The 57,671-nt window shown below is 59.9% G+C and carries 52 protein-coding genes (2 of these 52 only partly in view); 26 read left to right on the top strand and 26 right to left on the bottom strand.

The window, feature by feature from the left end; all coding sequences use genetic code 11:
* The 4 genes from AB6K10_RS08650 to AB6K10_RS08635 all read right to left on the bottom strand — a co-directional run.
* Positions 1-1,231: the 5' portion of an NAD-glutamate dehydrogenase gene (locus AB6K10_RS08650; protein ID WP_339118449.1), read on the bottom strand. 3,593 nt of this gene lie to the left of the window's left edge; only the first 1,231 of its 4,824 coding nucleotides appear in the window; it begins with the start codon at positions 1,229-1,231; its stop codon lies beyond the left edge, outside the window.
* 193 nt (positions 1,232-1,424) lie between these two features.
* Entirely contained in the window at positions 1,425-2,534 is a 1,110-nt protein-coding gene (gene trmA, locus AB6K10_RS08645) for a tRNA (uridine(54)-C5)-methyltransferase TrmA (protein ID WP_339118448.1), read from the bottom strand.
* Between the two features lie 29 nt (positions 2,535-2,563).
* Complete coding sequence (gene murI, locus AB6K10_RS08640) at positions 2,564-3,382, bottom strand: glutamate racemase (protein WP_339118447.1); 819 nt, start codon at positions 3,380-3,382, stop codon at positions 2,564-2,566.
* A gap of 160 nt (positions 3,383-3,542) precedes the next feature.
* A complete protein-coding gene (locus tag AB6K10_RS08635; protein WP_159341581.1) occupies positions 3,543-4,088 on the bottom strand; it encodes a hemerythrin domain-containing protein in 546 nt (181 codons plus the stop codon).
* Between the two features lie 243 nt (positions 4,089-4,331).
* Here AB6K10_RS08635 and AB6K10_RS08630 point away from each other — a divergent pair, with 243 nt between their 5' ends.
* Entirely contained in the window at positions 4,332-5,657 is a 1,326-nt protein-coding gene (locus AB6K10_RS08630) for a replication-associated recombination protein A (protein WP_253017081.1), read from the top strand.
* A 64-nt stretch (positions 5,658-5,721) separates the two neighbouring features.
* Here the strand turns inward: AB6K10_RS08630 and lolA are convergent, their stop codons facing one another.
* Together lolA and AB6K10_RS08620 are read right to left on the bottom strand one after the other, a co-directional pair.
* Entirely contained in the window at positions 5,722-6,378 is a 657-nt protein-coding gene (gene lolA, locus AB6K10_RS08625; RefSeq protein WP_159341579.1) for an outer membrane lipoprotein chaperone LolA, read from the bottom strand.
* Positions 6,379-6,527: 149 nt separating this feature from the next.
* Entirely contained in the window at positions 6,528-9,779 is a 3,252-nt protein-coding gene (locus AB6K10_RS08620; RefSeq protein WP_339118446.1) for a DNA translocase FtsK 4TM domain-containing protein, read from the bottom strand.
* A 117-nt stretch (positions 9,780-9,896) separates the two neighbouring features.
* Between AB6K10_RS08620 and aat the strand changes: the two genes are divergently transcribed.
* From aat to infA, 3 genes are all read left to right on the top strand, one after another.
* On the top strand, positions 9,897-10,649 hold the full coding sequence (gene aat, locus AB6K10_RS08615; protein WP_339118445.1) for a leucyl/phenylalanyl-tRNA--protein transferase: 753 nt from the start codon (positions 9,897-9,899) through the stop codon (positions 10,647-10,649).
* 28 nt (positions 10,650-10,677) lie between these two features.
* Positions 10,678-11,412: an arginyltransferase gene (locus tag AB6K10_RS08610; protein WP_339118444.1), complete on the top strand. Its 735-nt coding sequence runs from the start codon at positions 10,678-10,680 to the stop codon at positions 11,410-11,412.
* A gap of 138 nt (positions 11,413-11,550) precedes the next feature.
* A complete protein-coding gene (gene infA / locus AB6K10_RS08605) occupies positions 11,551-11,769 on the top strand; it encodes a translation initiation factor IF-1 (RefSeq protein ID WP_007111068.1) in 219 nt (72 codons plus the stop codon).
* Positions 11,770-11,922: 153 nt separating this feature from the next.
* Here infA and clpA read toward each other — a convergent pair whose 3' ends face one another.
* The 3 genes from clpA to AB6K10_RS08590 all read right to left on the bottom strand — a co-directional run bounded on the left by clpA (position 11,923) and on the right by AB6K10_RS08590 (position 17,196).
* Positions 11,923-14,199, bottom strand: a complete 2,277-nt coding sequence (gene clpA, locus AB6K10_RS08600; protein WP_159341575.1) for an ATP-dependent Clp protease ATP-binding subunit ClpA — start codon at positions 14,197-14,199, stop codon at positions 11,923-11,925.
* A 153-nt stretch (positions 14,200-14,352) separates the two neighbouring features.
* The gene (gene clpS / locus AB6K10_RS08595; RefSeq protein WP_044627932.1) at positions 14,353-14,661 is read right to left on the bottom strand and encodes an ATP-dependent Clp protease adapter ClpS; all 309 of its coding nucleotides are present in this window, start codon (positions 14,659-14,661) and stop codon (positions 14,353-14,355) included.
* Positions 14,662-14,961: 300 nt separating this feature from the next.
* On the bottom strand, positions 14,962-17,196 hold the full coding sequence (locus AB6K10_RS08590; RefSeq protein WP_339118443.1) for an NADP-dependent isocitrate dehydrogenase: 2,235 nt from the start codon (positions 17,194-17,196) through the stop codon (positions 14,962-14,964).
* Between the two features lie 290 nt (positions 17,197-17,486).
* Between AB6K10_RS08590 and AB6K10_RS08585 the strand changes: the two genes are divergently transcribed.
* The 9 genes from AB6K10_RS08585 (at position 17,487) to AB6K10_RS08545 (ending at position 26,296) form a co-directional block, all read left to right on the top strand.
* The gene (locus tag AB6K10_RS08585; RefSeq protein ID WP_339118442.1) at positions 17,487-18,158 is read left to right on the top strand and encodes a pseudouridine synthase; all 672 of its coding nucleotides are present in this window, start codon (positions 17,487-17,489) and stop codon (positions 18,156-18,158) included.
* Entirely contained in the window at positions 18,155-18,625 is a 471-nt protein-coding gene (locus tag AB6K10_RS08580; RefSeq protein WP_339118441.1) for an NUDIX hydrolase, read from the top strand. The genes AB6K10_RS08585 and AB6K10_RS08580 overlap by 4 nt, the downstream gene beginning before the upstream one ends.
* Positions 18,626-18,698: 73 nt before the next feature.
* Positions 18,699-19,856, top strand: coding sequence for a tRNA 2-thiouridine(34) synthase MnmA (gene mnmA, locus AB6K10_RS08575; protein WP_159341571.1), 1,158 nt, complete (start codon positions 18,699-18,701; stop codon positions 19,854-19,856).
* A complete protein-coding gene (hflD, locus tag AB6K10_RS08570) occupies positions 19,853-20,491 on the top strand; it encodes a high frequency lysogenization protein HflD (protein ID WP_159341570.1) in 639 nt (212 codons plus the stop codon). The genes mnmA and hflD overlap by 4 nt, the downstream gene beginning before the upstream one ends.
* Positions 20,492-20,546: 55 nt before the next feature.
* Complete coding sequence (purB, locus tag AB6K10_RS08565; RefSeq protein ID WP_159341569.1) at positions 20,547-21,932, top strand: adenylosuccinate lyase; 1,386 nt, start codon at positions 20,547-20,549, stop codon at positions 21,930-21,932.
* 50 nt (positions 21,933-21,982) lie between these two features.
* Entirely contained in the window at positions 21,983-23,164 is a 1,182-nt protein-coding gene (locus AB6K10_RS08560) for a cupin domain-containing protein (RefSeq protein ID WP_339118440.1), read from the top strand.
* Between the two features lie 3 nt (positions 23,165-23,167).
* Positions 23,168-23,593: a GNAT family N-acetyltransferase gene (locus tag AB6K10_RS08555; RefSeq protein WP_159341567.1), complete on the top strand. Its 426-nt coding sequence runs from the start codon at positions 23,168-23,170 to the stop codon at positions 23,591-23,593.
* A 388-nt stretch (positions 23,594-23,981) separates the two neighbouring features.
* Positions 23,982-25,580 (top strand): isocitrate lyase, encoded by a 1,599-nt coding sequence (locus AB6K10_RS08550; protein WP_159341566.1) that lies wholly within the window; start codon positions 23,982-23,984, stop codon positions 25,578-25,580.
* A 248-nt stretch (positions 25,581-25,828) separates the two neighbouring features.
* Positions 25,829-26,296, top strand: a complete 468-nt coding sequence (locus AB6K10_RS08545) for a glycine zipper 2TM domain-containing protein (protein ID WP_062373622.1) — start codon at positions 25,829-25,831, stop codon at positions 26,294-26,296.
* 164 nt (positions 26,297-26,460) lie between these two features.
* On the opposite strand, the gene AB6K10_RS08540 is transcribed toward AB6K10_RS08545, so the two are convergent.
* Entirely contained in the window at positions 26,461-26,739 is a 279-nt protein-coding gene (locus AB6K10_RS08540; protein WP_159341565.1) for a hypothetical protein, read from the bottom strand.
* Between the two features lie 176 nt (positions 26,740-26,915).
* Here AB6K10_RS08540 and AB6K10_RS08535 point away from each other — a divergent pair, with 176 nt between their 5' ends.
* Positions 26,916-27,398: a peptidylprolyl isomerase gene (locus tag AB6K10_RS08535; RefSeq protein ID WP_159341564.1), complete on the top strand. Its 483-nt coding sequence runs from the start codon at positions 26,916-26,918 to the stop codon at positions 27,396-27,398.
* Between the two features lie 60 nt (positions 27,399-27,458).
* Here the strand turns inward: AB6K10_RS08535 and nikR are convergent, their stop codons facing one another.
* Entirely contained in the window at positions 27,459-27,860 is a 402-nt protein-coding gene (gene nikR / locus AB6K10_RS08530) for a nickel-responsive transcriptional regulator NikR (protein ID WP_159341563.1), read from the bottom strand.
* A gap of 104 nt (positions 27,861-27,964) precedes the next feature.
* Here nikR and AB6K10_RS08525 point away from each other — a divergent pair, with 104 nt between their 5' ends.
* Genes AB6K10_RS08525 through AB6K10_RS08505 form a run of 5 tightly spaced genes read left to right on the top strand, consistent with a single transcriptional unit; the run spans position 27,965 to position 32,785 of the window.
* Positions 27,965-29,548: an ABC transporter substrate-binding protein gene (locus AB6K10_RS08525; RefSeq protein ID WP_339118439.1), complete on the top strand. Its 1,584-nt coding sequence runs from the start codon at positions 27,965-27,967 to the stop codon at positions 29,546-29,548.
* Positions 29,539-30,525: an ABC transporter permease gene (locus tag AB6K10_RS08520; protein ID WP_339118438.1), complete on the top strand. Its 987-nt coding sequence runs from the start codon at positions 29,539-29,541 to the stop codon at positions 30,523-30,525. Before AB6K10_RS08525 ends, AB6K10_RS08520 begins: the two co-directional genes overlap by 10 nt.
* A complete protein-coding gene (locus tag AB6K10_RS08515; protein ID WP_339118437.1) occupies positions 30,518-31,321 on the top strand; it encodes an ABC transporter permease in 804 nt (267 codons plus the stop codon). The genes AB6K10_RS08520 and AB6K10_RS08515 overlap by 8 nt, the downstream gene beginning before the upstream one ends.
* Positions 31,322-31,344: 23 nt before the next feature.
* Entirely contained in the window at positions 31,345-32,166 is an 822-nt protein-coding gene (locus AB6K10_RS08510; RefSeq protein ID WP_253017058.1) for an ATP-binding cassette domain-containing protein, read from the top strand.
* Positions 32,159-32,785 (top strand): ATP-binding cassette domain-containing protein, encoded by a 627-nt coding sequence (locus AB6K10_RS08505; RefSeq protein WP_339118436.1) that lies wholly within the window; start codon positions 32,159-32,161, stop codon positions 32,783-32,785. Before AB6K10_RS08510 ends, AB6K10_RS08505 begins: the two co-directional genes overlap by 8 nt.
* On the opposite strand, the gene AB6K10_RS08500 is transcribed toward AB6K10_RS08505, so the two are convergent.
* The 4 genes from AB6K10_RS08500 to AB6K10_RS08485 form a co-directional block, all read right to left on the bottom strand.
* Positions 32,759-33,940, bottom strand: a complete 1,182-nt coding sequence (locus AB6K10_RS08500) for an MFS transporter (RefSeq protein WP_305947801.1) — start codon at positions 33,938-33,940, stop codon at positions 32,759-32,761. The genes AB6K10_RS08505 and AB6K10_RS08500 overlap by 27 nt on opposite strands.
* Positions 33,941-33,977: 37 nt before the next feature.
* Positions 33,978-34,613: an NlpC/P60 family protein gene (locus AB6K10_RS08495; RefSeq protein WP_159341556.1), complete on the bottom strand. Its 636-nt coding sequence runs from the start codon at positions 34,611-34,613 to the stop codon at positions 33,978-33,980.
* A gap of 106 nt (positions 34,614-34,719) precedes the next feature.
* Positions 34,720-37,185, bottom strand: a complete 2,466-nt coding sequence (locus tag AB6K10_RS08490) for a YbeU/YbeR family protein (RefSeq protein ID WP_339118435.1) — start codon at positions 37,183-37,185, stop codon at positions 34,720-34,722.
* 183 nt (positions 37,186-37,368) lie between these two features.
* Positions 37,369-37,611 carry a GlsB/YeaQ/YmgE family stress response membrane protein gene (locus tag AB6K10_RS08485; protein WP_139525453.1) on the bottom strand — a complete coding sequence of 81 codons (243 nt, stop codon included), beginning with the start codon at positions 37,609-37,611 and terminating at the stop codon, positions 37,369-37,371.
* 129 nt (positions 37,612-37,740) lie between these two features.
* Between AB6K10_RS08485 and AB6K10_RS08480 the strand changes: the two genes are divergently transcribed.
* The 4 genes from AB6K10_RS08480 to AB6K10_RS08465 are packed head-to-tail and all read left to right on the top strand — an operon-like array spanning position 37,741 to position 41,334.
* Positions 37,741-38,610: a D-hexose-6-phosphate mutarotase gene (locus tag AB6K10_RS08480; RefSeq protein ID WP_339118434.1), complete on the top strand. Its 870-nt coding sequence runs from the start codon at positions 37,741-37,743 to the stop codon at positions 38,608-38,610.
* 60 nt (positions 38,611-38,670) lie between these two features.
* Positions 38,671-38,862 (top strand): hypothetical protein, encoded by a 192-nt coding sequence (locus AB6K10_RS08475; RefSeq protein WP_058576924.1) that lies wholly within the window; start codon positions 38,671-38,673, stop codon positions 38,860-38,862.
* A gap of 49 nt (positions 38,863-38,911) precedes the next feature.
* On the top strand, positions 38,912-40,300 hold the full coding sequence (locus tag AB6K10_RS08470) for a YcjX family protein (protein WP_339118433.1): 1,389 nt from the start codon (positions 38,912-38,914) through the stop codon (positions 40,298-40,300).
* Positions 40,297-41,334 carry a TIGR01620 family protein gene (locus AB6K10_RS08465; protein WP_339118432.1) on the top strand — a complete coding sequence of 346 codons (1,038 nt, stop codon included), beginning with the start codon at positions 40,297-40,299 and terminating at the stop codon, positions 41,332-41,334. The genes AB6K10_RS08470 and AB6K10_RS08465 overlap by 4 nt, the downstream gene beginning before the upstream one ends.
* Before the next feature lie 18 nt (positions 41,335-41,352).
* On the opposite strand, the gene AB6K10_RS08460 is transcribed toward AB6K10_RS08465, so the two are convergent.
* From AB6K10_RS08460 to AB6K10_RS08430, 7 genes are all read right to left on the bottom strand, one after another.
* Complete coding sequence (locus AB6K10_RS08460; protein ID WP_159341552.1) at positions 41,353-42,474, bottom strand: ABC transporter ATP-binding protein; 1,122 nt, start codon at positions 42,472-42,474, stop codon at positions 41,353-41,355.
* 176 nt (positions 42,475-42,650) lie between these two features.
* The gene (locus AB6K10_RS08455) at positions 42,651-43,529 is read right to left on the bottom strand and encodes a carbohydrate ABC transporter permease (RefSeq protein ID WP_159341551.1); all 879 of its coding nucleotides are present in this window, start codon (positions 43,527-43,529) and stop codon (positions 42,651-42,653) included.
* Complete coding sequence (locus AB6K10_RS08450) at positions 43,522-44,436, bottom strand: sugar ABC transporter permease (RefSeq protein ID WP_339118431.1); 915 nt, start codon at positions 44,434-44,436, stop codon at positions 43,522-43,524. The genes AB6K10_RS08455 and AB6K10_RS08450 overlap by 8 nt, the downstream gene beginning before the upstream one ends.
* 98 nt (positions 44,437-44,534) lie before the next feature.
* Entirely contained in the window at positions 44,535-45,815 is a 1,281-nt protein-coding gene (locus tag AB6K10_RS08445) for an ABC transporter substrate-binding protein (RefSeq protein ID WP_054645203.1), read from the bottom strand.
* A 155-nt stretch (positions 45,816-45,970) separates the two neighbouring features.
* The gene (locus AB6K10_RS08440; protein ID WP_339119609.1) at positions 45,971-47,374 is read right to left on the bottom strand and encodes an ATP-binding protein; all 1,404 of its coding nucleotides are present in this window, start codon (positions 47,372-47,374) and stop codon (positions 45,971-45,973) included.
* A gap of 74 nt (positions 47,375-47,448) precedes the next feature.
* A complete protein-coding gene (locus AB6K10_RS08435; protein WP_159341547.1) occupies positions 47,449-48,165 on the bottom strand; it encodes a response regulator in 717 nt (238 codons plus the stop codon).
* A 116-nt stretch (positions 48,166-48,281) separates the two neighbouring features.
* Positions 48,282-49,079 carry a Cof-type HAD-IIB family hydrolase gene (locus AB6K10_RS08430; protein WP_339118430.1) on the bottom strand — a complete coding sequence of 266 codons (798 nt, stop codon included), beginning with the start codon at positions 49,077-49,079 and terminating at the stop codon, positions 48,282-48,284.
* A 181-nt stretch (positions 49,080-49,260) separates the two neighbouring features.
* Here AB6K10_RS08430 and AB6K10_RS08425 point away from each other — a divergent pair, with 181 nt between their 5' ends.
* The 3 genes from AB6K10_RS08425 (at position 49,261) to AB6K10_RS08415 (ending at position 53,459) form a co-directional block, all read left to right on the top strand.
* Entirely contained in the window at positions 49,261-51,201 is a 1,941-nt protein-coding gene (locus tag AB6K10_RS08425; RefSeq protein WP_339119608.1) for an exoribonuclease II, read from the top strand.
* A 145-nt stretch (positions 51,202-51,346) separates the two neighbouring features.
* The gene (locus AB6K10_RS08420) at positions 51,347-52,465 is read left to right on the top strand and encodes a glycosyltransferase family 1 protein (protein ID WP_339118429.1); all 1,119 of its coding nucleotides are present in this window, start codon (positions 51,347-51,349) and stop codon (positions 52,463-52,465) included.
* The gene (locus AB6K10_RS08415) at positions 52,443-53,459 is read left to right on the top strand and encodes a lysylphosphatidylglycerol synthase transmembrane domain-containing protein (RefSeq protein ID WP_339118428.1); all 1,017 of its coding nucleotides are present in this window, start codon (positions 52,443-52,445) and stop codon (positions 53,457-53,459) included. Before AB6K10_RS08420 ends, AB6K10_RS08415 begins: the two co-directional genes overlap by 23 nt.
* A gap of 86 nt (positions 53,460-53,545) precedes the next feature.
* Here the strand turns inward: AB6K10_RS08415 and sucD are convergent, their stop codons facing one another.
* The 4 genes from sucD to odhB form a co-directional block, all read right to left on the bottom strand.
* A complete protein-coding gene (gene sucD, locus AB6K10_RS08410) occupies positions 53,546-54,418 on the bottom strand; it encodes a succinate--CoA ligase subunit alpha (RefSeq protein WP_044627828.1) in 873 nt (290 codons plus the stop codon).
* A complete protein-coding gene (sucC, locus tag AB6K10_RS08405; protein WP_016914526.1) occupies positions 54,418-55,584 on the bottom strand; it encodes an ADP-forming succinate--CoA ligase subunit beta in 1,167 nt (388 codons plus the stop codon). The genes sucD and sucC overlap by 1 nt, the downstream gene beginning before the upstream one ends.
* 165 nt (positions 55,585-55,749) lie before the next feature.
* The gene (lpdA, locus tag AB6K10_RS08400) at positions 55,750-57,189 is read right to left on the bottom strand and encodes a dihydrolipoyl dehydrogenase (RefSeq protein ID WP_339118427.1); all 1,440 of its coding nucleotides are present in this window, start codon (positions 57,187-57,189) and stop codon (positions 55,750-55,752) included.
* A gap of 112 nt (positions 57,190-57,301) precedes the next feature.
* Positions 57,302-57,671: the 3' portion of a 2-oxoglutarate dehydrogenase complex dihydrolipoyllysine-residue succinyltransferase gene (gene odhB / locus AB6K10_RS08395; RefSeq protein WP_339118426.1), read on the bottom strand. The gene runs 1,190 nt beyond the window's last position; only the last 370 of its 1,560 coding nucleotides appear in the window; its start codon lies off the right edge, out of view — the gene reads right to left on this strand; it ends in the stop codon at positions 57,302-57,304.

The following is a 57,671-nucleotide window of genomic DNA, read 5'->3' as shown; positions in this document are numbered from 1 at the left end:
GGATGAATAGCCGCACCTGACGGCGCTCGCGAATGTTGAGAATACCCAGCGCCGTGCTGGCCAAGGATTCGGTGCTGATCTGGAACAGATCGTCTCGTGGGTAAACTTCCAGCACCTGCAAGAGCTGCTTGCCGTTGTGGCCCTGGGGGTTGAAGCCCGCGATATCCATCACGGCCTTGAGTTTGCGGCGTAGCAACGGAATATTGCGCGGCGACTCGTTGTACACCGTGGCGGTGAACAAGCCAAAGAAGCGACGCTCACCGATCACGTTGCCGTCATCGTCGTAGCGGTCGACGGTGATGTAGTCCGGGTACGTTGGCCGATGCACGCGGGAGTGGTGGGCACTTTTAGCGAACGAGAGCAGCTGCGGCACCAGCACATAGTCATCGTGCTCATCGATGCCCTCTTCGGTGCGGATACGCTCGCGGTAACGCGGCTGGTCTAACCGGAACACACCCAGCACGCTGTTGGGATCACGCTGCAGCTCGTTGCCTTCCAGCAGGTACTCATCGTAGCCCAGAAAGGTGAAGTTATCTTTCAGCAACCACTCCAGGAAAGCGATGGCCTCTTCATGGTCGTCCGGGTCGATCTGCGGCGGGCAGTTTTTTTCCAGCTCTTGAATGGCGGAGGTGATTTGACCGCACATGGCATCGAAATCGCCCACGGCGGTACGCACGTCCCGTAGGACTTCTTGCAGGTTACGCTCGATTTTTGCCAGAGACTCGGCATCGGTGTGGCGATCAACTTCGATGACGATCAGCGATTCACGGGCGTCCGGTGCATTCTCATCTTTGGGAGAGGTGAGCGCCTTCAGCTGATGCTGGCTATCACGGGCCACAGCGAACACGGCGTTTTGAATGGCGTGTACCGTTAGGCCGCGACGGTTGAGTTCGATGCGCACGGAGTCGACCAAAAACGGCATGTCTTCATGCAGCACCGCCACGAAGGTGTGGGTAGACTGCCAGCCGTGCTCTTCGAAATCCGGATTGAAGATACGGACTTTAGGGCTTTTCGGATCATGGTGCTGGAGAAATTGCCAAATGGACAGCGTCGCACCGTACAGATCGTCCAAGCGACGGTCGACCAAGTCTTCTACCGGCACCGTGGCATAAAAGTGGCGCGCAAAGGCTTCGATGTCGGCCGCCCGCGCTGGCTCCAGTCGCGCTTCCAAGCGCTCTTGTAGCTGCTTTAAAAGATCCCGCCGACTCTCTTCGATCGCAACGTAATGCATCCATCACCTCGACTGCCTGGGGCCACTACTTAGGCCAAAAAAACGAAGGACAATAGGCCTTTAGGCCACACTACCCGTTAGCTTACGCTACCCATCATCGCCACCCTAACCATCTGACAGGTTATTCATGGTGTATGCCGCTTGTGCATCATAAGCACTATTGACAAGTTCCTCGCCGCTCATGTGCGTTTGTTCAAGACGCGCGTCGAGTGAGCAGCACGCCACATTCACAGTGGTGGGTAAACGGAAACTGGTCAAATAGCGCGAATCGCTCGATGTCGTGGGTCTTGGTCAGCAGCGCTAAGTTCTCGGCCAGTGTGACCGGGTTGCATGAAATATAGACGATTTGCGCGTATTCGCTGATTTGATGGCAGCTCTGCTCATCCAGCCCCGCTCGGGGTGGATCGACCAGCACGGTCATGAAGTCGTACTCGTCGAGGGCCATGTCGGCCACGCGGCGGCCGGTCTTCTCGCCCTTCAACGCCAGCGCAAACTCTTCCGCCGACATGCGCGCTACGTGGGCATTGGTCACGCCGTTGGCCTCGAGATTGACGTTGGCGCTAGCCACCGAGGTGCGCGAGATTTCAGTCGCCAGTACGCGGCGGAAATTGTCGGCCAGGGCAATCGTGAAGTTGCCGTTGCCGCAGTAGAGCTCCACCAGATCCTCTGCTTGGCGACCTTGCGTCACCTCTTTGGCCCAGCTCAGCATGGTTTGGCAAATGTGCGCATTGGGCTGGGTAAAACTGTTTTCGACTTGCTGATAGTGCAGCGTGCGGCCATCCACCGTGAGCCGCTCCCATACGTGATCCTGGGTCAGTACCAGACGCTGCTTGCGGGAGCGGCCAATGATCATGATATCCAGCGCTTTCTCCAGGGCACGCGCTTCTGCCTCCCAGGCTTCCCCCAGCGGGCGGTGATAAATCAATGTCACCAGCGCTTGGCCGGACAGCGTGGTGAGAAATTCCACCTGAAACAGACGGCGGCGCAGTTCGTCGCTGGCCAGGCATGCCTCACGAAGCTTGGGCATCAGCGCGTTGATCTGGGCGCTGGCGACTGGAAACTGATCGAGGCGCACGACGCGTTTATTCTTGGGGTTCTCCGGGTCGACCTCGAACATGGCATAGAACAGGTCATCCTCTTCATGCCAAATACGGAACTCGCAGCGCTGGCGATAGTGGCTGGGCGGCGAGGGGTACACCTCCAGTTCAGGTGTATCGAACGCGGCGAAGGTGCTGGCCACGTAGGCTTGCTTTTCGGCCAGCTGCTCGTCGTAGCGTGCTGGATCTACAGTCGGGATCGCCAAGGTGGCTCCTCATTACTCATGGTGAACGTCTAAAAAGGCGCTTTACTGGTCGACAGCCTCACGGGCAGCGCCAGCAGCCGTGGTGGCTGAAAGCCGTAGCGGGCGAAGCCATCGGTCAACGCGGTAGCGGGCGCTGTCGTGTAGCAGCGACCATCGTGGGCGCTGCTGACCAGCGTGGTGGCAACTTGCCCGACCCGGCGGGCAATGGCATCGCCGGAATCGACCCAGGTAATCGGCACCGGGGCCAGCGTGACCAACTGCGGCTGCAGTAGCGGAAAATGGGTGCAGCCCAGCACCACGGTATCCAGCGCGGGGTGCGCCTTAGTGGCTTGCCATAGGGGCGTCAGCGCCTGCTGCACACGCGACATGTCGAGAGGCACGCCCGCTAGCCACGCTTCGGCTTCCGTTACCAGGGCATCTGCCGCTATTTTGGTGACGCGGCAATCGCTGGCGAAGCTATCGATCAACCCTTGGGTATAGGGGCGATTCACCGTGGCCGTCGTGGCCAGTAAACCGATATGCCGCGTGGCACTCAATTGCGCCGCCGGTTTGATCGCCGGTACGGTGCCAATCACTGGAATCGAAAGCGCTTGGCGCAGCCCCTCCAAAGCGAGGGTGCTGGCGGTATTACACGCCACGACAAGCACGCTAGCCTGACAGGCTGTTACCGCCGCTTGGCATACCGTGACGATGCGCTCAGCTAGCGTCGTGTCGTCACGCAGCCCGTAAGGAAGCCAAGCGTTATCGCAGGCGTAGCAAAGGGCAGCCGAGGGATAGTGCTGGCGCAGCGCATGGGCAACGGACAGCCCGCCCACGCCGGAATCAAAAATCAGTATTGGCCCTGACATCACCCCTCACCTGCCCATCCGCATTGTTAAATCCCAGCGCTACGCAACGCCCCATGGCCAGTCACGTCACGCGTTGGCGTAACGTGTCAGCCGCCCATAAAAACGGGGCGCTAGTTTAACACGCCCCGTTCGGCACAGAAGGATTCACATGGGATCGCACTTACAGCGCGGGCACATCAGCCCCGCACAGCTCGGCGTATAGCTCAGGGTAGGCAAGCTGAAGCCGCTCCAGCTCTTTTTCGGCACCGTCCGGCAGGGCCTGACGAAGCTCTTCCATGTCCTCTTCGCTGAAGTGTTTGTCGATCAGCGGGAAAAGCCCTTCACGCTCGTGGCGAAGATAGCCGCGATGCGCGTCCAGGTACGCCTTGAGATCTTCGGCAAAGCGATCCATCGGCAGAATGTTATCCATGAGAATCATGTCGATATCATGGGAAAGGCGCATCAAACGGGGCTTGAGCTCACGATAATCGCTGGCCATCTGCTCCATCAGAGGCAGGTGTTCTGGAGCCTGAACCTGCAGCCGCTCGACACAAATCCGCTCCAGCGGCGTTGCAAAACCATCCATGTAGGACAGAATGTAGTCCACGACTTCGCGCATCAGTTGGAAGTCAGGCCGCTCACCGCTGGCCAAGGTTTTATGCTTTAGCTGCAGCACATGGAGCATTCGCGCCATGTTGGCATGATCTAGACGCAGTTGGTTTAACATCGTGCCGTCTCCTTCGTAAGTGTCATGCCTGCTGCTCTCTCCCTACAAAAGCAATAGGCACGCGATCATGAGCTGGGTTCTACTACACTAGCGTTAATCTTTGCCATGCGCCTCTAGATTGATCCACACAGGACGGGCGCTTATTCACGGTTATGCCAAAAGGTAGCCTGACGTTGCGCTATTTACCACAGACACTTGTTAAGCGTTGGTCGTTCAACGTCTCGATTTACAACGGAAGTTTATATGGATCTTTTTGATGCAACCCCCGGGGACGAGGCCCCGCTAGCCTATCGCATGCGCCCGTTGACCCTGGATGACTACATCGGCCAGCAGGCACTCGTTGGGCCAGACAAGCCGCTGCGCCGTATGGCCGAGTCGGGGGTAGTGCGCTCGATGATTTTGTGGGGCCCACCCGGCGTTGGTAAGACCACCCTTGCAGAGCTGTTGGCACGGGCGTCCGACGCCCATCTCGAGCACCTAAGTGCGGTAATGGCTGGCGTCAAAGAGATTCGTTCGGTGGTGGAGCGCGCACGCCAGCGCACCGCGCCCACGCTTCTCTTTTTAGATGAGATTCACCGTTTGAACAAGAGCCAGCAGGATGCGCTGCTGCCTCACGTAGAGTCCGGCTTGTTAACGCTGATTGGTGCCACGACCGAAAACCCCTCGTTCGAGGTGAATTCGGCGCTGCTCTCCAGAGCGCGCGTCTACGTGCTGAAATCCTTGACACCGCAAGAGCTGATCGAGGTGATGGAGCAAGCGCTTGCCGACACGCAGCGCGGGCTGGGCAAACGGGCCATCGAGGTGGAGCCCGGCGTATTGGCAGCATTGGCACACGCCAGCGCGGGGGATGCCCGGCGCGCCCTGGGGCTGCTGGAAACCGCCTGCGACTTCACCGAACGGCAGAATGGACGTGACGTGCTGCGCAAAGCGGTGCTGGCGGATGTAGTGGGCCATCAATCCAGCGCATTCGATAAACAGGGCGATGCCTATTACGACCTGTTATCGGCGATTCATAAATCGATTCGCTCCTCCCGCCCCGATGCTGCGCTTCTCTATATGGCACGCTTCATTCAGGGCGGTGGTGACCCGCTGGACATCGTGCGGCGTTTGACCGCCATTGCCTCCGAAGACGTCGGCAATGCCGACCCGCGCGCGCTGCCGCTGGTCATCGCTGCCTGGGATGCCTATTTACGGCTAGGTGATTATGAAGGCCAACGGGCGATTGCTCACGCGGCCATTCATTTAGCGGTGGCTCCCAAAAGCAACCGCATCGACCGCGCCTGGAAGAGCGCCCAGCAGTTCGTGCAACAGCAGCCGCAGGTAGAGGTGCCCACCTACTTGCGTAATGCGCCCACCAAATTGATGGAGCAGCTGGGTCATGGTGAGGGCTACCGTTACGCCCATAACGAGCCGAACGGTTATCCAGCAGGCAGCGCCCACGACTGCTGGCCGGAAGACGTGCCCAACGCACGCTTCTACGAGCCGAGCGCATTTGGACAGGAGAAACGCTTCGCAGAGATCATGGCGTGGCGGGAAGAGCGCGACCAGGAAGCAGATCGAGCGCCATAGAGCGCCCGATCGTCACATCACAGGCGGGGCTGAACACGCCCGCCCTTCTCTACGGACTCGCTCTCTACATCTCTTCGCGAATAACGTCCGTGCCTTCCGGAATTTGGAAATCGAACAGTTCGCGGTCGATATTACCGTTGCGAGTAATGTCGCTAAAGGTAATGGCGGTGCGCTGACCGGTGCTGTCCATCATCCACAGCTCGGTGAGGGTATCGCCGTCGAACACCATGCTGAGCTCTTCAAACAGCGTATCTGCCAGCGTAGGCATCAAGGTAAAGACATCGTCGCCATCCTGCTGCTCGTAGAACACATCGTAGCTTTCGGTCAGCTCGTCGGCACTGCCTGATAGCAGCAGCGCGGGCGTGTGGGTGACCCGGTCATCCATCGCCTGTACCGTCACCTGCTCCAGGTCGGGGTCGTAGAGATAAACGTCCTCACCGTCGGAAACCACGGTTTGCGAATAGGGCGCCTCGACTTCCCAGCGCAACATGCCGGGACGCGACAACCACATTTCCCCACGCGCGCTCTGCAAACGATCACCGCCTCCATCGAGAATCTGCTGTTCGAAAGTGGCGTGGTAGTTTTCCAGCGGATCTAGGCGTTCGGTGAGCCGTTCTGCAGCTTCATTGGCCCAGGCTGCCATGGGGGCAGCAAAGGTCAGACCGAGCGCACTGGCTGCCAGTGCCAAGGCCGGTGAGCGGCGGTTAGAGGGTTCGCGCATGTTCTTTCTCCCTAGGCAATCATTGCCGAATAGCGGACGAGGCAAAGAGCGTAAAAAAAGCTCCCTATGCCCCTCAGACGCGAAACGCGCCGCGGGGTTTCACCAGCGGCGCGACTTTCACGCTTGTTGCATGGTTGGTGTGGTCACGCTCAGTGGCCCACCGGTGGCGGCGCCAGCACCTCGCGGGCACCGTTGGTTCCCATGGAAGAGACCACACCCGCGCCTTCCATGGCTTCGACTAACCGCGCCGCGCGGTTATAGCCGATCTTAAAGCGCCGCTGTACGGCGGAAATGGACGCCTTGCGGGTCTCGGTAACGAACTGCACCGCTTCATCGTAGAGGGCATCTTGTTCAGCATCGTCACCGTCGACGCCTTCCGCTTCGAGCCCGGTTAGCGCATCGGCAGATACGCCGCCGGAGAGAATCTCTTCGATGTACTCCGGCTCACCGCGACGTTTCCAGTCATCGACCACCCGGTGGACTTCATCGTCGTCCACGAAGGCACCATGGACACGATTCGGCGGACCGGAGCCCGCGGGCAAGTAGAGCATATCGCCATGACCCAACAGGCTTTCGGCACCGCCCTGATCGAGAATGGTGCGCGAATCGATCCGTGAGGAGACCTGGAACGCCATCCGTGACGGAATGTTCGCCTTGATCAGACCGGTCACCACATCCACCGAGGGGCGCTGGGTGGCCAGAATCAGATGGATACCGGCGGCCCGCGCTTTCTGTGCCAGTCGCGCGATGAGCTCTTCGACCTTTTTGCCGACGATCATGAACATATCGGCAAACTCATCGATGACCACCACGATGTAGGGCAGCTTTTCCAGCACCGGCGGTGTTTGGTGCATCTCCCAAGGCTGCGGCTCCCACAACGGGTCGGCGACCTGGGCACCCGCGCGCTCGGCTTCATCGAGGCGCGCGTTGAATCCGGCGATGTTGCGCACACCCATGGCGGCCATCAGCTTATAACGGCGCTCCATCTCGGCCACGCACCAGCGCAGGCTGTTGGCCGCCTCTTTCATATCGGTGACGACCGGGGCCAGCAAGTGCGGTATGCCGTCATATACCGACAGCTCCAGCATCTTGGGATCGACCATAATCAGCTTGAGTTCGTCGGGCTTGGCCTTGAGCAACATGGAGATCAGCATCGCGTTGACGCCCACTGATTTCCCCGAACCGGTCGTACCGGCCACCAGCAGATGGGGCATTTTGCCCAAGTTCGCGACCACCGGGCCTCCGCCGATATCCTGGCCAAGCGCCATCGTAAGCGGCGAGCTCTCCTGCTGGTAGCGGTCCGAGTCGATCACTTCGCGCAGGCGAATCATGGCACGGTGCGGGTTAGGGATCTCGATGCCCACCGTGGGCCGACCGGGAATGACCTCGACCACGCGAACGCTCTTCACCATCAGCGAGCGCGCAAGGTCTTTCGCCAAATTGCTGATTTTGGAGACTTTCACTCCAGCAGCCGGTTTGATTTCGAAGCGGGTAATGACCGGGCCGGGCCAGGTATCCACTACCTCGGCTTTGACGCCGTACTCCCGTAACCGTATTTCCAGTAGCTCGGCCATGTCGGCAAGCTGCTCGTCGGTATAGTTCGGCTGATGCGGCTCCGGTGGCGTAAGTAGCTGCAAACTGGGCACATCGCCCTCGGGCTCCGGCAGCGTTTCAAAGGCGGGACGCTGGCTCTGCAGGTGTTCGACGGTCCAGAGGGTGGGGCCGTTATCGGCCTCGTCGTCCACCGAGTCGGTCGAGAACGTGGGTTCATGCCGGGCGCTGGCCGCAGCCTGTGGAGCGGTGGCCGGACGAATCGGGAGCTCCTCGTCATCGTCCTCCCACACCGGCTCGGGCACTACCTCAGGCACACGCTCTCGGCGCGGCTCCGCTGACATGGGAGACGCCTGATAGGCAGATGGATGCGCCTCACTGCGCAGCGTGCGGGGTTCTGGCTCTGGCTCCGAACGACGCGTCACCGTCCCCGGCGCGATGGGTGCAGATGGCTCTTGCTCGTCGTGTTCATCGCGAGTTGCGCGCAGCGGCACGGTCGGGGCATAGGCATCGCTTGCCTGCTCCTCGCTGGCGTTTAGAGGTGAGTACTCACTCTCTTTCTGATGTACTGCAGGCTCTGGCTCACCCACGGGCTTGGTCGCAAACGCCTGTGCGTTTGGCGAGGATGCCTCGGACGCTTCGAGCGGTACCTCAGTATCGGCGATAGAGGGCGTTGGCTCTGGAGCAGGCTCCTCGACGTCCTCCGGTGTGCGCGCGGAGAGCGGCATGATCGGCTCGTCGGGCGCGTCTTTCTCTGGCGTCATCTTCGGATCAGGCGCTGTCTCCGGCTCGGGGTCTTGAGATGCGGCTGCAGCGGGAGGGGGCGGTGCATGACGCTCGCTCAGTACAGCGGCCGCTTCCCAAGGAATCGACGTATCGGTGACCGACGACGCCTCTTCCTCTTCGGCGGGTGCCGTGAAGCTCGGCTCACGGCGCTCACGACGACCGGCAGGTGAACGCTCACTCACGGGTGGCTCGGGGGCTTCACGGATGCGCGGAGCGACTGTCGCTTTCTCCTCATCGACCTCTTCATCGACAGGGTCAGTACTCGTATCGCTCGGCTCTGCCCAGGAGCGCTGCTTCACTTTGTTGGACGCCGCCTTGGCCGCTGCACGCACGGCAGCACGTTCGGCACGCTTTTCGCGCCGCTTGGCACGACGCTCGCCAAACCAACCGCCGATACGGCAAAGCTTACGCCCGACTTCATCGGCAACCTGTAGCCACGACATGCCACTAAACAGCGGAAACCCAATCAGGATGAGCGCTGCCGCGATCAGGCCCACGCCGCCGCTACTGACGAGGGGTTTCAAGGTGCCCACGAGCCCCTCTCCCAGGATACCGCCGGAGGCATAGGGCAAAATGCTATCGGGGTGATAAAAGTGCAAGGCGCCCAACATGGTCGTGCCGAACATCAGCAGCACAAGGCCGCCCGCCCGCACGGCAATCGCCACGGGGTCTAATTCGAAGCGCACCTGGCGTGAGCGCATTAGCCACCAGGCGGCGTAACCAAACATGCCCGGCCACCAGAGCGCGCTCGCTCCGAGCAGTGAATAAAGCACATCGGCCAGCCAAGCTCCGACCGGCCCCATCCAATTGCGCACCTCGGTTTCCGGACCTTGATACGACCAGCCAGGGTCGGCAGGGTGATAACTAAACAGCGCTAATAACAAGAAGACGCACAGCGCCAGCATGACGACCACCACCCCTTCACGGGCGGAGCCCTGCAGGCGCAGGCCAAAACGGCGCGCCTTGTCCTTCGCGGCATTGACCCGCGTCGATGATTGAGAACTCGATGGTGACTGACGCGACTGCCGCTGCGTTCGCTTGTCTACCGCCTTATTTACTTTCAAGCGATTCTCCCTTTACACCACACGGTGTCTTTAATCCACTTGCGAGTTTGCATCATACCGAGCATCCTTCCGCCGTCACAGCGCTTCGACGGACGCCACTAGCAACAGGAGCAAGCGATGCTACCTTGGCTCTCATCGCCACACCCCACTTTTCCTTCCACCGAGCGGGCGTTGGATAACCCTAACGGCCTGCTGGCTGCCGGTGGAGAGCTTACACCAGCCTGGCTGGTAGACGCTTACCGAAAAGGGATATTTCCTTGGTATAGCGACGATGACCCCATTTTATGGTGGAGCCCAGATCCGCGCATGATCCTGCTGCCTGCACAGTTTAAACGACGCCGCAGCCTAGCTAAACGGCTGCGACATGGTGGCTTTCACGTGACGCTGAATCAACACTTCACGCAAGTGATCGAAAGCTGCGCCGCCCCGCGCAAAGACGCGCCTGGCACCTGGATCCATCCAGAGATGCGCCACGCCTACCAGCGCCTACATGCGTTGGGCATTGCCCACAGCGTCGAAGTCCACCACGGCGGCCAGTTGGTGGGCGGGCTCTATGGCTTGGCGATGGGACCAGTATTTTTCGGCGAGTCGATGTTTTCACGCCAGCCCGACGCCTCTAAAATTGCTTTGGCCCATTTGGCAAGCGCCATGCACACCCATGGCGGCAAGCTGATCGACTGCCAAATGCACACGCCGCACCTGGCCAGCCTGGGCGCAACGACAGTCGCCCGCAGTACGTTCATCAACTATCTTGAAGAGTGGTTGCCAGACAAAGCATTTTGCTTGGCCAGCGCTGCGGATCAAGCACCGGGCGTCCCAGACTCGCCGTGGCTCGCCGCGATTGCATCAGGCACCGCAGCAACAGAGTGACTGCCGTTCATGACCAAGGAGGCAAGCCGTGAGTAGTAACGCTCCTCGCCGCCCCGTGCGGGATTTGCGCTTCTTCCTAACCGTTCCTCACGCCTGCAGCTATCTGCCAGGCAAAGAGGCAACCACGCTGTTTCTCGACCCTCAGGAGTCGCCAGTGCCTGGGGTATACGATTCGTTGTCGCTACTGGGCTTTCGACGCAGCGGACGCCACTTATACCGCCCCCACTGCGAGGGATGCAACGCTTGTCGATCGGTGCGGATTCCGGTCAATGACTTCCGCGCCAATCGCACCCAGCGAAAAGTCTGGCGGCGCAACGCCGATATCAAGACCCGCGTCATCCCAGCGCGTTTCGATGCAGCGCACTATGCCCTCTACGCCGACTACATTCGACAGCGACACGCCGACGGCGACATGTTTCCGCCTAGCCGCGATCAATATCGAACGTTCTTGACACTAGAAGAGCCGTACGCGCATCTGCTGGAAATGTACCTGGAAGGCGAGTTGGTAGCGGTGGCAGCCTTCGATCAGCTCGAGCACGGGCTATCGGCCATTTATACGTTTTTCAAAGTGGACGAAGCCCTGGAGAGGCGCTCCTTTGGCACCTTGGCGATTTTAAAGCTGATCGAGCTGTGCCAAGAGAAACGGTTGTCGCATCTTTATCTCGGTTACTGGATCGAAGAGTGCCGCAAGATGCGTTACAAGCAGGCGTTTTCGCCTATCGAGCTGCTGGACGGGCGTCATTGGCGACCGTTGATGCGCTAATCTGGCCAGCTTTTTTGCCTTGACGGCAGGCTTACGGCACAATATAGCGCTGTTTCTTAGGCGTGCTGGTTTGTGTCGACGCCGTCGGAAACACTCATTCGACTATCCACGATGTAAAATAAGTGAGGATCTGCCTATATGGCACGCGAAGATCATATTGAAATGGAAGGCGTTATTGTTGATACCCTTCCCAACACCATGTTCCGGGTTGAGCTGGAAAACGGCCATGTCGTGACGGCTCACATCTCTGGCAAAATGCGTAAAAACTACATCCGCATTCTGACTGGCGACAAGGTCAAGGTAGAGTTGACGCCCTACGATCTGTCCAAAGGCCGTATCGTTTACCGCTCGCGCTAAGCCTTGCTAGTGCCCTCAAGCAACGTCTGCTCGCAGACACGCCCCACGGCTATTCGTACCGCGTAATTACGGCGCCGCTCCCTGGAAACGACAACGCCCCGTCGAAGACAGGGCGCTGTGCGTTACTGCTTGTCGGTCATCTTAGCGCCCTTTTCAGGGCGCATCTGCCATCTCCGACTCCGTCGAGAGGCGAAGCTCTCCCTCTTCCAAGCTGACATGCACGATACCGCCGTGCTCGGCCAGCTCCCCGAACAGAATCATTTCTGCAAGTGGCTTCTTGAGCTTCTCTTGGATCAAGCGAGCCATCGGCCTTGCACCCATATCCGGGTCATAACCTTTCTCTGCCAGCCAATCCCGCGCGGTGTCGTCTACGTCCAGCTGTACGCGCTTCTCGTCCAGCTGCGCCTGTAGCTCGATAAGGAACTTGTCGACGACGTTGCGCACCACCGTGGTGGGCAAGGCATGGAACTGGATAATACCGTCCAAGCGGTTGCGGAATTCGGGCGAGAATGTCCGACGAATCACTTCCATCGCATCCGTCGAATGATCCTGGCTCTGGAAGCCGATGGAGCGACGCGACGCCTGCTCGGCCCCGGCGTTCGAGGTCATGATCAGAATTACGTGGCGGAAGTCTGCCTCGCGGCCGTTGTTATCCGTCAGACGCCCATGGTCCATGACCTGCAGCAACAGGTTGAAGACCTCTGGGTGCGCTTTTTCGATCTCATCAAGAAGCAATACGCAGTGAGGCTGCTTGGTGATCGCTTCGGTCAGCAGACCGCCTTGATCGTACCCTACATAGCCAGGAGGAGCACCGATCAACCGCGATACGGTGTGACGCTCCATGTACTCCGACATATCGAAGCGCACCAACTCGATGCCCATGATATGCGCCAGCTGCTTGGCCACTTCCGTTTTACCCACCCCAGTCGGGCCAGCAAACAGGAAGCTGCCGACCGGCTTATCAGGAGACTTCAGCCCTGCGCGCGAGAGCTTGATGGCCGCCGACAGTGAGTCGATGGCTTCATCCTGTCCAAACACCAGCATTTTCAGATCGCGGTCCAACTTCTCGAGCTGCTTACGATCCGAGCTAGAAACACTCTTCGGCGGAATCCGCGCGATAGAGGCCACGACGGCTTCCACCTGCTCCACGTCGATCGTGTTTGCACGCACTTCTGGAGGCAGCATCCGCTGATGCGCGCCCGCTTCGTCAATCACATCGATCGCTTTGTCAGGCAAGAAACGGTCATTGATGTAGCGATCTGCCAGACGCGCCGCACTTTCCAGAGCGCCATCGGTGTACTTCAGTTCGTGGTGCTCCTCGAAGCGCGAACGTAGCCCTTTGAGAATCTTGATGGTGTCTTCCACGGACGGTGCCAACACGTCGACCTTTTGGAAACGGCGCGCCAGGGCACGATCTTTTTCGAAGATACCGCGAAACTCCTGGAACGTGGTCGAACCTATGCAGCGCAGCTCGCCTGAGGAGAGCAGCGGTTTCAGCAGATTGGACGCATCCATCACGCCACCCGAGGCAGCGCCTGCACCAATCACCGTGTGAATCTCATCGATGAACAGGACGGCATTGGGCTGCTTGCGCAGCTCGCTCAACAGGCTCTTGAGACGCTTCTCGAAGTCGCCGCGGTACTTGGTGCCCGCCAGCAGTGCACCCATATCGAGGGAGTAGACGACTGCATCGGCGATGACTTCCGGCACGTCTTCTTCGACGATGCGCTTGGCCAATCCTTCGGCGATGGCGGTTTTACCGACACCGGCCTCACCCACGAGCAGCGGATTGTTTTTACGGCGACGGGCCAAAATCTGCACCACCCGCTCGAGCTCGTGATCACGACCAATCAGCGGGTCGATTTTACCTTGGCGCGCCTGCTCGTTGAGGTTGGTAGCATAGCCGGTGAGCGGATGCGCAGCCCCTTCGGCGCTGCCCTCTTCCGCATCGTCGTTCTCTTGAGACGAGGGAGACGGCGACGGGCCATGACCGGAGACTTTCGAGATGCCGTGGGCGATGTAGTTCACCGCATCGACCCGCGCCACACTCTGCTGCTTCAGGAAATAGACCGCTTGACTCTCTTGCTCAGAGAAAATCGCCACTAAGACGTTAGCGCCAGTGACTTCGCTCTTACCTGACGATTGCACATGGAACACCGCACGCTGAAGCACGCGTTGGAAGCCCAGCGTCGGCTGTGTTTCACGATCACCCTGACCCTCGGGGATCAGCGGTGTGGTCGAGTTAATGAAATCCTGCAGATCGGACCGCAGCTTGTCGAGGTTTGCCCCGCACGCCTTCAGCACATCCACCGCAGAAGCATTGTCCAGCAGCGCCAGAAGCAGGTGCTCAACGGTCATGAATTCGTGGCGCTTTGAGCGAGCCACGGTGAAGGCCGTGTTCAGGGTCAGTTCAAGTTCTTTGCTCAGCATGGCAGTCCCCTTTTCGCTACTACCTAGGGCATATCGCCACCTAGGGCTTGCGTCGGATCAGTTTAATCGACCGGCACTTTCAACATCGGGTACAAATGGCGTGGTTGCAAGCCCCTTCACTACTTTTTTTCAACGCAGCTCACATCGATTCGGTCAGTCCGCCGCTTCGATATCGCTCATCAACGGGTGCTCGCACTCACGGGCATACTCATTCACTTGATAACTCTTGGTTTCAGCAATATCCCGGGTAAAAATGCCGCACGTGGCTTTTCCCTGAGTGTGTACGGCCAGCATGACCTGCACAGCTTTTTCACTGTCCATATTGAAAAAGCCTTGCAGTACTTCAACGACGAACTCCATGGGGGTGTAGTCGTCGTTATGCAAGACCACTTTGTAAAGCGGCGGCTGCGCCAACGCGGGCTCGGCAGACTGTACTGCCAAGTCATCATCATGCTCGGGCATGCCAGGGCGCGTCATGCCTGCCTGTAACGTGGCCGCCACGAGGGGGCTTTCTGTAGTACGCATAAGCAGCAAGGATCATCTTCTCTCGGCTGACGGGCGATGTCTGACACGCAGGTCGTCTGAAGACGCTAGACGCGTGGTTCAGTTGTACACACTATAACCTGCTGTATAAGACGCGCGCCATCAACAAGGGTTCATGAAAAACTCAAAATTATCACACTGGGCTAAACAAAAAACCCCTGCCCGCAAAGCAGGCAGGGGGTCGAGCCGCGCATAGCGCGTAGCTAAACGTGGGGCGACTTAGCCCTTGGCGACCATCGCCAGCGCATCGTTCAGCGTCTTGCTCGGACGCATGGCTTGGCTAGCCAGCTCACCGTTCGGGTGGAAGTAGCCTTGGATATCGACCGCCTGTCCCTGAACGCTGTTGAGCTCGTCCACGATGGCCGTCTCGTTGGCTTTCAGGACTTCGGCTAGGCGGGCGAACAGGGTCTTCATTTCAGCATCCTGGTCCTGCGCTGCCAGCGCCTCTGCCCAGTAGAGGGCCAGATAGAAGTGGCTGCCACGGTTGTCCAGCTCGCCGACTTTACGCGACGGCGACTTGTTGCTGTCGAGGAATTTGCCGTTGGCTTCGTCCAACGCCTTGGCCAGCAGCGTGGCGCGGGCGTTGCCAAAAGTGCTACCTAGGTGTTCGAGCGATGCAGCCAGTGCCAGGAACTCACCCAGTGAATCCCAGCGCAGATGGTTCTCTTCCAGGAACTGCTGAACGTGCTTCGGTGCAGAGCCGCCAGCGCCCGTTTCGAACAGACCACCGCCGTTCATCAGCGGAACGATAGAGAGCATCTTGGCGCTGGTGCCCAGCTCCATGATCGGGAACAGATCGGTGAGGTAGTCACGCAGCACGTTACCGGTGACGGAGATGGTGTCTTCCCCCTTGCGAATACGCTCCAGGGAGACTTTCATCGCGTCGACCGGTGCGAGGATACGGATATCCAGGCCAGCGGTGTCGTGATCTTTCAGGTACGTTTCGACCTTCTTGATCAGTTGGGCGTCGTGGGCACGGTTGGCATCCAGCCAGAACAGCGCCGGTGCACCGCTGTCGCGGGCGCGAGTCACGGCCAGCTTCACCCAATCCTGAATCGGAGCATCTTTGGTCTGACACATACGCCAGATATCGCCCGCTTCTACTGCATGGCTAAATACCGTGTTGCCCGAGTCATCGGTCACTACGACGGTACCGTCGGCGGGCATTTGGAACGTCTTGTCGTGAGAGCCGTACTCTTCGGCCTTCTGCGCCATCAGACCCACGTTGGGCACGCTGCCCATGGTGGTCGGATCGAACGCACCGTGCTGTTTGCAATCGTCGATCACCGCTTGATAAATAGTGGCATAGCAACGATCTGGGATGACGGCTTTGGCATCCTGCAGCTCGTCGTTGGCGTTCCACATCTTGCCGGAGTCACGAATCATCGCTGGCATGGAGGCGTCGATGATCACGTCACTGGGCACGTGCAGGTTGGTGATGCCCTTATGGGAGTTCACCATCGCCATGGCCGGGCGTGTTTGATACAGCGCCTCGACATCGCCTTTGATGGCTTCTTGCTGGTCGCTGGGCAGCTTCTCGATGGCGCTGTACAGGTCGCCGATACCGCTGTTGGCGTTGAAGCCCGCGCTCTTCAGTGCGTCAGCGTGCTTCTCCAGCACCTCTTTGTAGAACTCCTCGACCACGATGCCAAACATGATCGGGTCGGAGACTTTCATCATGGTGGCTTTCAGGTGCAGCGAGAACAGCACGCCGCTCTCTTTGGCATCGTTGATTTGGCTGTCGATGAAGCGACGCAGACGACGGCTGCTCATGCAAGCCGCATCGATCACTTCACCAGCCTGAACCGCGAGCCCTTCTTTCAGCACCACCTGGGTGCCATCCGCTTGCTGCAGCTCGATCTTCAGCGTGCCAGCTTTTTCCATTACTGCCGACTGCTCGCTGCCGTAAAAGTCACCGTCGCTCATATGCGCCACGTGGGACTTGGAGTCAGCGCTCCACTCGCCCATGCGGTGCGGGTATTTACGCGCGTAGTTCTTGACCGATTTCGGCGCACGGCGGTCGGAGTTGCCTTCACGCAGCACCGGGTTTACTGCACTGCCCTTGGCTTTGTCGTAACGCGCTTTGATGGAGGCTTCTTCGTCGTTTTTCGGCTCTTCCGGGTAGTCCGGCAGCGGGTAGCCCTGGCTTTGCAGCTCTTTGATGGTTGCTTTGAGCTGCGGGCCGGAGGCGCTGATATTGGGCAGTTTGATGATGTTGGCTTCGGGCGTCTTCGCCAGCTCGCCCAATTCCGCCAGGTCATCGCTGACGCGCTGCTGATCGTTCAGAAGATCGGGAAATTGTGCCAGCACACGGGCGGCAAGCGAGATATCGCGGGTCTCTACTTCGACACCGGCAGAGTCGGTAAAGGCATCAATAATGGGTAACAAGGAATAGGTAGCGAGCGCAGGAGCTTCATCGGTGAGCGTATAAATGATCTTCGGCGTTTTAGACATTTTTGCGTTAACCTCTTTTCGGTCGCTGTGATTATAAAAAATCCTGAGCTACGCGGCTCATACGACGATAGGCCTTGCCGCGAAGCGTTTGGAGCATCCTGTATGCGCTGCCCCTATGGTCACTCGGTGGTTACTGCGGTAACGATGACGACGGATGATACGGTGAGCATCGTTGTGCTGCCGGGTCATCTCAAACAGCTGCGCCAGATTATACCAGCGCTGCACTTTAACCGCATGAGCGATTGTCGACAAATCCTCCACCTCTAGATCTTGAGACCGTTCGTGAGACGATGAGCACCCTATATTTACTGCATAAACCCTACCGCATGCTTTCCCAGTTTACTGACAGCCAAGGCCGAGCCACCCTGGCCGACGTTCTCGATGCGCCGGGCGTTTACGCGGCCGGACGCCTCGACTTCGACTCCGAGGGGCTTTTATTACTGAGTGATGACGGCAGTCTGATCCACCGTATCGCCCATCCACGTCATAAACAGCCGAAAACCTATTGGGTACAGCTCGAAGGCGACATTACCGACGAAGCCATTCGTGCACTCGCCTCAGGCGTTACCTTAAAAGATGGCCCTACCCTGCCTGCCAAAGCTCGGCGTATGTCGCTCCCTAATGTGGCTGAGCGCGATCCAGCCATCGACCCCAAACGCCATCCGGTGACCAGCTGGCTGGAACTCACCATTAGCGAGGGGCGCAATCGCCAAGTTCGCCGCATGACCGCCCACGTTGGCTTTCCCACGCTGCGCCTGATACGTGCCGCGATTGGCCCCTGGCAATTGGGTGATCTCGCTCCCGGGGAGTGGCGCAAAGAGACGCTACATGCTCCACGGCCGACCCACGCGACCAAGCCCCGCAATAGGCAACAACAGCCACTCAACACCCGCAAAGGCGCTGACAAGAGCGCCAAGCGCGGCACGAAGAGAAACGCAACACCAAAAGGGGGACGCAAATGAGCCGCGTCGCCCAAACGGACGTTGCCCGCCCCATCATTCACAGCACCGTTGCCTGCGTGATTGAGCAGCAGGGGCGCTTTCTGATGGTGGAAGAGGATAAGGGTGGCCCACACACGCTGTTCAATCAGCCTGCCGGACACGTCGAACGTGGGGAAGGCCCAGTGGCCGCCGTTCACCGTGAAGTCATGGAAGAGACCGCTTGGAAGATCACCTTGACCGGCTATCTGGGGCTGTACGTCTTTCACACGCCGACCGGTACGACCTTCCATAGTCACGGTTTCGTTGCCTTGCCCAACCAGCGCCTTAGCTCAGCTATCGACCCGGCCATCGTCGCGACCCACTGGCTGACACGAGAGGAGATTGCCATGTTGGACGGCGCCCGACGGCTGCGAAGCCCGCTGGTTCTCCAACGTATCGACGACGCGCTAAACGGCCACCGCTACCCGCTTGGCGTGATCAAGGAGTGAAGCACTCGAAGCATCGAGCCCCCATCGTGTATAATCGCCGCCCAATTGCACACCACTTCAACCGAGGATGCTCATGACATCCACCCATGGCACAGCCACCCAGGACGCGTCAGACACCCGCAGCGCTGCCACCGGCAAGGTCATCGTCGGCATGTCGGGCGGCGTCGACTCCTCCGTATCGGCGCTCCTTCTGCTCCAGCAGGGGTACGACGTCGAAGGCCTGTTTATGAAAAACTGGGATGAAGACGACGGCACCGAATACTGCACGGCCAAAGAGGATTTGGCCGACGCGGAAGCCGTGTGCGCCAAGCTGGGCATCAAGCTTCATACCGCCAACTTCGCCGCCGAATATTGGGACAACGTTTTCGAGCATTTTCTAGCGGAGTACAAGGCGGGCCGTACGCCAAACCCGGATATCCTTTGCAACCGGGAGATCAAGTTCAAGGTCTTCTTGGAGTATGCCGAGATGCTGGGTGCCGATAAAATCGCCACCGGTCACTACGTGCGCCAAGGCATCCGCGACGGTCACCCTCGCCTGTTGAAAGGCCTGGACGGCAACAAAGACCAAAGCTACTTCCTGCACGCCGTACCGGAAGCGGCCATTGCCCGCACGCTGTTCCCAGTGGGCGAACTGGAAAAGCCGGAAGTACGCGCGCTGGCCGAGCAGCACGACCTCGTCACAGCGAAGAAAAAGGACTCCACCGGTATCTGTTTCATCGGTGAGCGTCGTTTCCGCGACTTCCTACAGCAGTACCTACCGGCTCAGCCAGGTACCATCGAGACCCCCGAGGGCGATGTGATCGGCCAGCACATGGGCTTGATGTACTACACCCTAGGCCAACGCCAAGGGTTAGGCATCGGCGGTTTGGCTAACTACTCCGAAGAGCCTTGGTACGTGGCGGCAAAAGACCTCGACCGTAACGTATTGATCGTGGTGCAGGGCAAGCATCACCCTTTGCTATACACCGACGCCCTAGCCACCGAGCCCATGGACTGGGTCGCTGGCAAGCCGCCGGTTCAGCAAGGCCGTTTCACTGCCAAGACCCGCTACCGCCAAAGCGACTGCCCCTGCGAGATGACTGCCCAGCCGGACGGCAGTGTGGAAATCGTGTTCGACGATCCACAGTGGGCGGTCACGCCCGGCCAGTCGCTGGTGCTGTACGATAACGACATCTGCTTAGGCGGCGGCGTTATCCGCGCCACCTGGAAGGTTACGGAGGCCGCCGCATGAGCGCCACCCCGATACACCGTGCGCCCGACACACCCGCCGCGCGACAAGCCCTCGCGCTGGCGGGGGTATTTCAAGCTGCCAGTTTAGTGGATGAGCTGGCCCGCACCGGGCAGGTCGATACCCGCGCCTGGGAAACGCTGATCAACGCGACGGTCGATACCAATCCCGAAAGCTTTGAAGCCATCTACGGCGGCCACCCCAACAATCTGCGCCGCGGGCTGGAGACACTGGAGGCATTGGTAGGCCGCAAACAAGCCAATCCAGTCGTGCTTCGCTACGGTTTCTCGCTGCTTTTGTTGATGAACAAGCTGCGCACCGACCGACGAATGATGGACCTGTTGGGCCAAAAGCTCGCCCATGTCCAAGGGCAGGCGGAGCATTTTGGCACGACCCACGAAAACGTCATTGCCAGCCTTGGCGAAGCCTACCAAGAGACCATTTCGACGTTTAAAACGCGCATCGTGGTGCAGGGTGACCCCTCACTGCTGCAAACCCGCATGATGCCCGAGCGGGTACGCGCCTGCTTGATGGCGGGCATTCGCTTTGCCCTGCTGTGGCATCAGCAGGGCGGGCGCCGCTGGAAGCTGGTCTTCCAACGCAAGGCGCTACGCCGAGCCCTGGATGGCTTCAGTTAGCCGCCTTGCCACCTCACATTCGACCTCCGACTTTGACCACTCTGGAAACCAAGCCATGCAACTCTCTGCTCTGACCGCTCTCTCTCCCGTTGACGGCCGCTACGGCGCCAAAGCCGCCGCGCTACGTGAACACTTCAGCGAATTCGGCCTGATCCGTGCACGCGTGATTGTGGAAGTGCGCTGGCTGCAGCGCCTTGCTGAGCACGGCCAGATTGTCGAAGTCCCGCCGCTCTCCGCAGAAGCCACCGCGTTTCTAGAGCAGTTGATTCGCGATTTCTCCGTAGACGACGCCGAGCGCATCAAAGAGATCGAGCGTACCACCAACCACGACGTCAAAGCGGTCGAGTACTTCTTGAAAGAGAAGATTGCAGGCCAGGCCGAGCTGAACGCGGTCACCGAGTTCATCCACTTCGCCTGCACCAGTGAAGACATCAACAACCTCTCCTACGGCGTGATGCTAGCAGACGGCCTAAAAGCTATGCTGCCGACGATGCACGAAGTCGCCGACGAAATTGCCAAACTGGCCATTGCTCACGCAGGCCAGCCAATGCTGTCGCGCACCCACGGCCAAACCGCTAGCCCCACTACGCTTGGCAAAGAGATGGCCAACGTGGCGTACCGCCTGAAGCGCCAGCTCAAGCAGATCGAAAGCGTGGAGATTCTGGGTAAAATCAACGGTGCGGTAGGCAACTATAACGCTCACCTGACCACCTACCCGGACATCGACTGGGAAGCCAACGCGCGCACCTTTGTGGAAGGCCTGGGCTTAAGCTTCAACCCCTACACCACACAGATCGAACCCCACGACTACATTGCCGAGCTCTTCGATGCGATTTGCCGCTTCAACACCATTTTGATCGACTTTGACCGCGACGTATGGGGTTACATCTCGCTGGGTTACTTCAAACAGCGCACCGTAGAAGGCGAAATTGGCTCGTCTACCATGCCGCACAAGGTCAACCCCATCGACTTCGAAAACTCCGAGGGCAACCTGGGACTCGCCAACGCAGTCATGAGTCACCTGGCGCAAAAACTGCCGATCTCCCGCTGGCAGCGCGACCTGACCGACTCCACCGTGCTGCGCAACCTGGGCGTTGGCCTGGCCTATGCCCTGATTGGTTACCACGCTAGCCTAAAAGGCATCAGCAAACTGGAAGCCAACCCCGAACGCCTCGCAGAAGATCTGGACAACAGCTGGGAAGTGCTGGCCGAGCCGATCCAGACCGTCATGCGTCGCTACGGCATCGAAAAGCCTTACGAGAAGCTCAAAGAACTGACCCGGGGCAAGCGGATCGACCAAGCGGGCTTCGCCGCCTTCATCGATACCCTCGCGCTGCCCGACGAGGTAAAACAAGAGCTGAAAGCCCTCTCGCCAGCCAGCTATATTGGTAATGCGAAGGCCCAGGCCGAAGCACTCAACCAGCGGCTTGCTGCACTCTAAACGACGCCCTGCGACACTGACGTAGCGCTCACTTGAACTAGGATAACGCCATGAGTCATCACGATAAGCCACTCACCCTGCTGGGCGATTTAACGCCTGCAGACTTCTTGGCCAACTACTGGCAGCAGAAGCCACTGCTGATTCGTGGCGCTATCCCCGATTTCGTCAGTCCCATCGACCCCGATGAGTTGGCAGGCCTTGCCTGCGAGCCCGGCGTCGAAGCGCGACTGGTCGAGGAGAAGGGTCCCGACGGCCCTTGGCAGGTATCACACGGGCCGTTCGATGACGCCACCTTCGAGCGTTTGCCTGAGGGTCACTGGAGCCTTTTGGTGCAGGCAGTCGACCACTACGTGCCTTCCATTGCTGCGCTGATGGACGAGTTCGATTTCCTGCCCCGCTGGCGTCTGGACGACATCATGGTGAGCTACGCGCCCCCCGGTGGCAGTGTCGGTCCGCATATCGACCAGTACGACGTCTTCCTCCTGCAGGCTAGCGGCCACCGCCGCTGGCAGCTGGGCGGCAAGCAGCCGGACAACGCGCCGATCATTCAGGGCATCGACCTGCGCATTCTCGAGACGTTCGACATCGAAGCGGATTCGGACTGGATCCTGGCACCCGGCGACATGCTCTACCTTCCCCCCGGCTGGGCCCACCATGGCGTCAGCCAAACCGACGACTGCATGACCATCTCGGTCGGCTTCCGCGCCCCTTCGGCAGACGAAGCGATCACGTCGTATGCCGATTACGTCGGCGAGCAGATGTCGGATTCCCAGCGTTACAGCGATGCCGGTATGACACCAACCGAGGAAGTGGGCGAGCTGGACGATGCCGCTGTCGAGCGCATGCGTCAATTCATTCTGAAGACGCTGGACAACCCCGAACAGGTAGCCCAGTGGTTTGGCAGAGTGATGACGCAGCCCAAATATATCGATCAAGTCGTGCCCCTCGAAACGCCAATGAGCGAAGCCGACCTTGTTGCTCAACTACAAGACGGCGAACCGCTCTTCCACATGCCAGGGTCTCGTTTTGCCTGGCGTAGCGATGCTTCTGGCACCACGCTGTTCGTCGATGGCGATGGGCACGCCTGCTCAGAACCCCTCGCCAAACGCCTTGCCGACGCCACACCGATGTACGCGGACGTGCTGGATATCGACGGCGCCGCGGCCCTGATTACCCAGCTGATCAATAGCGGCAGCCTGGGTTTCATGGGTGAAGGCGACGACGAGGAGTAACCCATGGTAGGAACGGTCACCGTGACAAGCGGCGACTGGGAATCGCTGGGGGAACCCGCCTCGCTGATTCGCCGAGTCGTCTTCATCGATGAACAGCAGGTGCCTCAAGAGGAGGAGTGGGATGGCCTTGACTCGGCATGCCTGCATTTTCTCGCGATGCTGCAAGGGGAACCGGTCGGCACCGCTCGCCTCCTGCCCGACGGCCATATTGGTCGAGTGGCGGTACTGAGCCGCGCCCGCGGCACAGGCATTGGCTATCAGCTCATGCAGGCGGCTATTCACGCGGCCCGCGACGCTGGCCACACCCAGGCGGTGCTGAGCGCCCAACTTCATGCCCTCGCTTTTTACGAGCGGCTCGGCTTCGTGGCCCATGGCGATGTGTTCATGGATGCAGGCATTCCCCATCGTGAGATGATGTTGGCCTTGTAACGCGTCTTTGATTGATGAAAGCGCCACCACGTGTGGCGCTTTTTTTATGCCTACGATCACGTCCATGACCCACCACTGACGAAAAACGACTACACAAACAGGGCGTTTTGCGTAGTCGCTGTCGTCGGACTACAACGCCGTGTGCCCCCAAGTGACAATTGTTGGATCCCCTCGGCTAGTCGATAGTTATTGCACTGCAGCGTTAATGAGTTTCTCTTCGGAGACATGAACGCTGTACAAAGCGAAGCGCCTCACCGCGACGTTTTGCTGAGAGACGATTGGTGTAGAGACAGCACCGCGAAATTGAACAATGCTGGAGTCTATCTCGCAGGTGCAGCATAAGAACAAGCTAACGTGCGAATGACGATAACCCTGGAGGAATCAGCTCATGTCAGGACTGCTCGACGATATCAAAGCGATGGCCCAACTTCGCGAAGCCCAAGGCGGCAAATGGTCAGCCATCAAACCGGAATACGCTGCCCGTATGCGTGCCCAAAACCGCTTCCACACCGGCTTGGACATCGCCCGCTACACGGCTAAGATCATGCGCGACGACATGGCCGCCTACGATGCCGACACCTCCCAGTACACGCAATCACTGGGATGCTGGCACGGCTTTATCGGCCAACAAAAGCTGATCTCTATCAAGAAGCATTTCGGTACCACCAAGCGTCGCTACCTCTACCTCTCCGGCTGGATGGTGGCCGCGCTACGCTCCGAGTTCGGCCCGCTGCCAGACCAGTCCATGCACGAGAAAACCTCGGTCGCCAACCTGATCGAAGAGCTGTACACCTTCTTGAAACAAGCCGACGCGTGGGAGCTTAACCATCTGTTCCGCGCTCTCGATGAAGCGAAGGCCGCTGGTGACAGCGCAAAAGAGCAAGCACTGATTCATAAGATCGATAACTACGAAACGCATATCGTGCCGATCATCGCCGATATCGATGCCGGGTTCGGTAACGCCGAGGCGACCTACCTACTGGCCAAAAAATTCATTCAAGCAGGTGCCTGCTGTATCCAGCTTGAAAACCAGGTCTCCGACGAAAAACAGTGCGGCCACCAAGACGGCAAAGTCACCGTGCCCCATGAAGACTTCCTCGCGAAAATCAACGCGGTGCGTTACGCCTTCCTGGAGCTAGGCGTAGAAGATGGCGTCATCGTCGCTCGCACCGACTCGCTCGGCGCAGGCCTGACCCAGAAGATCGCCGTGACCCACGAGCCGGGCGACTTGGGCGATCAGTACAACAGTTTCCTGGATGGGGATGTGATCGACAACGCGGCGGATATCAATAACGGCGATGTGGTCATCAAGCAAAACGGCAAGCTGGTCAAGCCCAAGCGCCTGGCCTCCGGCCTCTACCAGTTCAAACCGGGCACTGGCGAAGATCGTGTGGTGCTGGACTGCATCACCAGCCTGCAAAACGGTGCCGACCTGCTTTGGATCGAGACCGAAAAGCCCCACGTTGGCCAAATCGCCAGCATGGTGAACCGTATCCGCGAGGTAGTGCCGGATGCCAAGCTGGTGTACAACAACTCGCCCTCTTTCAACTGGACGCTGAACTTCCGCCAGCAGGTCTTCGATGCCTGGGAGAAAGAAGGCAAGGACGTGTCGGCTTACCAGCGCGACAAGCTGATGAGCGTCGAGTACGACAACACCGAACTTGGCCAGCTCGCCGACGAGTGGACGCGCAACTTCCAGCGCGACGGTGCCCGTGAAGCCGGTATCTTCCACCACTTGATCACGCTGCCCACCTACCACACGGCGGCCCTGTCGACCGACAACCTGGCCAAGGGCTACTTCGGTGATGAAGGCATGCTGGCTTACGTCGCAGGCGTGCAGCGCCAAGAGATTCGCCAGGGTATCGCCACCGTCAAACACCAGGACATGGCAGGTTCCAACATCGGCGACGACCATAAAGAGTTCTTCCACGGTGATGCCGCGCTGAAAGCGGGCGGTAAAGACAACACCATGAATCAGTTTGGTTAACCCTCTCTTTGCATGACTTACAGGAGGCTTCGGCCTCCTGTTTTCTTTGCGACCGCCCCGCTGCAAATTTTTTGCACACTGCTTTCTTAATGCCTGTCTACACTCTACTTTGTGACCTTTTCTTGGGATGGCTGGTCAAAGCTGTACGTTTCCGTTATCTTTTAACGAACGCTGTTCTAAAACGAGATGTATGCAACGTTTTGCGATCGGTTAACCGCCATCGACGCTGATACCCACTGGAGGTTTTAATGAAACGTTTACTACCCGTTGCCGCATTGAGCATTCTGACACTGGCTGGTTGCGCCAACACCGCACCCTACTCAGGCGATGTCTACCGTGGTAACCAAGCGCAAACGGGGCAAAGCGTCAGCTATGGCACCATCGTGGCCGTCCGCCCCGTCCAAATTCAAGCCGATAGCCGTACTGGCAACCTGCTGGGCGGTGGCGGTGGCGCCGTCATCGGCGGTCTGCTGGGTAGCCAAATCGGCGGTGGCTCTGGTCGCCAGCTCGCGACCGTGGCGGGTGCGCTGGGCGGCGCAGTTGCTGGTACTGCTGCAGAAGACCGCGCTAACCGCGTTAACGCGCTGGAGATGGAAATCCGTCGTGACGACGGCACGGATGTCGTCGTCGTGCAGAGCGCCGACCGCCAGTTCCAGGCAGGCCAGCGGGTTCGCTTGATTGGCAGCGGTGCCAACCTAAGCGTAGCCCCTTACTAAACAGATCGGGCGCGCCTACCCAGCAGCGTGCCCTGGCAGACCATACGCAAGCACTTAAAGCGATGGCTCGTCAAACGACAGCAGCCCGGCCAAGTTGGCCGGGCTGCTGTCGTTAGGTATCAATCAACGCACGTCTAGGCAAAGAACGTCTAGGGCATGACCACTCAGTGCGCCATGCTGCTTGCCCAGTTGGCGAGTTTTACGATGATCAAGCCAATCACGGCCAGCAAAATCGCTACCAGCAGCACATCCACCGGGCGAATCAGCGTCGTCGCACCCAGCACGGCCAATGCAGCGACCCACAGGTAACGGTTATCACCGTGGCTTTTCAATACCTCGGGCAGCATTTTGTCCAGCCCCTGGCTAACGCCGCTTTCCCAACGCTTGTTGGCAAAATATGCAATCAGCACGAAGGCGACAACCCAAATCAAGAAGATGGTCATAACGGACTCCAGTGAGTGTATGGCAGGTGAAAAAATGATGGATGTAGGGTATCCCTGCACACCCCCAGGCGCAATAGCGCTAAAGGCGTGGGGGTGGAAAAACCCCGCTTACCCCCTGACAAGCCGCTCCACACGCGTTACCATGTTGGGACATGCACTCACCGAAAGGTTAATCAATGCAAATTGCGCAAAACTCGGTTGTCGCGTTCCACTACACCCTGACCAACGATGCAGGTGAGGTGCTAGACAGTTCCGAAGGCCGCGAGCCTCTGACGTATCTCCACGGCGCGGGCAACATCATCCCGGGCTTGGAAAAAGAGCTTGAAGGCCGCGCTGCTGGCGACAAACTGAACGTCAAAGTTGCCCCGGAAGAGGGTTACGGCGAAGTTCAGGAACAGCTGATGCAAGAAGTGCCGCGCGATGCATTCCAAGGCGTCGAGAGCATCGAGCCGGGCATGCAGTTCCAAGCGCAAACTCAAGGCGGCCCGTTGATGGTTACCGTCAAGAAAGTCGAAGGCGACACCGTCGTTGTAGATGGCAACCATCCGCTGGCGGGTCAGCACCTCAACTTTGACGTTGAAATCGCGACCGTTCGTGAAGCAAGCCAGGAAGAAGTCGAGCACGGCCACGTGCACGGCGAAGGTGGCGTCGAGCACTAAACAGCTCGAAGCGATCAAGGGGCGGCCACTGGGCCGCCCTTTTTTGTGGGCGATAGGGTGCTAGTCGTTCGGAATCAGCACGAGCTGACCGTAGCGTACGCTACGCGATGACGTCACTTCATCGGAAAACTGCTTTAGTGCGCTCCCCTGCCCCTTCAATAGTGCCACTTCCAGGCAGCTATCGTGGTTGATGTGCACATGCAGCGTCGAGAGCGTTAAGTCGTGGTGATCGTGGGAGTGGCGGGTCAGCCGTTTGGAAAGATCCCGCGCCGCGTGGTCGTATACATACACCAGCGCGCCCATGCACGGGGCTTCGGGCGCAACCTGCTCTTTGGCCTGCGTCAACCCACTGCGCGTGAGATCACGAATCGCCTCTGAGCGATTTTGATAGCCGCGCAGCGCCATCAACGCATCGACCTCGCCTAACAGCTCCTCATCCAGCGTTACCGTTACCCGCTGCATACCCTCTCCTTCGCCGGTCTCTCATGGTGCATCGCCGCAACTTCCAGCGCTGTTAGTATGATGTTATTGTGAAAACATCATACTAACAGCCTAAAAGGTGACTCATGCGTCGCACTATCATACTGGCTCTGGCGGCCACATGCGTAGCACTAAGCACGCCAGCGTGGGCCAAAGACCAGTTAGTGCTCGCCATAGGCGGCGAACCGGAGCAGGGGTTCGACCCACTGCTCGGCTGGGGCCAGTACGGTAACCCGCTCTTTCAATCCACCCTGCTCAACCGAGGGCCGGATTTAACGCCCCAGCCAGGACTCGCCGCGACATGGTCGCTGTCGGACGATCGTTTGACCTGGCGGCTCACGCTACGCACGGATGCCCGGTTTTCCGATAACACGCCGCTAACCGCAGAGGACGTTGCCTTCACGTTTAGTGCCGCCGCCAAAGCAGGCGGCAGAGCCGATCTCAGCGCCTTAGCGAGCGCCCGGGCCGTAGATGGCAATACCGTCGAACTGACTCTCAAGGCACCGCGCATTACGTTTATCGACCAGTTGATGACGCAGGGAATCGTTCCCCACGCCGAGCGAGACAATGGCTATGACGACGGGTACGGCAGACAGCCGCTGGGATCAGGCCCTTACCGGTTAGTCGAGTGGCAGGAGGGTGAGCAACTGATCGTAGAGCGCAACCCCTATTTTTACGGCCCTGCGCCGATCTTCGAGCGGCTAGTGTTCCTCTTCACCGATGAAGCTGCGACGCTCAGCGCCGCCCACGCGGGTCAGGTCGACCTGGCCGCCATCCCCCCGGCTCTGGCTGAGAATATTCCCGATCCGATGCGGCGGGTCATCATGGAGAGTGTCGATAACCGAGGCATTCTGTTTCCCATGCAACCAGACGAGGGCCAGCACGCCACCAACGGCGCCCCGATGGGGAATGACGTCACGTCCGACCTCGCCATTCGCCAAGCGATCAATCTCGCACTCGACCGGGAAACGCTTGTGGACGTAGCGCTGAACGGCTTTGGGCGACCTGCGTTTGGCCCTGCTGATGGCCTGCCCTGGAGTCATGGGGATGAGCAACTCGCCACCCCTAACCTAGCCCGCGCGAACGCCCTACTGGACGAGGCGGGTTGGAAGCGCAAAGAGGACGACGGGCTGCGTTATAAAAACGGCCAACCGGCCCGCTTTCGTCTTACCTATCCCAGCAGCGACACCACCCGCCAACAGCTCGCTCAGGTGAGTGCCGAGATGGTGCGGCCGCTCGGCATCGAGATGCAGCCCACCGGCCGCCACTGGGACGAAATTCAACGGGAAGCCCTCCATCAAGATGCCATCGTGTTTGGTTTTGGCAGCCAAAGCCCTCAGGAGGTGTACTACCTCTTTCACAGTGCTCACGCCGGGGTCGGCTTCTATAACAGTGGCTACTACGCTAACGAGACGGTCGACCAACACCTGGAGGCAGCCCAAGCGGCGGCTAGCGCCGAAGACGCCTACCGGCACTGGCAAGCGGCCCAGTGGGACGGCACTACGGGCTATGGCGTACAGGGCGACACGAGCTGGGCGTGGATGGTCAATCTCGCCCACGTGTACGCTACCAATCGCTGCCTGGACCTTGGCGACCTGGGCGTTGCCCCGCACGGCCACGGCTGGCCGGTGACCGCCAATCTGCTCGAGTGGCGCTGGACGTGCGATTAGCGGCATGGCTCGCACACCGCCTTCTGCGGCTGATGCTCGTTCTGCTGTGCGTGGCCGCAGTGTCGTTTGGGTTGATGATGCTTTCCCCCATCGACCCGGTGGATGCCTACCTAGGCCCACAAATGGCTCAGGTCAGCCCAGAACAGCGGGCGCTGATTGCCGAGCGCTGGGGGTTCGACGCCTCACCAGCCGTGCAGTTTCGCCACTGGCTGCAGCAGTTGCTGAGCGGCGAGCTGGGCTGGAGTCATATCTACCATCAGCCGGTCAGCGATGTCATCGGCCAACGCGTTCAGCGCTCGTTTCTCCTGCTGGGTGGCGCTTGGCTGCTCTCTCTTGCGTTGGGCATCTTGCTCGGCATCGCGGCTGGGAGCAACGAGGGCTCCTGGCTGGATCGCCTGATTAGCGGCTACGCCTACCTCACCGCGTCGACACCCACGTTTTGGCTTGCCATGCTGGCACTGCTGCTTTTTTCGGTCACGCTGGGGTGGACGCCTACCTGCTGCGCAGGGCCAACCGGCGTGCTGAGTCAAGAGGTTACGCTACTCACACGCCTTCATCACTTGCTGCTGCCTACCCTCACGCTTGCACTATTAGGTGTCGCGACCCTCACTCTTCACACGCGCGCCAAGATGGTGGCGTTCATGCGTTCAGACACTGCCCTTCACGCCTTTGCCCAAGGCGCTAGCCGTGTCGATATCGCCTGGCGCCACGGCCTGCGCCACGCCAGCCTTCCCGCGATTACTCTGGCGTTTGCTTCACTGGGCGAACTGTTTGGCGGTTCGCTCTTGGTCGAACATGTCTTTGCTTACCCAGGTCTTGGGCAAGCCACCGTCGCGGCAGGATTACGCAGCGACGTGCCGCTGCTGCTCGCCATAGCGCTTTTCACCGCCCTCTTCGTCAGCGTAGGGAATCTGGCGGCCGATGGGCTCTCTCGATTGACCGACCCGCGGACTCGGCGGAGCCATACCAATGAGTAGCCAGCCGCGTTTGATCGCGGCAGGCTATGCCGCTTTACTGGCCCTGCTCGTCCTACTGCTACTTGGCAGCACCGCTTGGCTCGGGGATAGCCCGACACGGATGCAGTTCGCGGCGCGGCTACTGCCACCCAGCCCCGAGCACTGGCTGGGCACCGATGCCCTCGGGCGTGAGGTTTGGGCGCGAACCCTGGCGGGGCTTGCCTTGAGTTTTCAGGTAGGGTTGAGCGCTGCCTTGCTGGGCACGCTGGTTGCGTTGAGTCTCGCCAGTCTTGCCATGCTGTCCCCCCTACTGGATGCGTTAGTGAGCCTGCTGATCGATACGCTATTGAGCGTGCCACACCTGCTGCTACTGCTACTGATCGCCTTTGCGCTGGGCGGCGGCACGGAGGCGGTCATCATCGCCGTGGCGCTGACCCACTGGCCGAGCCTTGCCCGCGTACTCAGGGCCGAGCTACGCCACGTTCACCATGCGCCCTACGTGGCCATCTCCCGGGGGCTGGGTAAAGGTCAAGGGTTCATCATCAGCCGTCATTTGCTGCCTCATGTGCTACCCCACTGCCTCGTGGGCGCACTTCTCCTCTTTCCCCACGCCATTTTGCACGAGGCCGCCCTGACCTTTTTAGGCGTCGGCCTCGACCCGACGCAGCCCGCCATCGGCGTTTTACTCGCAGACGCGATGCGCTACCTGACCGGCGGCTACTGGTGGCTGGGGGTATTTCCAGGGCTGGGGTTACTGCTCATGGTGTTGGCGATTGGACGCTTCGCCTCGATGCTGCGCGAAGTGCTAGCGCGCTAGCGATTGTGACCAAGGAGTTTGCCATGTTGACCATCGACCGTCTGACCGTGCAGCTGCCTCACTACCCACGCTGGTGGCGGCGAGAGTGGACCTCCTGCATCGACTCACTGTCACTCCACTTACAAACGGGCGACGTGCATGCTGTCGTGGGGGCCTCCGGGGCAGGGAAAAGCCTATTGGCCTACGCCATTTTAGGGCTTCTGCCTCAACCGGCACGGGTCACCGGCGACGTGTTCTTCCAGGGGGAGAAACTGACACCGACCCGCCAGAAACGGCTGCGAGGCCATCAGTTGGCGCTCATTCCTCAGTCGTTGAACGCGCTTGACCCGCTCGCCCGCAGCCAGCATCAGGTGCGCTGGGCGGCCCAACGAGCAGGGCTCAGTCGCCCTGACGCTCAGCAGCGCGCCGATGGGCTACTGCGCCGCTACCAGCTCGACCACGCGGCGACTCACTACCCCCACGAGCTATCAGGCGGCATGGCGCGCCGAGTGCTCATCGCCATGGCCCAGGCGGGCAGCGCACGCTTGGTGATTGCCGATGAACCCAGCGTGGGTCTGGACCCCATCCAGCGCGATCGTGTGCTGGCAGCGCTCAAGGCGTTGGCGCGAGAAGGCAAAACGGTGCTGCTGATTACCCACGACCTGCGCCATGCGCTCACCGTGGCTGATAAGGTCACCGTTATGCGCCAAGGCCAAGCGCTGGAAACCGCACCTGCGCAGGCTTTCCAAGGCCAGGGCGAACAGCTGACGAGTGACTATGCTCGGGCACTCTGGCAGGCGCTACCGGATAACGCGTTCACCACATACGCCTCCCCACCTCAGCCCATGGAGCCAACGCTTGCTTGACGCCCATCAGCTATCGTTTCACTTTTCGCCACGCCAGCCGCTGCTGGAGAAAGTCTCGCTACACCTGGCCCCTGGAGAGTGGCTCGGACTCAGCGGCGACTCAGGCGCAGGGAAATCGACGCTGGGCAGGCTTTTGGCAGGCCAGCTCACGCCCCATCAAGGCAGCGTGTGGGTAGATGGCTCGCCGCTGCCCAGACGCGGGCTACGCACGGTGCAGTGGCTGCCGCAATCGCCGGAGCTGGCGGTCAATCCGCGCTGGCGGGTCGGTCAAATCCTCAAAGAAGCCTGGACGCCGCCCAGTGACCTGATGGCGGCATTTGGCATCGAGCCCGAATGGCTGACACGCTTTCCCAATGCTCTCTCGGGCGGGCAGCTACAGCGCGTGTGCGTGCTGCGCGCCCTCGCCCCTGGCGTGCGTTACGTGGTGGCCGATGAAATATCCACCATGCTGGATCCCATCTCGCAGCTAACGCTCTGGCAAGCACTCGATGGATACGCCAAGCGCCATGCCCTTGGCATCATCGTCATCAGTCACGATGCAGCGCTGCTCGACCGGCTATGCCACCGGCGCTACCACTTGGCCCACGGCCGATTAGGCACGACGCTCGAAGCGCCATAACCCCAGGCCGATCACCAGAGTAACGCTCAGCAGCAGCCACGAGCCGATGGCCACGCCCTGCCACTGCGACCAACGCCAGAACGGCTCTAGCCAGAAACCGCCAACGCTCGCCCCCAGGTAGTAAAACACCAGATAGAGCGCCGAGGCGCTGCCTCGCGCCCCTCGGGCATAGCGCCCCACCCAGCTAGACGCCAACGAGTGGGCCATGAAAAAGCCGAAAGCGTTAATGGTCAAACCGAGAATGATGAGCGCCAGCGAGTCCGCCAGAGTAACGGCGGTGCCCAGCATGAGAATCACGATGCCCGCACTCATGCAGCTGGCGGGGGAAAAGCGCCCTGCCAACTTGCCTGACACTGTCGAGCCAAAGGTACCGCCTAGGTAGGTGAGAAAGATCAGTCCCAGGCCGCTCGCCGCCAGTTGATACGGCGCCTCCGCCAATCGGAAGGTGATGTAGCTATATTGATTGATAAAAATCAGGAAGTTGATACCGCCCAAACAATAGGCAGCGAGCAGCACGGGGGAACGAAGATGCCCCAACAGATCCGTCACTGCATCGCGCAGGTGGAAGCGTTTAGGCACGAAGGCTTGGCTATTGGGCAGCAACCGCCAAAAGAGTACACAGCCGACGACCGTCATGGCCCCTACCGCGAGAAACGCCGCCGTCGGCCCACCGATCGCCGCTGCCCCACCGCCCACGATACGCCCGCTGATCCCGCCTAGTGAGTTGGCGCCGATGTAGAGCCCCACGGCGCTCAGCAAGGCGGTTTTATCGAACTCGTCGCCCATCCAGGCAATCGCCACGGCGGGCAAGCCGCCGAGCACGAAGCCCTGCAGCAAACGCAGTACCAGTAAACTTTCGAAGGTCGGTGCAAAGGCTAGGGCAAGCGACAACCCGCCGGCCAAAAGAAGGGTGATGCGCATGATGCCTTCACGGCCAATCGCATCGGAGAGCGGTCCAAACACCAGCAGTGCCAGGGCCAACGAAAGGGTCGACACCGACATCAGCAAGCTGACGCCCAGCGTCGACACCCCGTAGGTCTCTTTGAGGCCCGGCAACAACGGTTGTGGCACGTACAGATTGATGAATACCAGGAACGACCCTAAACATAGAGCCGCTGTCGCGCGCCACCAGGCGCGCGTTTTTGCTTCAATCATGTCCTTTCCAACAGTAACCGACGCCGCCAGCGCGCATTTACGGCAGGAAGCGACTGCTTAGCTGGGCAAGGTTGGTCGGCTCCAAGGCACGACGCGACTGCCAGTAATAGCGCCGCCAATAGCTATTGTCCAAGCTGGAAATAATCACGCCTTTCGACGTGGACGCATGGAGGAAATAGCCATTTCCGACGTAAATGCCCACATGGTTGTAGCGTCCGGGTGGGCGGAAGAAGACCAGATCGCCCGCCTGCAGCTCTTGGCGGTCGATCGGGCGTCCCTCATGCACTTGATCGTAGGTAGAACGGGGTAGCTCAACATCAAAGGTATCGCGGAACACGTTTCTGACCAGGGCCGAGCAGTCGATACCACGTTCGGTGGTGCCACCAATGCGATAAGGCGTTCCCGCCCACCGCTGGTGCTGCTCTAACAGCGCTTGGCGCACCACTGTTGGTGGTGGCGTCTGCAAACTGCGAAGATGCGCATCAATCGGGTCAACGGGCGACATTTTAGGATCGGCTCCCTCCATGCCCGGAAGCGACATCGAGAAATAATCCTCGGGGGCTTCCATGCCCTGGCGCGAGGCGGAGCCTGCACAGCCAGCTAACAAAGCAACGACGACACAAACACTCACAACACGGACAGCGGTCACAGCGGGGTGTGGCGACGCAACCATGCGATTAACCTCGTGACAGAATGAAAAATGGAAAAGACCCAAGCATGAGAAAACTCATTTTTTACAAACTCTGGACTATAAGCCAGTTATCCTATGCTTGGCGAGTCTAATGTAAGATTCGCTGATCCCCGGGCAACGTATCGATATGCAGCGGCGCGAAATGGCGCGGCTTGTTGCCGGGAAAATCCAGGCTCGCCCAGGGGCCGGCAAGCACCGGCGCACCGCACAGCCACGCCACCAGCGCTTGACGAAACCCGGCCAAGAAACTCTCTCGCTCAGGCGTTTCGCCCATGAAAAACGAGAAGCCGGCGTACATGCCTGCCGCATACTCCTGCCAACCAGCGTAGTGGTCTGCCGCCAACTGGTAGGCGCGGTCGAGCACGTTCGCAAACGCTGGCTTGTCGAGCCAACCTAGCTGCCGTGCCGCAATGGCAAGATCCACGAGTTGGGCAATATCCCAGGCGGCCATGTCAACGTCATTACAACCATCTTCGTTGGTGCTCACTCGGCGCAGACGCAGCAAGTGGTGACGCTCCTCTTCGCCGCAGTCGCCGGACTCCAATATGGCGATTTCCGCCGCCAACCGCTCCGGGTTCAGCGTATAGGGCGCGTAGTTGATCTGATACTCCTGACGGTCCCCAGCTTCCAACATGAAGGTCAAAAATTCCTGCATGTCGTCGGCACTGGTCAGGTGGTAGTGGCTCTCGACCCATTCGCGAATGTCGGCGCACTCGCGCGGACTTTCCAACTGCGGCTCGCTCCACACCGCGCTGTTCAGCGGCCCTACCAGCGACATCGCCGTGAAGTGAGTCAACGTTGGCCGCTCACCCGGCTCGCACCAAGCATCGGGGCGCCAATCCAACCAATGGAACAGGCTGCCTGGGTCTTCCAGATGCCACGCGATTTCATTGATCAACGAGTCATGCTCGGGCTCGGGCAGGCAGCTCTCCCAGGCAAACCAGGCCTCTAGCAGGCGCTTGGGCGTGGCATAAAAACGGCACAGGCAGCTTCGCAGAGCGCTGGCGTGCTGCATGAGCGGTTCGCGCTCGAACAGGCCGCTGTCGAGCGCCATGTGCAGGTAGAACGCAAACTTCTCGGCCATGTGAATCGTGGCGGCGTGACGACTGACTCCTTTCACCGCGTTACGCTGTTTTAGCTCATCAGGCGTGGGCTGGCCAAAGCGCGTTTGCGACGGAGGCAGTACGCCATGCACAGCATCTGCCGCGAGCTGGTTGAGGTGGTGCGCCTGAGCAGGAAGCCAGTAGCGCGCCAGCACCTGGTGACCTTCATCCGCATGCAGGCCAAGCGAATCCTGAAGGTAAACGGCGGCATCCGCGCGGCGCTGCTCGGCTATCGGGGCCGAGGGATTGAGTTGACGCAGCATGACATCCGGCTCGCGTACGCCAGCCAGGGCGAGCAGCCAATGGTGAGCCGTGTTGCGCCAGGCCTTGATACGCGTACGCGAGGATTGCCGCGTCGGCTCGTCCAAAAGTGCAGCCAGCGAGTGCTTCCAGGGACTATGGGCAGCGTGCATTAACAGCTTGTGGCGGGCGCTGGGTGTCATCCCCCGCCGATCGACGCCCTCGAAGAGGCTTTGCCCGCGCAGGTAGGCTTTCAGCACTGCGTGCCAGTCGTGGTAACGGCGACCCACGAGATCAGCCGCATGGGCCGCTAGGTCGTCCGCTTCCGCCTGGCTTAGCCAGCCACAGCAGGCACCGGCCCAGGCGAGCTCCACTAGCCGCAGCCAGTCCCAGGCGGCCCACTCCAACGGCTCGCCCTGATTGACGAACGTCGTGAGCACCGGTGCGTAGGGAGCATCGTTTACTGCCCCCCGCTGCCACTCTTGACGCTGCGCGTGATCCATGGTCAGAAGCTCGCGGGCTTCGATATCCCAGCGCTGACGTTCACCTTGAGCGCTTAGCCAGAGCATCACTTCCAGTAGCTGCTCACGGTCGTAAATCTGCCAGATACGCTCCAACCACTGAGTGGCGTCGGGCCAGTCGGCAGCGCTGGCCGGATAGCACATCACGGGTCGAAACAGAGCACCTAGCCGCCAAGGCTGCGCTTCGGCGGGCTGCGGCCATAGCGATGTGGGAGCGTCGCGCTGGGCAAGCGCGGCATCCAGCGACTGCCAGGTCACCCCCTCCCCTTCGCTCTCCAGGTTGGACAGCGCTTGGCAAGCGTCGATGAAGCGGTCGTCGGCACCGGTTTCCCAACCTTTGGCCCCCAGCGCGCGACGTAGATCCGACAGCCACGCTCGCTGATCGCTGTAGTCCGACGTGATGCGTCGTATGAGATGGTGTGCCCAGTTCGTCGCCTGCGCTTGGCTCAACCAGCCCGCCGCGCCCGCCAGAGCGGCCCACTCCAGCGCACCCAGCAGCTGATCGGCACTGCCTGACGGTGCGCCCAATGCAAAAAACAGCTGATCCGCCAACGCGCCACGATCGGCAATACCCAGCTGCAGCAAGCGCTGTTCAGCCGCTACCGCATCCACCGCCAGTGGGTGCGGTGTAAAAGCCCAGTCACACAGCACCAGCTGTTGGGCCCACCAGGTATTTAGTGCGTCGACCAAAAGACACCTCGAACAAGAAGCAGAAAGCGATCAATGAAAACCGTACAAAATAAAGCAGCCTGATAAGGCTGCCCAAAGACGCATAGTGTAACGGAAACTATTGCCAAGACCGATAGCAGCCGCACAAAACAGCGCTGCCCGGCACAAAGGCCGGGCAGCGGGTACCACTTAGGGGGAGAAGCGCTAAGCGCTTTTGACTTTACTGATCACCCATAACAAGACCACCGCCCCCACGGTCGCCGTCACCAGCGAACCGATGAAGCCGCCCGCCTGCAGCCCCAGCAGACTAAACAGGAAGCCACCTACGAGGGCGCCGACCACCCCCACACCAATGTTACCGAGTACGCCAAAACCGCCGCCACGCATGATGTTGCCAGCGATCCAGCCAGCTAAACCACCAATGATTAACCACGCAATAAAGCCCATACTACCTCCTTGGTTTCACTCAGCTTGGGGTTTTACCTTCAAACTATTCTTCCACCTATGTTTGTCCTACCATAGCACACGGCGCTACTGTTCTGCCCATTTGTTGCCTTTGCCCACAAGGATTCCCTTATGATTCCCGACTCCCTTAAACAGCTACTTAGCCACGTTGATGGCCATCAACGGGCCCATTGGGAAGGCCGTGACGTCGCGCTCTTCAACATGGCCTGGGGGGAAATGGCGATCAGCCTACAGGGCGCTCAAGTGCTGCACTTCCAGCCAGCAGACGACACCGGCTGGCTGTGGGTGACGCCAACGCCGCAGGCGCTGCCGGGCGCGATCCGTGGCGGCATCCCGCTCTGCTGGCCCTGGTTTGCCGACGAGCGCTACGCCGATGAGAGCCCTGAGCGTAACGGCCCTTTCCATGGGCTTGCTCGCCACGCCATGTGGCGCCTGGACGCCGTTGACGACCACGCCGAAGGCATCGAAGTGCACCTGTCACCGGAAGAGCGCTTACATAGCCAGCTCACCGCCCGTGTGGTCATTCAAGCCAACGCCCAGCGGCTAAACGTTGAGATCATTAGCGAAAACATTGGCGATGCCCCGATCAAAACCAGCGGCGCACTGCATACCTACCTGGCCGTTAATGAGGTGCATCAATGCCGCTTAGAAGGCCTAGCAGGCGCACGCTATTTGGATAAGCTGCGTGACTTTGCTGAGTCTGAGCAGCAGGGCACGCTGGCGATTCGTGGCCCGGTCGACCGTATTTATCACACCAATGAAGCGGTGCTGCTCAACGACGGCCAGCGCACGCTGCGCATCGGCAAGCAGTCCAGCGACTCCACGGTGGTCTGGCACCCGGATAGCGACCTGCCCAGCGACACGCCCGCCGACGCCGCCAAACACTTTTTATGCGTTGAAGCCGCCAATACTCGCCTTGACCCCGTTTGGTTAGTACCAGGGGCACAGCACCTGCTAGGGACGACAATAAGCCGCGGTTAATGATCGGTTCATTCAGGCTTTGCTATGATCAAGCCATGGATATCCCCCCAAGGAGCGACGATGGATCCACAGCAATGGCTGGAAGCAGCCACGCTTGCCTTTAACCTGATCGGCATGGTGGTGTGCTTGGTTGGCTTAACGCTTGCACAAAAAATGCAGCGCCGCTGGCCCGGCTATAGCCTCGCGGTCGTCGGTTTTATCATTGCGACCCTGCCCATGCTCTCCCAGCTTGTCTTGATGTGGCAGCGCTAACGCTCGACCACCTCGCCAAGATGCCCCACCCGATGAAGGAAGCGACAGGATGCGCCAGCCGTTAAGCCGCGAATTGAGCAACATGTTAGAGCGAAGCCGAGACCGACAGCTGCGCCTGGCGGTAACAGGCCTTTCGCAAGCGGGTAAAACGGCATTTTTAACCTCGCTGGTGAACCAACTACGCCAGGCAGGCGTAGAAGCACAGTTAGACCTGTTACCGGTTGCCCGTGAAGGCCGCCTGCTAGGCGCGCAGCGTTTAAATCAGCCGGACTTAGGCGTACCACGCTTCCCTTATGACCCCGGCATGGCCTCGCTGAGAGACACACCGCCGCGCTGGCCCGAGCCCACCCGCGGCATTAGCGAGCTGCGTTTACAGCTGCGCTACCGCCCTGCCCAGCAGGGCTGGTTCACGCCGGATATCGCTCACCTGACGCTGGATCTGTTCGACTACCCCGGCGAATGGCTGCTGGATTTGCCGCTGCTGCAGCACGACTTCTACAGCTGGAGCCAGAGCCAGGCCCAGCACGAAGGCCCTCATCGCCGGGCACTGTTTAGCGAATGGCTGGCCGAGGCAGAGCAGCTAGACCCCACGGCAGAAGCCGATGAAGCGCAGCTCGCCACGCTGGCCGAGGCCTACGCATTGGGCCTGCGTCGCGCCAAGCAGGCGGGCTTCTCTGACCTGCAGCCGGGGCGTTTTTTGCTGCCCGGCGAGCTGGATGGCGCACCGATGCTGCAGTTCTTCCCGCTGCCCGGATTAGATACTCCCAAAGAAACCCTCGACGCCCTGCCCGAATCAAGCCTCTACGCCACCCTGGCGGCCCGTTTTCGCTACTATCAGCAGCAGGTAGTTCGCCCCTTCTACCGCGACCACTTCCGCCGCTTTGACCGCCAGATTGTTCTGGTGGACGTGCTGGGTGCGCTTAACGCCGGGCCGGAGCGTTTCGAGGATCTTTCCCGCGCGCTGCAACAGCTGATGAAGAGCTTTGATTACGGCAAGCGCAGCTTGCTGACCCGCCTGTTCGCTCCCAAAATTGACCGCCTCGCCATTGCCGCCACCAAAGCGGACCACGTGACGCCCGACCAACACACCCACGTGGTGCAGTTATTAGAAGCGCTGCTGGCGGAGCCATTGAAAGACTTACGCTTTGCCGATATCCCGGTGAAAGCGCTGTCGCTGGCGGCCATTCGCGCCACCGAGGCCCGCGAAGTGCTTCATGATGGCAAGCGAACGCCAGCGCTGAAAGGCACCACGTTAGAAGGCGAAGACGTGCTGGTGTACCCCGGCGATGTGCCCAGCCGCCTGCCCAAAGTCGATTTTTGGCAGCAGCAAGGGTTTGATTTCCCCAGCTTCCGCCCGATGCCCGCCGATAGCGAGGCACTGCCCCACATCCGTATGGACGCCGCGATTGACTGGCTGATTGGAGACAAACTGACATGAGCAACCCTCAGCCCCGCCGCGACTTCCACACCGAAGCGCCGCCCGAACCTACCCAGGAAACCCTGCGCCAGCATGAACGCTTTGCGGCGACTGAATCACACCAACCGCTGGCGACCCAAGCCGAACTCAAAGCGCTGCCGGAAGAGACCCTTGGCGCGCCCCGCAAACGCCGCTGGGGGCTGATGTTTGCCTTGGCAGGCGGTGCCACACTCGGCACGGTAGAGCTTGCAACCGGCATTCCTGACGCGCTGTCCCAGTCCCAGTGGATGGCGATGGCGTGGCAGCTGTTTGGCATGAGCTTGATTGGGCTGGGCGGCGTATCGCTTCTCAAGGAGCTGGGCCGTTTGCGGCGCTTAAAGCGGCACGATCAGCTACGGGCCAACCTAGCCGAGCTTCCCCAGCGCTCCAGCCAGCAGGCCCAGGCGATGGCCGTTCAGTTAAAACAGCAGCTTGCACTGAGCAACGACGACCCGCACTGGCTGGCCTTTCAGCGGGCGTGCCAGCCTCACCATAGCGGTGAAGAGATTCAAACCCTGCTGCGCTACCACCTGCTAGCCCCCCGTGACCGGGAAGCTCAGCGGTTGATTACGCGCATGTCGGGGGAAACCGCCATCATGGTGGCGGTTTCCCCGCTAACCCTGGTGGATATGGCGCTTGTGGCGTGGCGCAGCCTTGCCATGGTGGATAGGCTGAGCCGCCTGTACGGCCTGGAACTTGGCTACGCCAGCCGCTTGCGGCTATTTCGCCACGTGCTGCATAACATGGCGTTTGCAGGCGCCAGCGAACTGGCTACCGATGCCAGCATGGACATGCTCTCGCTGGACTTGGCAGGCCGCCTTTCGGCAAGAGCCGGCCAAGGCTTAGCAACGGGGCTGCTGAGCGCCCGCCTCGGTATGCGCGCTCAGCGGCTGTGCCGCCCGGTGGCGTTTACACCCGAAGAGCAGCCCAAACTAGCCGACCTTCGCCAGGACCTCTGGCGGCAGATCAAGCGGCTTGATAAAGAGCCCGCCCCCGCCGCACGCAACAGCGATTAATACCACTCACCCAGCGGCTCAAGCCAGCCGCTGCTCGGTTTCAGCATCGAACAGCACCGCCCGGGACATATCGACCCTCAGCGCCAAGCGCTCACCGGGCGACACCTCACACTTCGGCCCGACCCGCGCGGTAATCTCCTGCTCGCCCAGCGGCAGGCGCAGCAGAATATCGGCACCGGTCGGCTCCACCACGCTCACCTTGGCTTCCAGCAGCGTGCCTTCGGCCTGCTCGCTGAGCCGCACATCCTCTTCGCTGAAATGTTCAGGCCGCAGGCCGAGAATCACCGGCTTGTCGAGCTGCTCCACTAGCCCTGCCGTATGGCGGGCCGCTGGCCACGGCAGCAGCAGGTCGGCTTCGTCGGGGGTGGCAATGCGCAGTGCATAGCCATCGCCGTCGGCTTCCAGCGTAGCGCGGATGAAGTTCATCGATGGTGAACCCATAAAACCCGCTACGAACATATCCACCGGGTTGTTATAAACCTCATCAGGGCTGCCTAACTGCAGAATATGGCCATCACGCATCACCGCGATGCAGTCCGCCAGGGTCATGGCTTCTACTTGGTCGTGGGTAACGTAGACGATGGTGGTGCCTAAACGCTGGTGGAGCTTTTTGATCTCGGTGCGCATATCTACGCGCAGCTTGGCGTCCAGGTTAGAGAGCGGCTCGTCGAACAGATAGACCTTAGGCTCCCGCGCTAGGGCGCGGCCCATGGCCACACGCTGGCGCTGGCCGCCGGAGAGCTGGGCGGGCTTGCGCTCTAAAAGGTGGGAAATCTGCAGCAGATCGGCCACCCGTTCCACGGCGGCTTCCCGCTCGGCCTTGGGCACTTTGCGCATCTCTAGGCCGAAGCTGATGTTTTGGCGTACGGTCATGCTGGGGTACAGGGCGTAAGACTGGAACACCATGGCAATATCGCGCTCGGCGGGGGTGCGCCAGGTGACGTCTTCGCCGTCGATATAGATATTGCCGCTGGTGACCGGTTCAAGGCCTGCGATGGCGTTCATCAGCGTGGATTTACCACAGCCGGATGGCCCCACCAAAATCAAAAACTCGCCGGAATCGATGGAGATGCTGACATCTTTCAGCACCCGCTCGCTGCCAAACTCTTTGCGTACGTTGTGAATCTCTAACGCTGCCATTATCAAAATCCTGTTCTAAGGGAGCTGGCAAGACACGCATTGGCACCGGTCAGATCACCCCTTGGCGGGGGCGCTGTAAACCCTTCCCTGGGCGCTACTTTCGCCGTCCTGGCGAAAGACCCCCGCTACGGGGAGATGCTGACCTCTACCTGGGACTGCCATGCACCTAGTTGTTATTAGCCCTTTACGGAGCCTGCCGTTAGCCCACGCACGAAGTATTTACCCGCCAGCACGTACACCACCAGGGTGGGCAGTGCGGCAATCATGGCGGCGGCCATATCGACGTTGTATTCGCGCACGCCGGTGGAGGTGTTCACCAGATTATTGAGCGCCACGGTCACCGGCTGGGTGTCGTGTGCCGAGAACGCCACGCCGAATAGGAAGTCGTTCCAGATTTGGGTGAACTGCCAAATCACCGAGACCACGATGATAGGGGCGGACACCGGCAGCAGGATGCGCCAGAAAATACGGAAGAATCCGGCACCGTCCAGCTTGGCCGCCGACACCAGCTCGTTGGGAATGCCCACATAGAAGTTGCGGAAGAACAGCGTGGTAAAGGCGATACCAAACACCACGTGCACCAGGATCAGCCCCGCCCGCGAGCTGGAAAGCCCCAGCCAGCCCAGGGTTTGTGCCATGGGCAGCAGCACCACCTGAAACGGGATAAAGCAGCCAAACAGCATCAGCGCGAAGACCAGCTCGGAGCCTTTGAAGCGCCATTTGGTCAGGGCGTAGCCGTTCAGCGCTCCTACGGCGGTGGAGATCAGCACCGCAGGAATGACGATAGCAAAGGAGTTCCAGAAATAACCGCCCACGCCTTCGCAGCGCATGCCGGTGCAGGCTTCGCCCCAGGCTTTTGTCCAGGGGGCCAGCGTTGGGTTTTGCGGTAACGACAGCAGCGTACCGGCGCTGATTTCGCTCAGCGGTTTGATGGAAGTCATCAACATGACCACCAGCGGCAGAACGTAGAACAGCGCGGCGATGATCAGTACCGCGTACAGCACGCCCCGCCACAACTTGGCCGCAGGCGTTTGGCGACGAATCACATTAGCCATGTTTGCGGCTCCTTAGTTCGGAGTAGAGGTAAGGAATCAGGATGGCCAGCACACCGCCGAGCATCAGCATGGCACTGGCAGAGCCCAGGCCGATTTGCGCGCGGTTAAAGGCGTGGGTGTACATAAAGGTGGCGGGTAAGTCCGTTGCGTAACCCGGCCCGCCGCCGGTGAGGGCCACTACCAAGTCAAAACTCTTGATCGCAATATGGGCCAGAATCATCACCGCGCTGAACACCACCGGGCGGAGGCAGGGCATGACCACCCGCCAGTAAATGCGCGGTAGGCTTGCGCCATCGAGCTGTGCAGCTTTGACGATGCTGTCGTCAATACCGCGCAGCCCGGCTAAAAACAGCGCCATCACGAAGCCAGAGGCCTGCCAGACGGCGGCAATTACCAGGGTGTAAATCGCCATATCCGGGTCGACAATCCAGTCGAATTCAAACGACTCGAAGCCCCAGCTTTGCACCATGGCCTGGATGCCCAACTGCGGGTTTAGCAGCCACTTCCACACCACACCAGTGACGATGAATGACAGCGCCATGGGGTAGAGATAGACGGTGCGCAGTGCGCCCTCCTGACGAATCTTTTGATCCAGCAGCATCGCCAGCAGCGCACCCAGCACTAAGCAGATCACGATAAACAGCGTGCCAAAGATCATCAGGTTGGTAGAGGCCACCCACCAGCGCTCGTTGGCCATCAGCCGCGCATACTGGCCAAACCCGACAAAATCGTAGCTGGGCAGCATGCGCGAGCTGGTGAGTGATAGAACAAAGGTCCACAGCATAAAGCCGTAAACAAAAAACAGAGACACCGCCACCGAGGGTGCCAGCACTAGCCTTGGCAGCCAGGCCTGCAGCCGACCAGAGGCCGTTGGCCGCAACGCGGTGCGCGTTGGGGTTTCGCTCATGGGGAATTCCTCGCCAGTCAACCGCTAGCGCCGCCGTTGCGGCGGCGCTGGTTACGTACGTTCAGCGCGTGCTTGCGCTATTGCCAACGGTGCCGCGCTTAAAACGAAGCGGCTTCTGCGGCGCTGACCAGTCGCTGGGCAGCCTCTTCGGCGGGCATATCGGCGTCGTTGAAGTAGTTGGTCACGACGTCAAAGATAGCCCCCTGAACGTCGGCACGAACGGCCATACCGTGGGCCATGCTGGGCACTAACCCCTCCTCTTCAGCGGTACGTTGGAAATCAGCCATCGACTGCTGGGCGCAGCTGTCGAACTCGCTCATATCCAGGTCAGGACGCGCGGGAATGGAGCCTTTGGCAAGGTTGAAGGCTTCCTGGAAGGTGGGCTCTAACACCAAGCGCGCCAGCGTGTGCTGAGCTTCGCGCTCGGCATCATCGGTCACGCGGAACATCGCCAGGCTATCGATGTTGAAAGTAAAGGCGTCTTCGGTGCCCGGAGCGGCGGCGCACAGATAGTCTTCACCGGCGGTCAGGCCTGCGGCGGTGAACTCACCCTTCGCCCAGTCGCCCATCAGCTGAAAGCCCGCCACGCCTTCAATGACCATCGCGGTGGCAATGTTCCAATCGCGGCCCGGCATGCCTTCGTCCATCAGCTCGCGCAGGCGTTTGAAGTCTTCCAGCGCGGCGACCATCTGTTCGCCGCCCAGGGCTTCCGGGTCTAGCTCCACCAGCGCCTGCTGATAGAACTCAGTGCCTTGGCTACCCAGCACCACGCTTTCAAACACGGTGGCGTCCTGCCAGGACTGGCCACCGTGGGCTAGCGGCACAAAACCCGCTTCACGAATGGCTTCCCCGGCGGCAAACAGCTCGTCTAGGGTGGTGGGCATTTCTACGCCAGCGGCTTCCAGCACGTCCGGGTTGGCCCACAGCCAGTTAACCCGGTGTACGTTCGCAGGCACGGCTACGTACTGGCCGTCGTAACGCATAATATCGGCCACAATCTCTGGTAACAGGTCGTTCCAGCCTTCGGCATCCGCCACTTCATTTAAGTCACCCAGCAGGCCAAGCTCGCCCCACTCCTGAATTTCCGGGCCTTTAATTTGCGCGGCGGAGGGTGGGTTACCTGACATGGCGCGGGATTTAAGCACCGTCATCGCTGTTTCACCGCCACCACCGGCCACCGCAAAGTCCTGCCAGCCGTAACCTTCGGCTTCGAGTAGCTCTTTGAGGACGTTGGCCGCGCGGGCTTCACCACCGGATGTCCACCAGTGGAGTACTTCGACATCGCTTGCTTGGGTAGTGCCTGCGGCCATGGCGGTGCCTGCCGCTAAGGCCAGTGCGAGGGCGGATTTTTTAAACGTGGGCAACTGCTTAATCAGCATGGGTAGCTCCTGCTATTGTTGTTATCGCGAACACCAGCCCTGAAAGGCTTGACGGCTATCGCTGTTGTAATGCCGGGACACACGCGGTGTAAAACGGCTTTTAGCAGAGTACGACAGCGAGCCGCATAACGGGAGTTACCGAGTCCTGCATAGTATTACAAGTCTGTAACACTTGATTGGCGAGGCAGCATTAGCGTGGCCAGCAAGCCGCCTGTGGGGTGATTAGCAAGGATAATATCGCCCCCATGGGCACGGGCGATATGCCGGGCAATGCCTAGCCCCAGGCCGCTTCCACCGGTGTGGCGGCTTCTGGACACCTCCAGGCGTACAAAGGGTGAAAACACGCGGCCAAGCTGATCCTTAGGGATGCCAGGGCCACTGTCGTGAATATGTAGGCGCACCACGCCCGCCTGCTCTTCCAGCGTTACCCTCGCCCGCTGGCCGTAAAACACCGCATTTTCCAGTAGGTTCGCCAGGCAGCGCTTCATCGCCAGCGGTTTGACCGTGAGTGGCGCCACCTGCCCTGCCACCTGCACTTCGCCCCCCTGCAAGCGCAGCGCCTCGGCCAGCTCGGTCGTTAGCGCGTTGAGATCCGTTGGCTGCGGCTCTTCATGTAAATCGAGGCCTTTGACGGAGGCGAGCGCGCCCTTGACCAGCTCGGATAGCTCATCCAGCGAGGCGCAGAAGCGTTCGCGCTGAAGCGGGTCATCCAGCATTTCAGCCCGTAAGCGCATGCGGGTAATCGGCGTTTTTAAGTCGTGGGAGATTGCAGAGAAGAGCCGCTCGCGCTCCTCCACCTGCTCGCGAATACGCCGCTGCATGCGGTTAAAGGCTACGGCGGTGGCCGCTACCTCCTTGGGGCCGCTCTCTTTCAGCGGCGGGCTGTCCAGGTCATCGCCGAGCTGACGTGCCGCCCGGGAGAGCCTTGCCAGCGGCCGCGTCACGCTGGTGATGCCCAATAGCGACAGCGCCAGCACGGTGAGCAGCACGACGATGCCCGCTAGCAGTCGCTCTTCTGAGAGCCATCGGTAGCCGCTGAAAATATCCGGCACGCCCAGCAGCGTGGCGACATAGAGCCAAGTATCCGGAGCAAGCTCCAGCTGCACCACCAGAATGGGCGGCGAAAGGGGCTCCATTAACAGGCTGTGCTGGCCCCAGCGGGGCGGCAGGTCGTAAAGCAGCACTTCATTATTGAAGACCCGCAGGGTTTCCGGGCGGGAGAACTCCACCACCACATCGTCAATCGAGAGCTGCTGGGTCAGAATGGTGCGCACGTTGCTCACCACCACCTCTTTTTCCAGGCCGCTGCCGATATCCGCCACGGGAATACGCCGCTCGTTCACGCTGACAAAAAAGCGCGTGCCGCCCATGCTGCGCAGTTGATCCAGCACGATATGCCGATAGTCCACCGGCAGCGAACGGAAGAATTTCATGGTGGAGGCGATGCTAAACGCCATATTGCTGGAGAGCTCATCGAGCTGTTCGAGCTGGCTGGCGCGCACCTGAGAGGTCCAAATGGTATAGCTCGCCACCTGGGCGGCCAGCACCCCGGCAATCATAATAATGACGAAGCGCCCGCGCAGGCTGGCGGGCAGCCAGTGCGAGTGTCGTTTTAGCCAGCGTCGCCACGACGTCACGACGCCGCATCTACCCTGGCCGTGAGCACGTAGCCCGCCCCGCGTACGGTACGAATCAGCTGTGAATGCTGGGCATCTTCACCTAAGCGCTGACGTAGCCGACACACGTGCACGTCAATCGAGCGGTCCAACGGCGGCGCATCGCGGCCACGGGTCAGGGTGTAGAGATCATCGCGAGTAATCACCTGGGCGGGGCGCTCTAAAAACACTTGGAGCAGCTGAAAATCTGCCCCGGAAAGCGCGGTGCGCTCACCGGTGTGATCCACTAATTCCCGCGTCATTCGGTCGAGCTGCCACTCACCAAAGCGTACCCAGCGCGCTTCATGAGGGGCGGCCGCCGGGCGCGTGCGGCGTAGTACCGCTTTAATGCGCGCAAGCAGCTCGCGGGGATTGAAGGGTTTGCCGATATAGTCGTCGGCCCCTAATTCCAGCCCCAAGATACGGTCGGTATCGTCAGCGCTGGCGGTGAGCATGATGATGGGGGTGTCGTTGGTTTTGCGGAGCTCACGGCAGATGGTAAAACCGTCATCCCCCGGCATCATCACATCGACGATCAGTAAATCGGGCGTGTGCTCGGCAAGCTGTTGGTAGAGCGCATTCGCCCCCTCTGCGGTCAGCACGTGGTAACCGTGCCGCCCCAGGTAATCCGCCAGCAGCTCGCGAATTTCCGGGTCATCGTCGACCACCATCAAGGTCGCAGGCGTGGTTGTCATCGTGGAAAGCGCCCCTAAGTTATTATCGTTTTAAGGGCTAGATGATGGTGGAGCGCTCCGCCTACCGCAAGCGGCTATCGACTAAGGTGGCAGAGCGAAAATGACAGCGACAAATGCTAAAGCCCAAAGCGCTGCTTCAGGAATAACGCCACCGCTGCTTCGCCGTGGTGGCCGATCCGCTGGGCTTCTGGCACGCGATCAAACAGCGCCGGATGAGCGTTGGCCATAACCTGGGCCTCGCCTGCCAGGGTGAGCATTTCGGTGTCGTTGAGGTTATCGCCAAAGGCTAGGCAGTCGGCGGCGGTGAGCCCAAGCGACTCCAGCAACGCCGCTAGCGCCACGCCTTTATTCACCCCGCCCGCCATGATCTCTAGCGAGTCCACCGTAGAGTAGGTAATGTGGAGCCCATCGCCATGCGCCGCTTGGGCCTGAGCCTCCAATTCTGCGAGCGCGTCCGGGTCGCCTAAATAGAGCACTTTACCCACGCCGTTGGCGTCCATCTGCTCCGGTGGCACGACCTCATAGCGAAAGCCCGTCGAGGCGTGTAATGAAAGCAAGTGCGGCGCTTCGGCATCCACATGCCAGCCCGCTTCGCGGTAAAGGCTGAGGCGCACTTGAGGCGGTCGGGGTAAATGAATCAGCGTGTGGGCATGATCCGGGTTGAGGTGCGACGCGCTAACCAAGCCATCGTCCGGGTCGTGGGTATAGGCCCCGTTGGTGCTGATCAAGTGAGCAGGCACGCCCAGCTCGTCGCGGAATACGCGCATATCGTGGTAGTGGCGGCCAGAGGCCAGCGCCAAATGGTGCCCCTGCCGAACCAACTCTTGGAGCACCTCGACGGTGCTGTCATGTAACCGGTGGTCGCTGCCTAGCAACGTACCGTCCAGGTCGGAAACGATCAGGCGAGGGGTCATCAAAGCGCTCCTTGTGCGTTAGCAGGGTTAGCGTGGCAGTTCGCTCAGCTTAACCGATTCAGCCAACCGTAAGTAAGTCATTGACCTGCCGTCGCCGTCGCCACTTCCCCAGGGGCAACGATTGGCGCGGCCAGTGGGAATCCGTATAGTGGCAACCTACTCTCGCCAACTGATTGAACACATGCTTCAAAACAACTCCCTGCTTGCCCAGCTCAAGCAACAGATCCGTGAAACCACCCCGCGCGCTGAAGGGGTGATCAAAGCCACAGAAAAAGGCTTTGGTTTTCTTGAAACTGATAGCGGCGAATCCTATTTCGTGCCGCCCCCCGCCATGAAACAGGTCCTGCACGGCGACCGTGTGGAAGCCGTGATTCACGAGAACGGTGATAAAAAGTCGGTTGAGCCTGAAAAGCTTATTGAAGCCGGTTTAGACCGCTTCGTTGCTCGCGTGCAAAAGCGCGAAGGCCGCCTCGCGGTGGTGCCGGATCATCCCTCGATTCGCAACGTTCTAAAAGCACGCATCAAAAACAGCCTGGATGAAGACTCGATTGCCGACGGCGATTGGGTCGTGGCGCGTTTGGTGCGTCACCCGCTAAAAGAGAACGACCGCGGCTTCTTCACTCAGATTGATGAGCTAGTGGCCAAAGCCGATAACCCGGCCGTGCCGTGGCGCGTGACGCTTGCTCGCCACGCGCTGGAGCAAGAGTGCCCGGATGCCGGCAGCGACTGGCCGCTGCACGATGAAGGCCTCACCCGTGAAGACCTCACCGAGCAGCCGTACTTCACGATCGACGGTGAAAAAACCCGCGATATGGATGACGCGCTGCACGTAGTGGCACGCCCGGAAGGCGGCTGGCAACTGAGCGTGGCGATTGCCGACCCCACCGCTTATGTGGAAGAGGGCCACGCTGCTGATCTGGAAGCCCGCGTCCGTGCATTTACCGTGTACCTGCCGGGCCAGAACGTGACCATGCTGCCCGAGCAGTTGGCGGATGATCTTTGCTCGCTGTGGGAAGGCCAAGAGCGCCCTGCCCTAGCCTGCACGCTGAACATTAACGCCGACGGCAGCCTGGGGGCCTACCGCTTCTTCGCGGCCAACGTGAAGTCCCACGCTAAGCTGGTGTACGAGCGCGTCTCTGACTGGATTGAAGGCCAAGGCGACTGGGCACCGGCAGATAATATTGCCGAGCAGCTACACGCCCTGCGTGAGCTGACCGAAGCCCGTACCGCGTGGCGTAACGAGCACGCGCTGGTATTTAAAGATCGTCCTGATTACGTGTTCGAGCTGGATGAAGCGGGCAACGTGCTGGGGATTCATACCGAAGACCGCCGCATTGCCAACCGCATGATCGAAGAGTCGATGATTGCTGCCAACGCCTGCTGTGCGGACTTCCTGGCCAGCCATATCGGCCACGGCATCTTCAACGTGCACCGCGCTTTCGAGCCGGAAAAAGCCGAAGCGGCACAAGAGTTCCTGGCGACTCAGGACATCGAAGTGGCTCAGGAAGCGCTCACCGAGCTTGCCCACTATAAAGAGCTGAAGCGTGCGCTTGAGAGCCGCGACGACGCTTGGCTGGATGCGCGCCTACGCCGTTTCCAGGGCTTCACCAGCATGTCGGCCCAACCTGGCCCGCACTTCGGCCTGGGCCTGCCCGCCTACGCCACCTGGACCTCGCCGATTCGTAAGTATGGCGATATGGTCAATCACCGCTTGATCAAGCGCGTGCTGAAGGGCGAGCAGGCACCGGCAGAAGCCAGCCAGCAGCTCACCGAGCAGCTCACCGAGCGTCGCCGCCTGAACCGCATGGCCGAGCGCGACGTGAAAGATTGGCTCTACGTGCGCTACCTGACCCCGGCCGCGCAGAATCAGGACACCTTCGATGCAGAGATCATGGCGATCAACCGTGGCGGCATGCGGGTTCGCCTGATCGAGAACGGCGCGACGGCATTCGTGCCCGCCCCCTTGATGCACAGCGACCGCGATAAAGTGGTCATCGATGACAAAGAGGGCCGCATTCAGATCGAAGGCGAAGAGCGCTTCAAGCTGGGCGATAGCCTGCGCGTATCGCTCACGGAAGCCCGCGAAGAGACGCGCTCGCTGGTTGCCAAACCCGCTGCCTAAACCCACGGGGCATTTGCCAGCAAGCGCTAAACGCCACGGCCATGCCGTGGCGTTTTTATTTCCGCCGCGCGGTGACGTTGTCGCAGAACTGACTTATTTCTACCCTAAGGTAATTCGATGACACTCATGTGGCTCGGAGGTTACCTTGCACATCGCCGATGTGACCATGTTCCACGCCCCGGCAAGCGGCGGCGTTCGCACCTATTTACAGGCCAAACATCGCGTCCTCTCGCGCACACCCAACCTCCGTACCAGCCTGCTGGTGCCAGGGGCTGAGCGTGATAGTTTGGGCGACCACCACACGCTACCAGCGCTGCATCTGCCTCTTGGGCAAGGCTATCGATTCCCGCTGCGCCGCCGCCCTTGGCGTGATGCCTTGGTAGACCTCTCCCCCACGTTAATCGAAGCAGGCGACCCTTACGTTACCGCTTGGGCAGCGCTGGAGGCTGGCCAACGCTTGGGCGTGCCGGTGGTGGGTTTCTATCACTCCGATTTACCCCACTTGATGGGCGACCGTTTTGGCCGCCAAGTTCGCCAACGGCTAATTCGCTACGTGGTGGACCTGTACCAGCGCTTTGATAGCGTACTGGCTCCCTGCCACGCCATGGCCAACCGACTCACCGAGTGGGGCGTGCCCAACGTGCGCGTGCAGTCGTTAGGGGTTGATTTAGAGCAGTTTCACCCTTCACGGCGCGACCCCGGCTTCCGTACGGCCATGGGTATTCCTGCGGATAAAAAGCTGCTGATCTTTGTCGGCCGCTTTTCCCGAGAAAAGAATATCGACGTACTACTCGCCACCATGCGGGCGCTTGGCAGCGACTACCACCTGCTGCTAATGGGACCGGGCATGCCGACTCAAGTACCTAGCAATGTCACGGTGGTCAACCGCTGCTGCGGTAGCCATGAAGTGGCCAGGGCGCTTGCCAGTAGCGATGCGCTGCTGCATGCAGGCACCCGCGAAACCTTTGGGCTGGTGGCCCAGGAAGCGATGGCCAGCGGCCTGCCGGTGATTGGCGCGCGGGCAGGCGCGCTGATTGAGAACGTACCGCTGGGCGCGGGCGTGCTCTGCCAGCCGCTTGACCCTGACGCGATGGCGGACGCCTGCTCCGCGCTGTTTAGCAACGATATCGCCGCCAGCGGACGCTACGCGCGCCATTTTGTTGAGCGCCAGTTCAGCTGGGATAGCGTCATTGGCTCGCTGCTGACGCACTATGTCGATCTATGCGGACTCGAACAGCCCGATGCCCGTGCCGTCCGCCGCTAACGCCCAACGGCTGCTGCGATTTCGTCCGCTACACGGCGTTCTACTGCTGGCTGCCCTGGTAGCGCCACTGGTGCTCACATCGCTTGCAGGGGGCAGCAAAGCGTTTGAGCATGTGGCGCAGTTTCCCATTGGCCTACTGGTCCTGATGATCGCCATGGCCGCGCTGTGCTGGAATTTGAACGCTGCCCGGTTGCGCCTGATGCTGAACGGCCGCGCTGGCCAGCTTGGGCAGCGGGGCGCGCTGGGCATCGAGCTGGCGGCGAAGTGCGCGCTCTGTGCAACGCCAGGCGGTAGCGGCGGCCCGGCCACTCTGCTGTTACTACTTGCCCAGCGGGGATTTTCGCCCTCAAAAGGCACCGCCGTGTTTCTCATCGACCAGGGGTGCGACCTGCTGTTCTTTCTGCTGATGCTAAGCGGTTTGGTGGCGATGTCGGTTTTCGGGGATGCCCAGTGGCCACACCAGGGCTTGGTTCAGCTCTCGTTACTGGGATTGGCGCTGTTAGCGGTGGGCGTCTCGCTGATGATGGGATACTTACCCAGGCTGCTGCGTACTCGACGCCAGTGGCTGGCCTGGCTACGCCCTAGCCGCAGGCGCTGGCTGGTCAGGCGGCTGTTACGCTGTCGCCATGCGCTGCGTATGACGCTGGCGCTCCCCAAAGCCACACTGGCAGCGATGCTGGCACTCACAACCCTACACTGGCTGCTGCGCTACAGCTTGCTTTACCTAGCGGTGATTGGCATCGGTGGACATGCCGACTGGCTCTGGACGTTTTTAACCCAGATGCTGGCCATGGCCGCCAGCCAATTCAGCTTTCTGCCTGGCGGCGCGGGGGCGGCTGAAGTGGGGGTGGGAAGCTTGCTGCTGCCCTTAATGGGCCGGGAGCAGGCCGCTGCCGCCGTGTTGGTTTGGCGGCTAATTAGCTACCACTTGTATCTTGCCGCTGGCGCGCCGCTGCTACTGTTCTACAGCGCGCGCATGCTGCGTCAGCGCTAGCCACCTCTCCGCTTGACTTAACCTCCTCAAACGCAAAAAGGGCACCCGAAGGTGCCCTTTTCAGCGCCACGAAGAAAATGCGCGGCTTACCAGCCGGTCACTTCTTTCAGCGCGTCGCCAATTTGCGCCAAAGAACGAACGGTTTTCACACCGGCGTCTTCAAGAGCCGCAAATTTCTCATCGGCAGTACCTTTACCGCCAGAGATGATGGCGCCCGCGTGGCCCATGCGCTTGCCAGGAGGTGCAGTGACACCGGCAATGTAGGAAACCACCGGCTTGGAAACGTTGGCCTTGATGTAAGCCGCGGCTTCTTCTTCGGCGGTGCCGCCGATTTCACCGATCATCACGATCGCTTCGGTTTTCGGGTCCTTCTCGAACATCTCCAGGATGTCGATGAAGTTAGAACCCGGAATCGGGTCGCCGCCGATACCGACACAGGTAGACTGACCGAAACCGTGGTCAGTGGTCTGCTTAACGGCTTCATAGGTCAGGGTACCAGAGCGGGAAACGATACCAACGCGGCCCGGCTGGTGGATGTGACCCGGCATGATACCGATTTTGCACTCACCGGGAGTGATCACACCCGGGCAGTTCGGGCCGATCAGGCGTACGCCCAGCTCGTCGCATTTTACTTTTGCGTCGAGCATATCGAGGGTCGCGATGCCTTCGGTGATGCACACGATCAGCTTGATGCCAGCGTTCGCAGCTTCAAGGATCGAGTCTTTGCAGAACGGTGCCGGTACGTAGATCACGCTGGCTTCTGCGCCGGTTTTCTCGACCGCTTCTTTCACGGTGTTGAAAACAGGCAGGCCCAGGTGCGTCTGGCCGCCTTTGCCCGGCGTAACACCACCGACCATTTGCGTGCCATAGGCAATCGCCTGCTCGGAGTGGAACGTGCCCTGGCCACCGGTGAAACCTTGGCAGATGACCTTGGTGTTCTTATCGATCAGGATGCTCATTACTTGCCCTCCGCTGCTTTTACAACCTGCTGAGCCGCGTCGGTCAGACTGGTAGCAGCGATGATGTTCAGACCGCTAGACGCCAGTTTTTCAGCGCCCAATTCAGCGTTGTTACCTTCCAGGCGAACGACCACCGGGACGTTAACGCCCACTTGCTCAACGGCACCGATGATGCCTTCAGCAATCATGTCGCAACGAACGATGCCGCCGAAGATGTTCACCAGAACAGCTTTCACGTTGTCGTCAGACAGGATGATCTTGAACGCTTCTGCGACGCGCTCTTTGGTCGCGCCGCCGCCAACGTCCAGGAAGTTAGCGGGTTTGCCGCCACTCAGGTTGACGATGTCCATGGTGCCCATGGCCAGGCCTGCGCCGTTCACCATGCAACCAATGTTACCGTCGAGGGCGACGTAGTTCAGTTCCCACTTCGCCGCGTCGGCTTCACGCTGATCTTCCTGGGAAGGATCGCGCATGGCCTGCAGGTCCGGGTGACGGTACAGGGCGTTGCTATCCAGGCCCAGTTTGGCATCCAAGCAGTGCAGGTTGCCTTCGTCAGTGATGACCAGCGGGTTGATCTCAAGAAGTGCCAGATCTTTGTCGTGGAACAGCTTAGACAGACCCAGGAAAATCTTGGTGAACTGCTTCACCTGATCGCCTTCCAGACCCAGCGCAAAGGCCAGCTCGCGAGCTTGGTAGGGCTGTGCGCCGACCAGTGGATCGATTTCAGCTTTGAGGATCTTTTCCGGCGTCTCTTCGGCGACGGTTTCAATCTCAACACCGCCTTCGGTAGAGGCCATGAAGACCACACGACGGGTAGTACGGTCAACAACCGCACCCAGGTAGAGCTCGTCTGCGATGTTGGTGCAGGTCTCTACCAGAATTTTAGCAACCGGCTGACCTTTTTCGTCAGTCTGGTAAGTCACCAGGTTTTTACCCAGCCACTGCTCGGCGAAGGTTTTAGCTTCTGCCGGGTCTTTAATCAGCTTAACGCCGCCCGCTTTACCGCGACCACCAGCGTGAACCTGGGCTTTAACCACCCACATGTCACCGCCGATTTTTTTGCACGCTTCTACTGCTTCTTCGGGAGTGTCCACGGCAAAGCCTTTGGACACTGGCAGACCATAATCAGCAAACAGCTGTTTGCCTTGATACTCGTGAAGGTTCATCGATTCATGCCATTGGTTGCATGTGACTCGAACGATGATCAGCTGGCTCGACAGACTACCTGCAAAGCACTGATCATCCCCGTACTTTCAGTTTCCTACAAGCTACCGCGCAGGTCTGAAAGTGTTGCGCCACCTGACGGTGGCGCTTGGTTGTTGCTTAGCGAATTACTTACGCTTCTTACGGTTTGCCATATGAATCGCATGGCCTTCTACCGCAAGTGCCGCTTCGTGCACGGCTTCCGACATGGTCGGGTGCGCGTAGCAGGTCAGCGCGAGGTCTTCAGCGCTAGAGCCGAATTCCATCGCGATCACGCCTTGGGCGATCATTTCACCCGCGTGCTGACCCACGATGTGCATGCCGAGGATACGGTCAGTTTCCGCATCGGCAATGATCTTGGCGCTGCCTTCGGTAGCGTTGTTCGCCATGGCACGACCGCTGGCCGCGAACGGGAAGCTGCCAGTTTTGACTTCGATGCCCTTAGCTTTGGCATCTTGTTCCGTCATACCCACCCACGCCACTTCCGGGAAGGTGTAGATCACGTTCGGAATGGTGTCGTAGTTCATCTCGGCTTTGTGGCCAGCGATGATGTCCGCCACCATGATGCCCTCTTCAGACGCTTTGTGCGCCAGCATCGGACCGCGTACACAGTCACCGATGGCGTAAACGCCCGGCACGTTGGTGCGGCACTGGTCGTCGACGAAGATAAAGCCACGCTCGTCCAGCTCGACGCTTACACCGTCAGCGATCACGCCTTTGGTGTAGGGGCGACGGCCAACGCAAACGATCAGCTTGTCGAAGGTCATTTCCTGTTCGCCGTTGGCATCGGTGTACTTGACGACGACTTCTTCGCCTTTTGACTCCGAGCCGGTCACACGAGCGCCCAGTTTAATGTCCAGACCCTGCTTCTTGAGCAGCTTCTGGGTTTCTTTGGCAATCGCGGTGTCGACCATCGGCAGGAAGGAGTCCATCGCTTCCAGAACGGTCACTTCAGAACCTAAACGGTTCCAAACGCTGCCCAGCTCAAGGCCGATAACACCGGCACCGATAACGCCAAGACGCTTCGGCGTTTCCTGGAATTCCAGTGCGCCGGTAGAGTCAACAATCAGGCCTTCGGTCAGCGGGGTCGGCGGAATTTCCACCGGTACAGAGCCTGCCGCGATGACGATGTTGTCGGCGTCGTAAGTGGTGGTGTTGCCGTCGAGGTCGGTCACCTCAACCTGCTTGCCAGAAACCACTTTACCGGTCCCTTCGATGGCGGTAACGCCGTTAGCCTTGAACAGGCCAGAGATGCCGCCGGTCAAGTTCTTAACGATCTTGTCCTTGCGCGCCATCATCTTCTTGACGTCCATGGTGACGTCACCGGCTTCAATACCCATGTCGTCGAAATCGTGCTTGGCTTCGACGAACTTGTGCGACGCTTCAAGCAACGCTTTGGACGGGATACAGCCTACGTTCAAGCAGGTGCCGCCGTGTACGACCTTACCTTCTTTACCGATCCATTTTTCAACACAGGCGGTTTTCAGACCCAGCTGCGCAGCGCGAATAGCCGCTACGTAGCCACCAGGGCCTGCACCGATAACGATCACGTCAAACTTGTCAGCCATGTTGGCTCCTTTAGCTTGGTAGCCTCCTCCCGGTGGGATGACAGCGGGAAGGAGGCTGAGTGCGATTAACTAAGCGTGCTCATGAATAGCGAAGGCGGATCAGCGCGCTTCGTTATACGTCCAGCAGCAGACGAGCCGGGTCTTCCAACAGCTCTTTAATCGTAACCAGGAATTGTACCGCGTCTTTGCCGTCGATCATGCGGTGGTCGTAAGAGAGTGCCAGATACATCATCGGGCGAATCTCGACCTTGCCATTGACCGCCATCGGACGCTCCTGGATCTTGTGCATGCCCAGGATCGCAGTTTGAGGCGGGTTGATGATCGGCGTCGACATCAGCGAGCCAAAGATACCGCCATTGGTAATGGTGAAGGTGCCGCCCTGCATTTCGTCGATGCCCAGCTTACCGTCACGCGCCCGCTTACCAAAGTCGACGATCGTCTTCTCGACGTCGGCGATTTTCATGCTGTCGGTATCACGCAAA

It is taken from the genome of Halomonas sp. BMC6, assembly GCF_964204995.1.
Lineage (GTDB): Bacteria > Pseudomonadota > Gammaproteobacteria > Pseudomonadales > Halomonadaceae > Vreelandella.
Note: the sequence above shows the minus strand (reverse complement) of the source record. Positions and strands in the feature narration are given on the sequence as shown.

Excerpts from the sequence above, each read along its gene's own strand:
- purB (WP_159341569.1), top strand. The coding sequence starts at position 20,547 with ATGCAACTCTCTGCTCTGACCGCTCTCTCTCCCGTTGACGGCCGCTAC.
- AB6K10_RS08635 (WP_159341581.1), bottom strand. The coding sequence starts at position 4,088 with ATGTTAAACCAACTGCGTCTAGATCATGCCAACATGGCGCGAATGCTC.
- AB6K10_RS08480 (WP_339118434.1), top strand. The coding sequence starts at position 37,741 with ATGATTCCCGACTCCCTTAAACAGCTACTTAGCCACGTTGATGGCCAT.
- AB6K10_RS08485 (WP_139525453.1), bottom strand. The coding sequence starts at position 37,611 with ATGGGCTTTATTGCGTGGTTAATCATTGGTGGTTTAGCTGGCTGGATC.
- AB6K10_RS08425 (WP_339119608.1), top strand. The coding sequence starts at position 49,261 with ATGCTTCAAAACAACTCCCTGCTTGCCCAGCTCAAGCAACAGATCCGT.
- AB6K10_RS08585 (WP_339118442.1), top strand. The coding sequence starts at position 17,487 with ATGAGCACCCTATATTTACTGCATAAACCCTACCGCATGCTTTCCCAG.
- clpA (WP_159341575.1), bottom strand. The coding sequence starts at position 14,199 with ATGCTGAGCAAAGAACTTGAACTGACCCTGAACACGGCCTTCACCGTG.
- AB6K10_RS08580 (WP_339118441.1), top strand. The coding sequence starts at position 18,155 with ATGAGCCGCGTCGCCCAAACGGACGTTGCCCGCCCCATCATTCACAGC.
- AB6K10_RS08540 (WP_159341565.1), bottom strand. The coding sequence starts at position 26,739 with ATGACCATCTTCTTGATTTGGGTTGTCGCCTTCGTGCTGATTGCATAT.
- infA (WP_007111068.1), top strand. The coding sequence starts at position 11,551 with ATGGCACGCGAAGATCATATTGAAATGGAAGGCGTTATTGTTGATACC.
- AB6K10_RS08555 (WP_159341567.1), top strand. The coding sequence starts at position 23,168 with ATGGTAGGAACGGTCACCGTGACAAGCGGCGACTGGGAATCGCTGGGG.
- AB6K10_RS08560 (WP_339118440.1), top strand. The coding sequence starts at position 21,983 with ATGAGTCATCACGATAAGCCACTCACCCTGCTGGGCGATTTAACGCCT.
- AB6K10_RS08525 (WP_339118439.1), top strand. The coding sequence starts at position 27,965 with ATGCGTCGCACTATCATACTGGCTCTGGCGGCCACATGCGTAGCACTA.
- clpS (WP_044627932.1), bottom strand. The coding sequence starts at position 14,661 with ATGCCCGAGCATGATGATGACTTGGCAGTACAGTCTGCCGAGCCCGCG.
- murI (WP_339118447.1), bottom strand. The coding sequence starts at position 3,382 with ATGTCAGGGCCAATACTGATTTTTGATTCCGGCGTGGGCGGGCTGTCC.
- nikR (WP_159341563.1), bottom strand. The coding sequence starts at position 27,860 with ATGCAGCGGGTAACGGTAACGCTGGATGAGGAGCTGTTAGGCGAGGTC.
- AB6K10_RS08450 (WP_339118431.1), bottom strand. The coding sequence starts at position 44,436 with ATGAGCGAAACCCCAACGCGCACCGCGTTGCGGCCAACGGCCTCTGGT.
- AB6K10_RS08445 (WP_054645203.1), bottom strand. The coding sequence starts at position 45,815 with ATGCTGATTAAGCAGTTGCCCACGTTTAAAAAATCCGCCCTCGCACTG.
- aat (WP_339118445.1), top strand. The coding sequence starts at position 9,897 with ATGCTACCTTGGCTCTCATCGCCACACCCCACTTTTCCTTCCACCGAG.
- AB6K10_RS08455 (WP_159341551.1), bottom strand. The coding sequence starts at position 43,529 with ATGGCTAATGTGATTCGTCGCCAAACGCCTGCGGCCAAGTTGTGGCGG.
- AB6K10_RS08435 (WP_159341547.1), bottom strand. The coding sequence starts at position 48,165 with ATGACAACCACGCCTGCGACCTTGATGGTGGTCGACGATGACCCGGAA.
- AB6K10_RS08440 (WP_339119609.1), bottom strand. The coding sequence starts at position 47,374 with ATGATTGCCGGGGTGCTGGCCGCCCAGGTGGCGAGCTATACCATTTGG.
- AB6K10_RS08415 (WP_339118428.1), top strand. The coding sequence starts at position 52,443 with ATGCCCGTGCCGTCCGCCGCTAACGCCCAACGGCTGCTGCGATTTCGT.
- mnmA (WP_159341571.1), top strand. The coding sequence starts at position 18,699 with ATGACATCCACCCATGGCACAGCCACCCAGGACGCGTCAGACACCCGC.
- hflD (WP_159341570.1), top strand. The coding sequence starts at position 19,853 with ATGAGCGCCACCCCGATACACCGTGCGCCCGACACACCCGCCGCGCGA.
- AB6K10_RS08465 (WP_339118432.1), top strand. The coding sequence starts at position 40,297 with ATGAGCAACCCTCAGCCCCGCCGCGACTTCCACACCGAAGCGCCGCCC.
- AB6K10_RS08475 (WP_058576924.1), top strand. The coding sequence starts at position 38,671 with ATGGATCCACAGCAATGGCTGGAAGCAGCCACGCTTGCCTTTAACCTG.
- AB6K10_RS08470 (WP_339118433.1), top strand. The coding sequence starts at position 38,912 with ATGCGCCAGCCGTTAAGCCGCGAATTGAGCAACATGTTAGAGCGAAGC.
- AB6K10_RS08545 (WP_062373622.1), top strand. The coding sequence starts at position 25,829 with ATGAAACGTTTACTACCCGTTGCCGCATTGAGCATTCTGACACTGGCT.
- sucD (WP_044627828.1), bottom strand. The coding sequence starts at position 54,418 with ATGAGCATCCTGATCGATAAGAACACCAAGGTCATCTGCCAAGGTTTC.
- AB6K10_RS08430 (WP_339118430.1), bottom strand. The coding sequence starts at position 49,079 with ATGACCCCTCGCCTGATCGTTTCCGACCTGGACGGTACGTTGCTAGGC.
- AB6K10_RS08630 (WP_253017081.1), top strand. The coding sequence starts at position 4,332 with ATGGATCTTTTTGATGCAACCCCCGGGGACGAGGCCCCGCTAGCCTAT.
- AB6K10_RS08515 (WP_339118437.1), top strand. The coding sequence starts at position 30,518 with ATGAGTAGCCAGCCGCGTTTGATCGCGGCAGGCTATGCCGCTTTACTG.
- lpdA (WP_339118427.1), bottom strand. The coding sequence starts at position 57,189 with ATGGCTGACAAGTTTGACGTGATCGTTATCGGTGCAGGCCCTGGTGGC.
- AB6K10_RS08550 (WP_159341566.1), top strand. The coding sequence starts at position 23,982 with ATGTCAGGACTGCTCGACGATATCAAAGCGATGGCCCAACTTCGCGAA.
- AB6K10_RS08510 (WP_253017058.1), top strand. The coding sequence starts at position 31,345 with ATGTTGACCATCGACCGTCTGACCGTGCAGCTGCCTCACTACCCACGC.
- lolA (WP_159341579.1), bottom strand. The coding sequence starts at position 6,378 with ATGCGCGAACCCTCTAACCGCCGCTCACCGGCCTTGGCACTGGCAGCC.
- AB6K10_RS08460 (WP_159341552.1), bottom strand. The coding sequence starts at position 42,474 with ATGGCAGCGTTAGAGATTCACAACGTACGCAAAGAGTTTGGCAGCGAG.
- sucC (WP_016914526.1), bottom strand. The coding sequence starts at position 55,584 with ATGAACCTTCACGAGTATCAAGGCAAACAGCTGTTTGCTGATTATGGT.
- AB6K10_RS08500 (WP_305947801.1), bottom strand. The coding sequence starts at position 33,940 with ATGATTGAAGCAAAAACGCGCGCCTGGTGGCGCGCGACAGCGGCTCTA.
- AB6K10_RS08535 (WP_159341564.1), top strand. The coding sequence starts at position 26,916 with ATGCAAATTGCGCAAAACTCGGTTGTCGCGTTCCACTACACCCTGACC.
- AB6K10_RS08495 (WP_159341556.1), bottom strand. The coding sequence starts at position 34,613 with ATGGTTGCGTCGCCACACCCCGCTGTGACCGCTGTCCGTGTTGTGAGT.
- AB6K10_RS08590 (WP_339118443.1), bottom strand. The coding sequence starts at position 17,196 with ATGTCTAAAACGCCGAAGATCATTTATACGCTCACCGATGAAGCTCCT.